The following is a 57,671-nucleotide window of genomic DNA, read 5'->3' as shown; positions in this document are numbered from 1 at the left end:
TTAAAAAATTTAAAACCCCATTACAGACAAGTTATTGATGGAATTCAATTTGATATTCAAAAGAAACTGGAAAGTGGATTTATTGTAAAAGATATTGAATTTGAGGATGAAGGAAATTCCTTCCATTTTCAGGAGCGGGTAAAAGCGATCAGTTGTGAACAGTTTCTACACTATTTTGATGTTGCCGATCTGGAACTGATAAGCATCTTTGGAGACTATGCGTTGAATCCATATGACAAGGAAACATCTGACAGGATGATCTTTGTGGCTCAAAGGCCGCAACGCGAAAGTTTTGGATTAAGATTATAAGCCCCCTGTAAAAACAAATACCTCTCTATCAGAGAGGTATTGTCATTGTCAGAAATAGTGATCAAATCAGTTAATAAAAACAACAAATCATCAGAAGAAATGCTGTATGTATGTTTTTAAAAGTGGATTACTGATAGGTGTTTTACGTGGTTTGTACTATCTGGTTACTTTGTTTTAAAAGATATTTTCATAGTCGTAGTGTATAGTGTATACACCAAATCTTATGCCAAATCTTTTGACAGTATAATTTCTTTTGAGAAGAAGATAAAAAATAGTTACATCACTGGAATTAATTACTTTTCTTTCAGTAAACGAAGCAACACGCCATTTGACCAGCCAAAGCCATCCTGTACAGGATATTCTCCTCCTCCTGCCTTTAAGGTAATATCTGTCACATTGTATTTTTCTACCATTTTACCTGTTTGTTTGTATACACGTACATTATTAGAAATCCAGCGGTTTTTAATTTTATCTGCCAGTTCGCTGTACCCGTTATCTTTTAATCCTTTATAAGTGATCCATTGTAAAGGTGCCCAACCATTGGGTGCATCCCATTGCTGTCCTGTGTTTGTTAAGGTGGTAAGCACCCCTCCATCTCTCAGAAAATCTTTCTCAATTCGCTGGGCTACAGTCGCGGGTGTTCCAATATTCATATGTACAAAGAAAGGATACATGCCTGCCAGGGAGAAGGTTTGGGTGGTTTGCCTGGTGATAAAGTCATAATCTGTAAAGTATTGGGCTTTTTTATCCCAACAATACATAAGTACGGCTTGTTTTCTTCGTTCCGCTGCATCCTGATAACTTTTAGCTTTTTGTGCATTCCCTTTCAATGTGTAGGCTTTACTTATAGTCATTTCAAGATTATACATAAGTGCATTCAGATCTACAGGAATAATATCTGTAGTATGGATTGTTTCCATAGAATTGCCGTCCTTAAACCAGCGATTACAGAAATCCCAACCACTTTCGGCTGCAGCGCGAAGATGCCGGTAGATAACAGCTCGCTTTTGATCAATAATAAATTGTTGAGATGCCTTTGATGCTTTCTTAGGCATTGGAATGGTACTATTTTTTAAAATAGCATCGGCTGTTGCTACATCTTCTTTATAGGCTTCTGGTCTTGGTGTTGCCGAATCATCCCAGTAGCGGTTTAGTATTTCCCCTCCCTGCATGCGTACTACTCTTCGGAATGTACCACTTTGTTTGCCTAGCTTTTCAGTGCCACTCATCCAGAAGGCATATTCTTTCTCAAGCTGAGGAAGATATTTGCTATATGTCTCATCACCTTTTGTATTGGCGAGAATACCTACCATTAAGGCAAAAAACGGCGGTTGTGAACGTGTTAGATAGTATGTCCGGTTCCCATTCGGAATAAAACCAATTGTGTCAATCAGGAATGCAAAGTTATCAATCATATGCTGGACCAAGTCTATGCGGCCAGAGGCTTCTAAGCCCAACATGGTAAAATAACTATCCCAATAATATATTTCGCCAAATCGCCCTCCAGGCACTACATATTGGTAGGGTAGGTTCACCAACGAACTTCCTGGTATATGCTTTTCCGGCTTTCGCGTAAGTACATCCCATAAGCTGATGATGTGTTCAGTTGCAGACTTGCTGGTGTCAGATGTAAAGTCTGAAGAATAACTCTTAGGCAATGTATAATTAGCCAGGACAAACTCCTTTAATCCAAAATCGGGTAGAGTATGTTGCTTCTGGTACTTCTTTACAATTTCTGCCAACTGATATTTTGGTGTACAGTCAGGAAAAGTTTTGGAGTCTGGAAAAATAGCAGCCAATTGTACAGTTTTGAAAAAATCCTGGTATCCGGCAACATTTTGTCCAATTGCCTGCTGATTTAGTGCGATATGTAGCACAACTAGTATAGTATATTTGGAAATACAACTCATAGACTATGAATATAAGATCAAATACTAGGCTCTAGTATTTATTCAAATTGAAATACAAGTTTAATTAGCAATTATTGGTATTCTATCCTACTGATGGTTGATCTTTTGTTACACTATCTGCTTTGTGTGTTCCTGAATAGGAGATATCAGCGGAGCGTCTATAGGGTTGAAAAGGTATTTGCAGCAAATTAGTTAGTTGATTATTCTCCTTAGCATCCATATGTGTATCTACTCCATAAATTAGATTGGCTGGATTTTCTGTAGCAAAGGTGCCAAACAACCGATCCCAAAGTGAGAATATATTCCCATAGTTTGTATCTGTGAGGGGCTGCTTGTAATGATGATGTACCTTGTGCATATTGGGAGAAACAATAATCCAGCTTATAACCTTATCCAGTTGAACTGGCAGCTTAATATTGGCATGGTTAAACTGAGAAAATATAACAGATAAACTTTGATATAACATAACCAGCCAGATCGGGGCTCCTGATATAAATACAGCCAGAATAGTAAATATAGCCCGAAAAACACTTTCACCTGGATGATGCCGATTGGCAGTAGTGGTATCAACGTATGTATCTGTATGATGGATAAGATGAAACTTCCATAGCCATTTTAGTTTATGTTCCAGCCAATGAATCAAATAAGCTCCAATTAAATCAAGCAATAGTAAGCCTAGTAAGATAAACAACCACAATGGCATAGTTGTTAGATACAGTAGGCCAAAGTGCTGATCGGCTGTCCAATCACTTGTTTTTAGAAGAAGGGCTGCAAAAAGAAAATTAATAACAACAGTGGTTAAGGTAAAAAACAGATTTAACCCAGCATGTCTCCACTTATGATAAGGCGTTAATGATAGTGGAATAATTCCTTCAATACTCCAGAACAACAGTATTCCTCCAATAAGGATAGCGGCACGATAGCTACTGGGTATATGTTCAAAGAAAGCAACAACTGTCTCCATACTGCTATGTATAATTCATTATATAGTATAATTAATGATTAATTTATGATTATTTCATGAGTAAATAAAATTTAATGGATCAAATCATTGAATCACCATGGATTGGATAATTGATTTTATTCAGAAAATTACCGGGGATGTAGATGCTGAGAAAGCAAAATAAAAGGCTATTGTATATCACAATAGCCTTATGAAAAGAGAGAAAAGTATGATCTATTTAAATGCAGGAATACCTGTAATCTCATTACCCAGAATGAGTAAGTGAATATCGTGTGTACCTTCATAGGTAACAACCGATTCCAGGTTCATCATATGGCGCATAATCGGATACTCACCTGTAATACCCATACCCCCATGAATCTGACGGGCTTCACGCGCAATGTTCAGTGCCATCTCTACATTATTTCGTTTGGCTAATGATATTTGGGCAGTGGTTGCTTTGTCTTCATTTTTTAACATACCTAATCGCCAGCAGAGTAGTTGTGCTTTGGTAATCTCAGTTAACATTTCAGCCAGTTTCTTTTGTGTCAATTGAAAGGAGGCTATAGGTTTATCAAACTGTATACGTTCCAGTGCATAACGCTTAGCTGAATCATAGCAGTCCATTGCTGCTCCAAGGGCTCCCCAGGCGATACCATACCGAGCAGAATCCAGGCACTGCATAGGACCGCGCAAACCCTCTATACCCGGCAATAAATTTTCTTTGGGTACCTTAACATTATCAAAAACCAGTTCGCCTGTAGTAGAGGCACGCAACGACCATTTATTATGAATTTCAGGTGTAGAGAAACCTTCCATTCCTCGTTCTACAATAAGGCCACGAACACGCCCATTCTCATTTTTAGCCCATACCACTGCAATGTCTGCATAAGGTGCATTGGAAATCCACATCTTTGAACCATTGAGCAGATAGTGGTCACCTTCATCTGTAAAATGGGATTGCATACCAGAAGGATTTGAGCCATAGTCTGCTTCTGTTAATCCAAAGCAACCTAGCATTTCACCAGAAGCCAGTTTGGGTAAGTACTTTTGTTTTTGTTCTTCCGTACCAAATGCATAAATGGGATACATGACCAGTGAGCTTTGCACAGAGACAGTTGAACGCATGCCAGAATCTCCCCGTTCAATTTCCTGCATGATGAGGCCATATGAAATATAATCGAGTCCACCACCTCCATACTCTGATGGTATGGTTGGCCCAAAAGCACCTATCTCACCAAATTTTTTGACTATATCCTGCGGAAATTCTGCCCGCTGGGCATAGTCCTCAATAATAGGAGAGATCTCCTTTTTAACAAACGTTCTGACCGCATCTCGAATGAGCTTATGTTCTTCTGTTAAAAGATCGTCAATCTGATAAAAGTCAGGTGCCTCAAAACGATCCTGACTGGAGCGGATATGTATATTAGGGTCTGTTGTTTGCATTGTAGTCTGTTGTTAAAACTTGTATGAGGCTATAAGATTAATATATGCCTTACTAAAATCGCATTTTGCCAAATTTACATTTTTAGTACTATTATTTCTTATCATACTATAGTTTCTTTGTATCTGACTTTTGTATATATCAGCTGTATAATAATATCAATAGGATGTAGTTGTTTATCTGAGAGTCACAGAGTCATAAATACGCTTATTGTACCTCATATTCTTTTGTTTTACCTATCAACCTGTTTTCTTTCGTATGGCACTTCAGAAAGGCGATAAAGCTCCATTTTTTAAATTAGTATCTTCTGATTTTAAGTCTGCAAATTCAGACAAAAAAGAAGTTTCACTGGATGATTATAAAGGAAAAAATCTTGTGGTTTTATTTTTTCCTCTGGCATTTAGCAGTGTATGTACTGCTGAGCTATGTAGCATGCGCGACAATATAGGGGAGTATACAGATCTCAATACAGAGGTGGTTGCTATTTCTGTAGATTCACCTTATGTACTGGATAGGTTCAAAAAAGATCAGAGCCTTACTTTTCTTTTACTATCTGATTTTAACAAAGAAGTTTCAACAGCCTATGGAGCTCTTTATGAAAACTTTGCGTGGGGAATGAAAGGCGTATCCAAACGTTCGGCTTTTGTGATTGATGGAGATGGAGTGATTCAATATGCTGAGGTTTTGGAAAATGCCGGGGATGTGCCAGATTTTGATGCGATTAAAAAGGTATTAAATGAGTTGACTAGATAAACTATCTTCTATTCTTTTTATGCCATTACTGGTGATTGAATCCGGTAATGGCTTTTTTTCATACCAAAGGGTTTTTCCTTTGGAAAAGATACTATTTTTGAAGCACACTATCTCTTCTTACAATTTATTATGACAAAATCATCAGTTGTTCTGAATGCCAGAGTTGTAAACGAAGGTACAATTACAGAAAAAGATATATATATAAAAGATGGGCGTATCGAACAGATTGGAACAGATTTGCAACATAAATCTGCTGATCAGGTAATTGATGCAAACGGACAATATCTTATGCCTGGTGTAATAGATGACCAGGTACATTTTCGGGAGCCTGGTCTTACACATAAGGCATCTATTTATACAGAGAGCAAAGCGGCTGTAGCAGGAGGAGTTACCAGTTTTATGGAGATGCCTAATACAGTTCCCAATGCACTGACACAAGAATTGCTTGCTGACAAATATCAAATAGCTTCACAAACGTCTCTGGCAAATTATTCATTTTTTATGGGGGCTTCAAATGATAATCTGACGGAGGTGCTAAAGACTAATCCCAAAGATGTATGTGGGATTAAAATATTTATGGGATCATCCACAGGCAATATGTTGGTGGATGATGAAGGTACGTTGGCCGCTATATTTCGGGAAAGCCCCATGCTGATTGCTACTCACTGTGAGGACGAAGCAACTATAAAACAACGTCAGGAATACTATCGCCAGCAATATGGAGAAGATGCGCCTGCCCGTATTCATCCAGAGATCCGCAATGAAGAAGCTTGTTTTAAATCGTCTTCAATGGCTGTGGCATTGGCTAAGAAGTATAATACCCGATTGCATATTTTACATATCACTACAGGGGATGAACTTCCCTTATTTGATAATACAATTCCCTTAAAACAGAAACGAATTACTTCTGAAGTGTGTGTCCATCATCTTTGGTTTACTGCAGACGATTACGAAACAGTAGGTAATCAGATTAAGTGTAATCCTGCTATAAAAGATAAACGGCATAAGTTAGCTTTATGGAAAGGGTTACTGGATAATCATTTGGATATCATAGCTACAGATCATGCACCTCATACCTGGGAAGAGAAATCTCAGAACTATTGGAAAGCACCATCAGGTGTACCTTTGGTACAACATTCGCTTGTTTTGATGTTTGAAGCTTATCATGAAGGAAGGATCTCACTGGAGAAATTGGTAGAGAAGATGTGTCATGCGCCTGCTGATTGCTTTCAGATCTCACAACGGGGATATATCCGTGAGGGCTACTTTGCTGACCTTGTTTTAGTAAATACACAGCAAGAATCGACAGTTTCAAAAGATGTTATCTTCTACAAATGTGGTTGGTCTCCATTTGAAGGAAAAACATTTAAATCAGCTGTTACTCATACCTTTGTTTCTGGAAATCTGGTATATAAAGAGGGTAAATTTGATGAAAGTCAGAAAGGTACAAGACTCTTATTTGACAGATAAGAAAAAAAATAATTATTTGTTTTTGGAATATATCAATCTTGTTGTACTTTTGTAGCCCAAATCACGGAGGATGTAGCTCAGTCGGTTAGAGCACTAGATTGTGGTTCTAGGGGTCGTGGGTTCGAGCCCCATCTTCCTCCCCAAGCAGGCTTTTTAAGCCTGCTTTTTCATTTTACTGCTTTTTTTCTGTGTTATTTCTCAAAATTACCTTCCAAATAGCTTTCCTATCCGGCCAAACATTCGTTTCTCAAAGTTCCAGAAGAAAGTAAACTGGCCTAATATAAACCCATAGAATAACAAAAAGATCTGATAAGCTGGAAGGACAGTTACTAGCCATATCAATGTTCTATACCACCAGGAAGTTGAAGGTGTGATTCCAAGCCATGCAAAGATCGGTTTTTTAATATACATAGCAGTAAAACCTGTTAACGCAAAGACAATCAGGATTACGATAACCTGCCATATTGTGTGAACCCCCCAGCGAGTCTGAAGTTTTTGAAGAAAAGAAGACATAAATAATTAATGCAGGTTCTGTATACATACCGAAACGGAAGCTAAAGAACAAAAATAGTATATGAACTACAAGTAAAATTTGCTGAGAAAATTAACGATTAGAATAAGGGAAGTTTAGCATATCTGTAATTCCCAACAGTAAAATGTTTGCCAGCTATTGATTATTTTATGGTTTTTGTGAGATTTGTAAATATTTAAATAAGCAATTTGATATATCTATGTTTCAATCGTTTACATGTCTGCAATACTGCTTTCTTACTTTGATTTTACTTACAGGGTTGCTCTCTTGTAAAAAAGAATCACTAGTACATAAAAAAGGGTATCAACTTGTCTGGAGTGATGAATTTGATTATAGGGGTTTGCCTGACCCTGCCCGTTGGGGATATGGAGAAGGAGGAAATGGCTGGGGTAATCACGAACTACAATACTATACCAGAGAACGTATAGAAAATGCGCATGTAGAAAATGGAGTTCTTACAATAGAAGCACACAAGGAGAAATTCAATCAGAATGAGTATACCTCTGCACGTTTACATACTAAAGGAAAAGGAGACTGGATGTATGGGCGGATCGAGGTAAAAGCCAAACTGCCATTAGGTAAGGGTACATGGCCTGCTATCTGGATGTTAGCGTCGACGACTCCCTTGAAGTGGCCTGATGATGGCGAACTTGATATCATGGAACATGTAGGATATGATCAGGGAGTGATTCATGCCAATATTCATACTAAGGCTTACAATCATACAATTGGTACCAATAAGGGTAATCAATTATCTGTATCGGATGTTAGTAGTGCCTTTCATGTATATAGCATGGTATGGGATGAGGAGAAGATCACATTTTTTATAGATGATAAATCCTATTTCACTTTCACCAATGATAAACAGAATAATCCTGCAACCTGGCCTTATAACCAGAAGTTTCACTTGTTGTTAAATATCGCTGTTGGCGGAGATTGGGGTGGAAAAGAAGGTGTGGATACCAGTATTTTCCCTCAAATGATGGAAGTAGACTATGTTAGGGTTTATCAAAAGAAATAATTATACCATTGGGAATTATACCATTGGGAATTATACCATTGGGAATCAAAAAGCCCATTTCCTGTTTGAGAAATGGGCTTTTAATTTTATTCTGAAGTGCCTCGCATAATACCTCGTTCCGAACTTCGAATAAACTCTATAATCAGATCTCGTTCTACAGATGCTGGGAGATTAGTTTCTATAGATTCCAATGCATCCGCGTTATTTAATCCTCTCAGATACACATATCGATAAATTTCCTGAATCTCGTTGATTTTCTCATTGGAAAACCCTCTGCGACGAAGGCCAATAGAGTTAACGCCACTATAGGCTAAAGGTTCGCGGGCTGCCTTAACAAAAGGAGGAACATCTTTGCGGACAAGAGAACCTCCGCCTATGTATGTATGAGCTCCGATTTTTGAAAACTGTTGTACAGCACATGATCCCCCAAATATTACATAATCGTCAATCTGCACATGACCTGCCAACTGCACAACATTGCCTAATATACAGTTGTCGCCAATAATGCAATCGTGTCCAATGTGAGCGTAGGCCATGATAAGACAGTTTTTACCAACAACGGTAGTATACTTGTCTACTGTTCCCCTACTCATTGTAACAAATTCGCGAATGGTGGTATAGTCGCCAACTACTGCGGTTGTTTCTTCACCCACGAATTTAAGGTCCTGTGGAATAGCCGAAATAATTGCTCCTGGATATATTTTGCAAAACTTCCCAATACGAGCGCCTTCGTTGATTACTGCATTGGCTCCTATCCAGGTGCCTTCTCCAATCTCAACATTTTTATGAATAGTAGCGAAAGGCTCAATTATTACATCAGGGCCTATTTTTGCTTCGGGATGAATGTACGCTAATGGTTGATTCATTCTTTTGGTATATATACACAAGTCTGTAAAACAGGCAGAAAAGCGCCATGGCTGTCATCACATATTTACAGACAATATGGTTTATTTATTTTTTTCTAACAATACTAGCTGACATAACGGCCTCACATACAACCTGGCCAGCCACGAAAGCTTGTCCTTGCATTTTAGCAATACCACGTTTTATTGGAGCCATTAATTCACATTTGAAAATAATAGTATCTCCTGGAAGAACCATTTTCCGGAAACGGCAATTTTCAATACTTAAGAAATACGTCCAGTAATTTTCAGGGTCAGGTACTGTGCTTAGTACAAGGATACCACCTGTTTGAGCCATTGCTTCTATCTGCAACACTCCTGGCATAACAGGGTTGCCTGGAAAATGCCCCATAAAGAAAGGCTCATTCATTGTTACGTTCTTTACCCCTGTTACCGAACTTTCATCCAGGTGAATAATCTTATCAATTAACTGGAAAGGATAACGATGTGGAAGAATATTACTGATTGCCAGTGAATCCAAAACAGGAGGAAGTTTAGGATCATACACAGGAATGTTGCTGCTGGCAGACTCCTGCATTTTCTTCTTGATCTTTTTAGCAAAAGCTACGTTTGCTGCATGACCAGGGCGGGCTGCAAGGATTTGGGCCTTTAATGGACGTCCTGCCAGTGCAAGGTCTCCCATTAAATCCAGTAATTTATGACGAGCAGGTTCATTCTTATATCGTAGCTCTACATTGTTCAGAATACCTTCTTTGCGTACTTCTACTTTGGGTTTATTGAATAATCCTGCCAGATAGTCTAATTCTTCATCCTGAATGATGCGATCTACAATCACAATAGCATTATTAAGATCACCACCTTTCACTAATCCTGCCTTATGAAGCATTTCCAATTCATGGAGGAAACAGAACGTTCTGCAATTGGCTATTTCATTAGAGAACTGGCTGATATCTGTTAAAGAAGCATGCTGACTACCTAGTACTGGAGAATTATAGTCAACCATTACTGTCATTCTATAATCGCTGAGAGGCAGAGCTGCAATTTCTACATCTCTTTCCTTGTCTCTGTATCGAATCTCTTCTGTAATTTCATAAAAATTACGAAGGGCATTTTGCTCCTCCCTTTCTGCAAATTCCAGTGCTTGTACAAATTGAATAGAACTTCCGTCCATGATAGGAGGTTCTGGTCCATCCAATTGAATCAGAACATTATCTATTTCCATACCTACCAATGCCGCTAGGGTATGTTCTACTGTATTGATTCGGGCGCCACTTTGCTCAATGGTAGTACCACGTGAAAGGTCTACCACATTATCAACATCTGCATCTACAATGGGTTGCCCTTCCAGATCAATTCTTTGAAATTTGTAACCATGGTGAGGTTTTGCTGGCAGAAAAGTCATATTCGCCGGAACCCCTGTATGTAAGCCTACTCCTGAGAGTGTTACAGCCTTCTTAATGGTGTGTTGTTTAAGATGCATTAGGATTGGTTAAGTTCTGTGTTCTGTGTTCAGGTTCAAAGCATACTAAGACCAGAACAAGAACTCTGGACCCTGAACTATTTTTCATTAATCGACAAAGTTAGTATTTTTTCTTCCAATTCTTCAAGTCGCTTTTGAAGTTGTGGTAAGTTTCGAAAAACTGCCAGCGATCTGAGATTATCTTTATAGTCAAATGCAGGTGATCCCTGAAGCTTTAATCCTTCCTTCTGAATAGATTTTGATACACCCGATTGTGCTCCGAAGCTGGTTTTATCCGCAATCTGAAGATGTCCGACAATCCCAACCTGACCAGCTATTACACAATAATTTCCTATTTTAGTAGAACCAGATATACCTGCCTGTGCTGCAATAACAGTATGTTTACCTATTTCAACATTATGCGCAATCTGTATCAGATTATCTAGCTTGGCACCCTGACGAATGATGGTCGAACCCATTGTAGCACAATCCACAACTGTATTGGCCCCAATACACACATCATCTTCCAGAATAACATTGCCTACCTGAGGGATAGGGCGATAGCTTCCATCTGGTTGAGGCGCAAAACCGAAGCCATCACTTCCAATCACTGCCCCTGCATGTACTACACAACGATTACCTATTACTATATCACTATAAATTTTGGCACCTGCATAGATAACAGTATTGTCTCCAATTGTTACATTATCGCCAATATACGCCTGAGGATATATTTTTACATTGTTACCAATTTTACAGTTGGAGCCGATATATGAAAAAGCCCCCCGAAATATATTACTGCCTGTAGTACTATTATCCCCAATAAAAGAAGGTTGTTCTATGCCAACCTTTGCTGCCATTAAAAATTGCTGATATTGTTCCAGTAAGACAGTAAATGCCAGATAGGGATTGTCTACACGAATTAAAGTAGCTGTATAATTTTTCTTCGGCTCAAAATCTTTACCAACAATAACGGCTGTTGCTTCTGTTGTGTATAAGTAAGGTTCGTATTTTTGATTGGATAGGAAAGCCAGACATCCTACGGTTGCTTCTTCAATCTTAGCTAATTTATTTACTACTAATGAGCCGTTGCCTTCTACGCTTCCCTTGAGCATTCCGGCTATCTGTTCTATGGTAAACTCCATAAGTTGATGAATGTATGAAGAATAAAGAATTCAAAATGTTTAATGGATGCAGTCTACTATGTTTTGCCTCATTCCCGATTGTACTGAACACAAGTAGATAGTGTTACTTTCATAGACTAGCTTGTCCCCAGTTTATTTCCTTTGCCCAGCATGCATAGTATTTTCGCACAATTTTACTCATAGCTTTGATATTTGGCAAATCTGATGCCAGAGCAATGTCAAGAATCTTGCCTTTCTTAGTTAGAATATTAATTCCAGTACCTTGTGCCAAGTATGCTGCATTGCTGGTAGAGCCCTCTACATACAAGTAATGCATATCCTTTGATGGTATACGATAAAATGTACTTAATTGATTCTTTATTGTTTTACTTAACTCACGGGATGGCTTTTCTGAGGATAGCGTAATACGAAACAGCTTTCGTTCCAATAACATTCTGCTTAGAGATGAAAGTATAAAATCAGAATGATTAATCCATATTTTTACTGCACCCCATATATCATAATCATCCAGACATTGAAAAGTTTGTAAGTACACAGGATCATTCAGAAAACTTTCCATACGTACTGATTCTTTCAGAAATAAAGAAAGTGGAGGAGATGCAAAAACTTCAACACCTGCATAAGTTAACTCACGGGCTCTGCGTATTACCTGAATTAGCATGGTTTCAGCACTGATTGCCGTTTTGTGCAGATACACCTGCCAGTACATAAGTCGTCGGGCATTGAGAAAGTTTTCAATACTATAAATGCCCTTTTCTTCCACAACCAGGTTATCATTCACGATATCAAGCATTTTTATAATACGCTCCGAACCTATAGTCCCTTCTGATACCCCCGTGAAAAAACTATCTCTGTTCAGATAATCCAAACGGTCTATATCCAACTGCCCGGTAATAAGCTGATTGAAAAAACGCCGGGGGTAGGTGCCATTAAACATCTGTAGTGCTGTATCCAGTGCACCATTGAAGGTTTTATTTAACCTTTGCATGATTAGCAAAGAAAGTGATTCATGTTTGACATCACTTAGAATGCTATACTCTAGTGCATGTGAACACGGTCCATGCCCAACATCGTGTAAAAGAATCCCCAGTAACGCAGATTCCCATTCATGATCAGTAATCTCATGTCCTTTAGAGCATAGCGATTTTAAGGTTGATTCCATTAAATGCATTGCTCCTAATGCATGATGGAACCGGGTATGATGTGCACCCAGATATACATAATCAGCTAAGCCCATTTGCCGGATACGGCGTAACCGTTGAAAGACAGGCTGTTCGATGATATCAAAAATTAAATCACTATGTATACTGATGAACCCATAGACAGGGTCATTAAAAATTTTCCTTTTATTCAACTTTCTAACAGATTAAAAATATATACAGCCAGTTAAAAGGATTTCTTCCCGGAATGTGATCTGAAAACTAAATCCTAGGATTTACGTTACAGATTAGAATGTAACTGGCATGAAAATGGCTAAAAGCTTAGTAGTAAATTCAATTCAGACTGTCAATGAGTCTATACAATCAAAAAATCCAATAAGCCGTCTCTCTATTATTTGCTAAAATAGCTGATACTATGCATGGAAACGACATGAGAAATATCTGATTATCTATAGATAATATTTATTTAATCTATTCTAACCGCACAATTGTTTTGATAAATTTTTAATTTATTTACATTGCTTCTAAATATAATCTACTGACAGCCAGTAGTGAATTACTTTTTTAATTTTTAAACGAATTTTCGAAATGCAAAGATATTCTATTTTATGGGCTGATGATGAAATTGACCTGCTCAAACCACATATTTTATTTCTGGAAAATAAAGGATACGATGTTACCCCTGTAAATAGTGGGTCGGATGCGCTGGATAAATGCCAGGAACAGAACTATGACATTGTTTTTCTGGATGAAAATATGCCTGGAATGACCGGACTTGAAACATTAACCCAGATTAAGACCACCAAGCCTAACCTTCCGGTTGTGATGATTACCAAGAGTGAAGAAGAGCATATTATGGAGGAGGCCATAGGATCAAAGATTGCTGATTACCTGATAAAGCCATTAAATCCCAATCAGATACTGTTGTCTGTGAAAAAGATTCTGGATAATAAACGTCTGGTAAGTGAAAAAACGAATCAGGGTTATCTGCAGGATTTTCGTAATATTTCTATGGCCTACATGGATCGTATTGATCACAACGAATGGGTTGATATTTATAAAAAGCTTATTTATTGGGAGTTGGAGATGGATAGCTCTGAAAATAAGAGCATGGGAGAGGTGCTTGATAATCAAAAGAGTGAGGCTAACACCAACTTCGTGAAATTTATCATGGATAGTTATGAAGACTGGTTGAATGATCCCAAGGTTGAAAAACCACTAATGTCACATCAGTTAATGAAAAAAAAGGTATTTCCATTATTAGGGGATGAACCTGTCTTCTTTTTTCTGATTGATAATCTACGATATGATCAATGGAAAGTTATTGAGCCTATTCTTGCGGAATATTTTAATGTGGAAGAAGAAAGTACCTATTATTCCATATTGCCTACTACTACTGCCTTTGCCCGTAATTCTATCTTTTCAGGAATGTTGCCTTCTGATATGGAGAAATACCATTCAGATCTATGGGTAAATGATGACGATGATGAAGGGAAAAATAACCATGAAGAAGAATTTCTGAAGCGTCAGTTACAGAAAAATCGTATTGAGGGCAAGATGAGTTACCATAAGATTATCAATGTTTCTCAAGGTAAAACATTGGATGAGAATTTGCATAATCTGATGACCAATCAATTAAATGTGATTGTATATAACTTCGTGGATATGCTTTCTCATGCTCGCACCGATATGGCTATGGTGCGTGAACTAGCTCCTGACGAATCCGCCTATCGGTCAATTACCCGATCATGGTTGCTACACTCGCCACTTATTGAAATGTTCAGAAAATTAGCAGAACGAAAAGTGAAGGTGATAGTAACTACAGATCATGGTACTGTTCGCGTAAAACGTCCTTTTAAGATTGTGGGAGACCGTAATGTAAATACTAACTTGCGTTACAAACAGGGCAAAAATCTAGGATTTGATGATAAAGATGTATTCGTTGTACGCAAGCCAGAGCGTTTCTTCCTGCCTAAGATTAATGTTTCGACAGCGTATGTATTCGCAGTAGAAGACTATTTCTTTGCTTATCCTAACAATTATAATTACTACGTTAACTATTATAAAGATACATTTCAGCATGGAGGGGTTTCACTGGAAGAGATGATTATTCCCTACATTCAGCTATCTCCTAAGCAATGATAAAATCTTTTATAAAAAGTCCCTGTATGATCATTATACAGGGATTTTTTATAAAATACTATTTAGGATGATTGCTTTTCCATTGTAAGATGTTTCTTCTGTCTGTTTGTCATTCCCATGAAGATGCCTGCTCCAAGCAATACCAGAAGGATTCCTCCAGTAATCCAGAGCCAGCGATAGGAGGTATATACAGGAACGTCATCACCCACTAATACCATGTTAGCCCAATAATAAGGATTACGTCTGGAGGAAGGTGCTTCCTGGAGATAGTCTTGTTTGGCTTTATTGAGCGCTTCATCTTTAGTATATCCTTTTTTCAGATATTCATACATACGTGTGGCGATTTGGGCTGTGGCTCTGTCATCGGCTCGCCAGAGTGTCATGGCAATATTGGGGCAACCTGCATACGCAAATGCCCTGGCAAGGCTCATTACTCCTTCGCCCCGTACTAATTTGCCTCCTCCTGTTTCACAGGCACTTAGAACTACAAGCTTTACATTATCCAGTTGAAGATTATAGAGTTCAGATGTATATAACCGATAACCTGATAGAGAATCAGCATCTTTAGGGTAGAAGGTAATATACGAATTAAGTGGTTCCTTGCTATCTGCAGTGGCGTGAGTGGCAAGATGTATAATACCTGATTGAGATACTAATTTCAGAAATACCTCTTTAGTCGCAGCAGATTCCAGGAAAATATGACCGCCAATTGTCTCTACTTCAGCCTTCGAAGCTGGTAATGGTGAGATTTGTATACTGCGAAAGCTATTGCCTGAACTACCCGCAAAAGGGGCCATTGCCAATACCTCATCTGTATTCTGAACGTTTTGTTTCTGGGTAGTAAATTCCAATAGTGTTCCGGAATAAGCATACCGAACGATATAGTCATCCAGCAAATAATGTAGGCTGTTGGGATCTTTTACAAGTGATTCGAATGGTAAATAGCTCAATTCTCCATCTGGTACAATGATTAGTTTCTGATGGTTCTTTATAATAGGGTCCAAAGGTGTTACTAAGTTCTGGTACAATATATTAGCCCAGATAGGTTGGATAGGAGATGGGTGATGATCAAATAAAGAGAGTGTATATTTGGTCAATGCATCTTTAAACACATGAGTTATGGGAAGTTGAAAGACTTGAAACTCTTCCTTAGTAACTACAAATGCATAAAGAGCCTTGCTTCCGAAGAAATATTCGATAAATGCAGTATTCGAATTTAGTATTTTTTTCTGTAGCTGAATCAGACTTACAGGTTGATTATTGTATTTTAACTGGTAATATTTCTCATTGGCATCTAGTTTCTTTATCATTTGTGCCAGACTGATTTCATTGTCCCGAATCTGATCTTTTAGAGTAACTATCTGTGCGGAATCTTTAGTCTCAATACTGGCAATGGTTAATTTTGTAATTCTGCGACGTAATTCTTTCTCTTCCTGAAGTAAGCCCGATGGTACACCTTTCTGTTGACTGATTTGTAAGCCTCTCAGTGTTTCTGCCAGCACAGCAGCTTTGCTCTTTTCTGAGATTGAAAAGGCTAACTCAGTATAACTGATCTTTTTTGTTTGCTTATATAAGGCAAATGCTACAGAGACTGCTTCTTCATAAATAGGGAAAACCTGCTGAACAAAAAATAACTTGGCTTCGTCTGTATCATAGCTGAGCCGAAGCTGTTCTGCAAGTCTGATAGCTAGTTGATATGTTTTAAAAGCAGATTCCAAATCTGTAAGCTTTCTGGTCTGTTGAGCATATTGCCCAAGTGCCAATGCCTTGGCATGTAATGCTTTGTAAAAATCTAATCGGGAAATTACATTGATCAGATCATCTGGATTTTTGGAGATATCTCTACTTTCAAAGGATAGATGCAGTAACACTAATGCCTGTTGTATAGTATTTAGGGCTTCTTTATAGCGCTTTTGTGCTGTATAAATATGACCAATGCCAAGATAAGAGGTTGCTAATTTTGTGTTTTTATTTCCAATAAGTTTTTGATTTAACTGTATGGACTGATTATAATAATTTAATGCCTGTACATAGTCACTTTGTTGGACATAAAGATTCCCCAAGTGATTCCAGACTACAATTCTGTTTTCAGGATTATCTGTACCTGCTGACTTCTGAAGAAAAAAGGAGGCACTATCCGGCTTATTTAATTTTAGATAGGTTTCTCCCATTTTTCGATAAACAATTTCTGGAACATATTTATAGCTGAGCGCTTGCTGATAGGCTTGTAATGCACGAGTGTACTGGCCCAGATTATTGGCAGCAGAAGCTATATTAAGCTGATTTCTGCATAAAATAGAAGGATGGATTTTTTTCTGTTGTGATGAGGCTATAAATGCTTTCTCAAAGTGTGTTAAACTCTGTCGGTAATTTCCATCTGCGTAATAGATTGCTCCTAATACATTGTAGAGGCGTTCTATATTATGCTCTCTCTGATCGTTGCTAATATATGCTTTTGCCTGGTTACAATAAATCAAGGCAGAATCGTATCGTTCTGTCTTATAGAAAGTTTCGCCTAATAAGATAGCGGCTGTGAAAAAAACAGGTGTTAAGGACGAATCTGGCCTGGCTTTCTGACTGAGAGTTAAAGCAGCTTTATACTGGATAATAGCTGCCTTAACATCTCCTTTGATTTCCGCCAGAGAGCCCATCTTTACAAGTAAGTCTGCATAGTTGGCATTTACAATTTTCAATGATTCGTAAAGCTGTTTTGCTTGAATATATTTTGCTAATGCTGCTTGATCTGATTCTTTTTCGAATAAGATATTGGCTTCTTTATATAGTTGTTCTGCCTTCCTATAATCCGGACTTTGTGAGTAGACACGTACAGATAATAAAAGTAGGAGAACAAAAATACTATTTCTCATCTTCTTGACAGTCTATATAAAAAGGAATTTTACTTAGAAAAATTACTTCTCAGTAACTATAATGCCAGGCGGACGATGGTTTTTTGCCCCATTAATCCTGCCTCCCCGGGTTTGTTCCTGTTGCTCCTTGATTTCTGCTAATAGTGCCTCTGGTATGCTTGATTCTGCATTATAGTATATAAAGTTGAGGGTTACCTGATTTTGAATCCCTCCACTATCATCATTAAGCGAAAAAGGAATGATAACCTGTACTTCTGAGCCATCTCTGATAGTGCCAGACTGACTAAATAATCTATTAAGATTTACACCTTTCAAATCAATACTACCATCTGCCGCTGTAACCTCTGGCAATACAGTTACTCCCTGGACGTTTCTGCCTCCCTGAAAATTACCACTGGGCAGTCGAATATCAGAATTAGCATTGTAGACAGGATTAACAACAAGGCTATTAGCTGTACTCCGATTGTATACACCAGCTGTATACCGTACACCACTAATGGTGATAAATGTTTCACAGATTTGATTATTATCCAGAGATACATATTTAACAAGGTACTTCTGTCCGGTTGCACTATTATTGATATCTATGTAGCCTGTATTCTGATCAATGGATAAACCATCTGGATCTGCTGCAAATACTCCCCGTGCATTTGGATCAACAGAAGGAATTGCAGGGGTGTTTGCTGATGACAGATAAAGAACATCTCCCTTATCGTAGGAGAGCTTACATTTGTTTACAATTAATTTATCCTTGCACCCTCCAGATAACAGCCAGAGCACACAAAGAGTAATACCTAATTTTATTGTTTTCATTTTAGATTGTAAGTGGTTTTGAGGTATAAATTATAACATCTTTAGGAAGCGGTTGTATTGTTAGTTCGTAAATAATAGCTTGGTAAACATTCGCTTATGCTGAGAAAACGTAGTAACAAGTATCTCTGTTGATCTGTATTGCCTATACAGACCGGTTGTGAGAGGATGGTTCTGGTACCTTTATACTACTACAAAAACAACAATCCGTCTGTAGTGCCGTTTGTCCTGAAATGCGTTGACTTTGCCAGGAAAACTATTGACCTTGTGTCACAGGTAAATTTTCTATGAGGTAGATATGGTCTGAATTTTTACAAATGAAGAGGCTATATCTACTATTTTTCAAAATATTCTTGGTTATTAGTAATTTAGCCACATGCGTATTTATATACAACTCATGTTTGAAAGCTTCCGTTTTGCGTGGGAAGCACTACGATCCAACTTATTACGGACTATTCTTTCTTTGCTGGGAGTTACAGTAGGGATTTTTGCGATCATTGCTGTATTCGTATTGGTTGATTCTATGGAGAAAAACGTAAAAGACAATCTGGCCTTCCTGGGTGATCGGACTATGTATGTGCAGAAGTGGCCATTTGGTTTTGGTGGCCCTTATCCCTGGTGGAAATATGTAAATCGTCCTTCTGTGAATTATGCAGAGTATGAGTTTCTATCCAAGCGTGTGACTATGGCTGAGGCTGTTGCTATCTTCGATCAGCAAGGAGGCATTACCATGAAAAACGGAAGTAGTAGTATTGGTAATATAACGGTGCTGGGGGTTACCGAGAGTTATCAGACAATTGTAGAGATTCCTTTGGGTGATGGTCGTTTTTTTAATGAACTTGAATCAACAGCGGCCCGTCAGGTTGCCATCATTGGGGCAGATATTGTAGATGCATTATTTCCTGGAATAGATCCTATTGGCAAAACGTTTAAGATGGATGGACTAAACTTTGTAGTCATTGGTACAATGAAAAAACAAGGTGAGTCCTTACTGGGCGGTCCTGATTTTGATGTAGCTTGTTTTGTTCCGTATGGTACATTTGATAAACTATATCATACCAAAAACTCAGATCCTGCTATCTGCATACGTGGACTGGAAACAGATAAAGGAATGGAAGAGTTGGAAGCAGAAGTTACTGGATTGATGCGTACACGTCGAAGCCTGAAACCTATAGAAGAGGATTCTTTTTCAATTAATCGTACGGAACAGGTGGTTGCAGCTGTAGAAGGTATCTTTGGTGCATTGTATACAGGGGGGGCTGTTATCAGTTTCTTTTCTCTTTTGGTTGGAGGCTTTGGTATTGCCAATATTATGTTTGTATCTGTTCGGGAGAGAACCAATATTATCGGTATTCAGAAATCACTTGGGGCTAAAAATGCCTTTATTCTGTACCAATTTCTGTTTGAGGCGGTTTTTCTAAGTGTTCTGGGTGGATTAGCGGGATTGTTTCTGGTATTCTTGCTAACCTTTATTCCTTTTGGAAGCCTAGAGTTGGTGATGCGTGCCAATAATATAATTCTGGGTATTAGTGTCTCTGCAGTTATTGGGACACTGGCTGGGATTATTCCCGCTGCTATTGCTGCACGTATGGACCCGGTAATTGCTATTCGTTCCAAATAAGATATATCACAGAACATTGCTGAAGCCATCTTTATAAGATGGCTTTTTTAGTATAAAACATTATGGTCTATAATCGAAATAGTGATACTTATGAAGTATGATCACAATTTCGATTATTCTGAAAGTTGATTGGTATGTTGATATTCTTAGAAAGAAATCAAAATACTACTTATCTTTTACTCAAAGCTTCCGATCAGTTTGATTTCATACAAGCAGGAAATGATTGGAACTCCAATTATTGTATATAGAATTGCTTTTTTGTATTCTTGGAAAGTTTAACTGAAACTATTTATTCTGTCTATGAATGTATTCAAAGTGTTTGGAATCGGTATCGTACTAATTGGGGTCATCTTGCTGGCTTACTTTCTTTTTGGAAGCAATAGCGATGGTACACGAGCTGGTACGATTGTAAAGCTTAGCCACAAAGGTGTTGTTTTTAAAACAATGGAAGGTCAACTAAATCTGGGTGGACTTACCTATGATAGTGGTAGCCCTGCTTCTTCCTTATGGGACTTTTCTGTTGATGAAGATGATAAAGAAGTGATAGACGCACTAAAAGAAGCTAATCTGAATGGGCATCGGGTAATGCTTTATTACAAAGAGAAGTTTTATAAACTACCGTGGAGAGGGGAGACCAAGTATTTTGTGTATAAGGTAGAAAAAGCTAAAAACTAAAATTTCCTATCCGGATATAGTAGTTCCGGATAGGAAAAGCATTCTACTTTTTCTTGCGAATCTGATAATTAGAGCTGCGGGAGGCTTTCTGATTGTATTTGAGTTCTTCAGAAGACATTGTTTTGGCATTCTCAATCTGCTTCTCGTATTCCATTACTGTATTATATTGGCGTGACAGATCAGCATTTGCAGGAAGGTTTTTCATTTGTACTTCCATCTCTGATTTGAGGGTAATAATCATCTTTTTGGCTCCTTCAAAATTACCATGATCTACTTCCAGCATGGCATTTTCCAATCGTTCATTCGTCTCAAATAAAACAATATTCTGTAATACATCTTTGTCAAACGAACGATCAAACAATGCCTTATCTGTAGTCACCTTTAACTTGGTATTTTCTGATGTATTGACACGTTGAAACGTAATGACATCATCATAGGTCAACATAGAAGCAAATGTAGCGTCTTCTGTGAGTGGTTCCGTTACTGTAAACTTAATCAGGATAGCTTTCTGCTCTTCTGAAAATACATCTTTCAGATCAAAAACAAGTTCATCACCTTTTACCTGTCCCTGATAACCAAACATCTTGTTGACTGACAGGTTCTTGCTCGGAAATTTGATTCGTAATAAGGTATTCTGAGCTATCACTGACAATAACCCTTGCAATTCTTTGGCGAAAATGGAAGGTATTTTATCCGGAGAGTCAATAAAATAATAATTTCCACTACCATATTCAGCCAGATTAGTCATAAGAAGTTCATTAAAATCAGCTCCTACACCAAAGGCGGATAGTGTCATATTGTCTTCATTGTTTTTCTGCCGGGCCAGTTGTTGTAATACTTTTTCGTCTGTAATGCCTTGATTGGCTAGTCCATCTGACAGTAATAATACCCTGTTTACATAGTTTCTTTGTTGAGTTTTATGTACTTGAGCATAACCTTCCAGCATACCACCACTCAGATTGGTAGAACCTCGGTCATGTACATTGTCAATCAGTTTTTTCAGTGCTGTTTTATCTTTTACCGGGGCAGAAGCCGTTAATATATCTACCTGGTCATCATAAACGACAATAGATAAATTATCACTTGGCTCCAGATTATCAACTACAAACTTACAGGCTTCACGTGCGTATTTAATCTTATCTCCATTCATCGAACCACTTCTGTCCAGTACCAGAGATAGGTTGAGTGGAGTTCGGTCACTTTTTTTCTGTGCTTTGGATGCTTTCAGGTCTACATACAAATAAAGTTCTTTGCGTTCTTTTACATAATACAAATTGTCGGCTACTATTTTCCATTGCAATACATTATCTACAGCCATAGATTCTGGTTTTTTAGGTGGAGGTGTTGACTTTTGATAAAAAGAACTGGCAATAAAACCAGCTCCTACAAGGGACAATAAAGAGACTGGAAGTCTGAACTTATAAAAAAGTCTAGACAGTACCTGATCAAGGTGTACCATATGATAGATAGATTGTTTATTCATTAATGGAAAAAACAGGTAATGGTAAACCGGATTTTGTAAGATTAGTTAGTAAGGCATTAACAAGCTTATGGGTGCTTGTTGAAAACGAAAAATCCCTGAATAAGTATACTAAAAACTCATTCAGGGACTTGGCAAATATCTATTTTGAAAATCAGATTGGTACATTTACATGGCGTTCAGCATGATAGCTGGAACGTACCAGCGGGCCTGATTCTACATACTTTAATCCACGCTTCAAACCTTCTTCTTTGTAATGAGCAAATTGTTCAGGACGAATGAATTCAATTACTTCATGGTGCATTTTTGTTGGTTGGAGATATTGACCCAATGTCAGAATATCCAAACCATGTGCAGCCAAGTCATCCATTGCTTTGTATATTTCATCTGGAGTTTCTCCAAATCCTAACATAATACCCGACTTGGTACGTTTGCCTTGCTCTTTGGTACGTTTGATCTGTTCCAGACTCCGACTGTATTTGGCCTGAGGGCGCACATTACGGTATAAACGCTCTACTGTCTCCATATTATGAGATACAACCTCTTGTCCACCTTCAATCATACGATATAGAGCCTCCCAGTTTCCTTTTACATCAGGAATCAATGTCTCTATAGTAGTTTCAGGAGAAAGTTCTTTCACCTGAATCACTGTCTGATACCATATCTCTGCACCACGATCTTTCAGCTCATCTCTGTTTACTGAAGTGATAACAGCATGTTTCACTCCCATTAACTTGATAGCTTCCGCAACACGGCGTGGTTCATCAATGTCATATTCGTTAGGGCGTCCAGTTGCAACAGCACAAAACGAACAGCTTCGCGTACAGACATTACCCAGAATCATAAAGGTAGCCGTACCTGCACCCCAGCATTCACCCATATTGGGACAGTTTCCACTCTGGCAGATCGTATGCAGTTTGTGATCATCTACCAGCTGACGTACTTTGCGATAGCTTTCCCCAACAGGTAGTTTTACCCGAAGCCAATCAGGTTTACGTGTTTTCTCAGAAGAAATCACTGGTAACTCAATCATATTAGATATAAAATTGGATCTTGAGTAAATATTTATTAGAAAAGGATTCGTACCACAAAATAGTTCAACCTGGCACTATGCTGATCGAAAACGACTATTCTGAATACTGTATCCAAATGCAAAGTAAATAGATTTATCGCTTACTTTTGAAGAAAATATTAAGGTACATAGAGGTAAACACACTGCGGTTCTCTGCTAAAGGAACAATGATAACTTTTTTTGTATATGCTTCTACTAAAGCACCTACTTCAAAGCCTGTAGCACTTGACCTGAAGCCGCCAATTTCAAAACTAAGTCCGGCTTTTGCGTGGATGCCCATGGCTATCTTAGTGCCAGTCAGACGGGTAAATGCTGCTGAACCCAATATATTTTGTTGACTATGTCTAATATTACCTGGGTCAAACTGTTCAATTGTTACATTCCCAAATCCATCATCAAGAGCAATGAAGTACGGCTTTACAATACCAAACGATGGGCCGATAGCTCCAATGGCACTGATTCGAACGCCCTCTTCAGGGGCTTTTCGAAAAAGAAGCAATTCGCGGCCATATTGTGGTCTTAGAGCAAAAAGATAGTTGCTCTTACCATAAATATAGGTATTTCCATTGGTTGCACTTTGGGAACGAATCTCCTTTGGATGTTTAACATTAACAATCTCCAAGCCAAAGGTTTGCTTCATTTTACTGTCAATAACAGTAGAATAACGTAAGACTAGTCCTCCAATTAAGCCTCCATTGGTATTGAAGTTGATTCCATATAAAAATTCTGTCTGATATTCTTCATCTTCATCACTTTCCTGAGCCCAGCTTATAGTAGGAACCAAACAGAGTAAAAAAATGCAGTATATAATTCTTTTCACCACTTCAGAAGTTTTTTTGAATTAAAAGTAGTCAATTTTACAGGCAACGCAAAAATATAGATTCAGTTTTAGTTATATGTATAGTAACGACCTATTGAAGGTAAAAAATATATTATTGTCAAAAGAAGTTAACAACGAATAAAAAAGAAATAATGATACCTTTGCAAGGTAGTATTTTACTATTTATTCAGTTTTTACATTTATCAAGCTAAATACGAATATGCCAACTGTTTCGACGGAATATCTGGGTCATTTACGTACACAGGCCAAACATGTCGCTTCCGGAAATACAATTATCACAGATGCTCCCCTAGACAATCATGGAAGAGGAGAGGCGTTTTCTCCAACTGATCTGACTTCTGCTTCTTTAGGAAGCTGTATGATGACTATTATGGGTATTGTAGCAGAACGGGAAAATCTTGATTTGGCAGGTACTACTTTTGAAGTGACTAAGACGATGGCTGCTGACCCTCGCCGTATTTCTAAAATTGAGGTAAACTTTACAATAAAAAGCAATGTAGAGTTATCTGAAGCACAAAAGCAAAAGCTACAAAATGCTGCTCGTACATGTCCTGTTGCATTGAGCCTGCATCCGGATATTGAACAATTGGTGACATTTGAGTTTTAAACCAAACTGTTAGTAAATAGAAAAGCCCCTGCTCAATAGGGGCTTTTCTATTAATTATGTAAATTCTCAAGTTGCTTCTTTACATCTGCATACGCTATATCCCAGTGAGAGGCATTGTATACACATTCACCTTTTTGAATTACTAATATTTGTGGGGACTGATGTGCCACATCAAATGTATGTGCAATTCGTGTAGATAAAGTTCTGAATGAAATCAAATCCAGGTAATACGCCTTCACACTTTGCATTTCTCCTTCATTCCAATTGCGTTCCAGACGTCCCAATGCTGTTGCGCTGATGGAACAGCGGGTACTATGTTTGAATATAACAACAGGTTGCTGATGTGATGCCTGTTCAATCTCCTGTAATTGTTTCTCTTCTGTTAGCTGAATCCAGTTCATATAAATAATGCCCAATGAATATATAATACAATTTTTGTAATCTGGTTATAGGCAAAACCCATAATTTGCAAAATTGATTCCATTTAAATCAACACATCATAGTGGTCATTTGTGTTATAATTAATCTATAAGTCTCTTTAAAATACAAAAGCACAGAGCGATCTGTGCTTTTGTATTTTATTATCTATCTTGGTTTATCCCAAATTTCAGATTCCCGGCTATCATATCTTGGTTTTTCATCTTTCTTGCGCATATAGGATGGCACATACTTCTTTTTACCCATACGCTTGAGGATTTTCTTCCGATATTTCTCTTTTTTCTCAAACGAGCTGTTTTTATATCCACCGCGATATTTCAGATTTGGATAAGTACCTTTCGGACGTTTACGTACTACAATATCACCTTTGTAAGAAGATAATTCTTTCGATTTCTTCTTATACATTTTCTTACGATATTCTATACGTAATGTATGTCCACCACGATAAGATGAGAAGTCTTCAGCCCGCTTCTTATACATCTTCTTGCGATAGGGCATTGCTAATGTGCGGTTCTCTCCTCTGAAATCATTGAAATCTTCAGCCCGCTTCTTATACATCTTCTCGCGATAAGGCTTTGCCAGTGTTCGATTTTCACCCCTGAAACCACTAAACTCAGCATCGCGCTTTTTCATCATCTTTTCCCGATAGGCAGGCCCAGGCACAAGCACTCCTTTTGATTTCGAGTTTGCTTTGACTGAACGTTTGTACATAGCCATCCCCATTGGATTATTACTTCTCAGAGGACGCTCTACGGGTTGTTTATTCAAATTGAGACTTCTTGGATTATTGACATCTGTTGCATCCTGAGGACGACGTACAGGCACCAGCATCGCTTTCTTATCTGAATTGCGTTGTACACTCTGGCGGAACAACCGTTTTCCCATAGCATTATTGCTGGGAGCAGGTTGTGAGGCACGAGTTACCTTCTCGCCCTTTTTTCCAGAATATTCTTTTTGTTTGCTGCGAGTTTCTGCTTTAGTTGGTACACGAACCAATTGAGCTTGTACTTCAATAGTAAAGAAAGCTATATATATAATAATTCCGAAACCCATCTTGAGGTTTCGGTTCATGGTAGAATGCCAATATCTTTTTGCGAAAAAATGCTTCATGGACAAATTATCTTGAGGCCATATGCTGGCAATAATATACTAGGAACCTTTCTTGCGGGGATCAGTTCGTTTTACTTTATTTCGTTGCATTGGCTTTTTGGAAATGATGCCATTTTTATCCCGTTTTACACGTACCATCGGGAATTCAGAAGTGGTTTCAGGGTCTCCGGAACCTGCAGACATACTGGCATCATTACCTCCACCTCCGTCTGCTGGTTTGGTGGCATTAGTCTCAATCTTCCAATCTGTTTTGTCTGCACCTCCGGAAACAGCAGCTCCGGAACCACCTCCGTCAGAGCCTTCCCAATAAACAGGACAATAGCTTTTGCGAGAGCAGGAGGATAGCAGGGTGGCCAGCAAAACCATGCTCCATACTATTTTTTGTAGTTGTAAAACCTTCATATAGTATTTAATAGTTTGACAATCAAAAGGATGAAAATAAGTATTTTATTTGATTGTATAACGTTGTTTTCAGTAAGATATTGATTAAACGATAGTTTTATCTACATCTGATTGACTCTCTGAAACACAGGATAACGTAATGTTATGCTTATACCAAGTATTTAGCGTATCTTCTTTCATTTGTGAAGAGATTCTATTCTGTCACATTTGCTCAGACAAAAACCGAACCAGTTTTAACGCATAGACGCTATTTTACTCATTGCAAGGTAATTGAAAATACCAGGTTTTTTTTCGTATTTTCTTTGATTCCTTTTTCGGGTAAGAAATACGGATGAAATGCAAACCTGACCCTATGAAAAAAAGCAAAAAAATATTGGGAGGAAAGGTCAAACCCTCTAACTTTCGCGCACCTTATAGATCCTCTTTTATCCTGAATCTACGGTATCACTCTAATCTGTATGCCTCATGGATGTCGAATTTCTCTCCCGTCTGCAATTTGCTTTTACTATAGCTTTTCATTATATCTATCCACCATTAAGTATTGGTTTAGGAGTATGCTTGGTCATTATGGAAGGCCTCTATCTGAAAACAGGGAAACTGATGTATGAACAGATGACTCGTTTTTGGATTAAGATCTTTGCCTTGATTTTTGGTATTGGAGTAGCTACCGGGATTGTGATGGAATTTGAGTTTGGAACAAATTGGGCTACTTATTCTCGATATGTGGGTGATATATTTGGGAGTGCCTTAGCTGCTGAAGGCATATTTGCTTTTGCGCTGGAATCAGGCTTTCTGGGAATTCTGATCTTTGGGTGGAATCGCGTGAGTTCCAGAGTGCATTTCTTTTCTACCATTATGGTTGCATTGGGATCTATGTTTTCTGCTATCTGGATTGTAGTAGCCAACTCATGGCAACAAACCCCGGCAGGGTACCACATTGTAGGAGAGGGATTGAATGCACGTGCTGAAATTACAGATTTCTGGGCTATGGTTTTTAATCCTTCTTCTGTAGACCGACTCTCTCATGTGATCAATGGTTCTTTTTTAGCAGGGTCATTTCTGGTCTTAAGTGTAAGTGCCTTTTATATACTCAATAATCGATATGTCGAACTTTCCAGAGCTTCCTTTAAGATTGGTTTGGCCGTAGCAGGAATAGCTTCTCTGTTGCAACTATTTACCGGACATCGTTCGGCAGATGGTGTGGCAGAGTACCAACCTGCAAAGCTGGCCGCTTTTGAAGGACATTATGATAGTCTGGCTGTGGCAGATATGTATTTGGTAGGTTGGGTGAATCAAAAGACAGAAGAAGTTTCTGGGATCAGCATTCCCAAAGGATTGACTTTTCTGATTCATCAGGATTTTACAACTCCTGTCAAAGGACTTCGTCATTTTAAAGCAGAAAATCGGCCAACAGCAGTGAACTTTGTTTTCCAGACCTATCATATGATGGTCGCCATTGGTATGATTCTGATAGGCTTAACTCTTTTAGCTGCATGGCTTCTCTGGAGAAACAAACTTTTTACGCAACGTTGGTTAATGATTGTCTTTGCGTTCTCTGTTTTACTGCCTCAAATTGGGAATCAGGTAGGATGGTATTCTGCAGAGGTTGGGCGACAACCTTGGGTTGTATATGGTCTGTTGCGTACTTCAGATGCACTATCCAAAGCTGTAACTGCCAATCAGGTTATATTTTCCCTACTATTGTTTACTGTAGTATATGTTCTGCTCTTTATCTTATTTATTTATCTGTTGAATAAAAAGATACAACACGGACCTTATGATGAAGAGGCACAGGAAGATATTCCGGATGCAAGCAAACGTGACAATCCATTGATGGCACATTAGTAATATCATCTGATCTTAGATTTTTTAACCGGATAAATATGGAAACAATTTTAGGACTTGATCTGCCAACCTGGTGGTTTTTGGTTGTAGGTGGACTTTTTAGTGGATATGCTATTCTGGATGGTTTTGATTTAGGTGCAGGCGCATTACATTTATTCTTTAACAAAGAAGAGAGCCGACGGATTGTCTTAAATGCAGTCGGGCCTGTTTGGGATGGTAATGAAGTTTGGATTGTAATAGGAGGTGGAGCCTTGTTTGCTGGCTTTCCTTTGGTATATGCTTCTGTATTTTCTGCCTTTTATATACCCTTCATGTTGTTTCTGGTGATGCTGATTTTTCGGGCCATATCCATTGAGTTCAGAAGTAAAGAACCTATGCGTTGGTGGCGACAGCTTTGGGATATTAACTATTGTATATCCAGTATTATGATAGCCTTCCTATTGGGACTCGTATTAGGAAATGTAATCCAGGGTATTCCAATTGACCAGAATGGGGATTTTACAGGCAACTGGTTGTCTTTTGTAAACCCCTATGCATGTATAGTAGCTGTAACAACAGTTGCCTTGTTTATGATGCATGGCGCTATTTACCTTACAATGAAGACCGAAAATCGCTTGTATGCTAAACTGACAGTTCTGGTTAAGAATACGACCATCTTTTTTGTAATCTGTTATGCAGTAACTACAGTAGCCACTTTATTATATGCTACTCATCTCTCTGAAGATTTCAAACAACATCCTCAATTGTTTAGTATTCCGCTTGTTGCTATTATTTCGGTGGCAAACATCACTCGTCAGATTACGAAGCGAAAATATCGTTTTGCTTTTATCTCATCATCTGTTACAGTGAGTCTGTTGTTGATACTGATTGCTATTGGATTATACCCCAATATTGTGATTTCTACAGTATCGCCAGCTTATAATCTGACTGTATATAAAGCTGCCTCTTCTGCAAAATCTCTGAAAATTATGTTACTATTTGCAGTTATTGGTGTACCATTGGTTGCAACCTATACCACATTTGTTTTCTGGACATTCAGAGGTAAGGTAAAGCTGGATGAGCATAGTTATTAGTTAACAGTTTCTAATTGCAAAATTCTTTGCCAGAGTTTGACAGGTGAAATAGCACAGATACCCGAAAACTGTGCATCCCCTGCTTCAATCAGAATCCATTCACCCGACTCTTTTTGCCCTATATCTATTGCAATATAGGGCACATGTATTCGTAGAGAAGCTTGTTTCGCCATATCAAGTATAATCGTCTCTTCGGCTTTGGAAACTGCACGTAATGGATCGTCGTTGTCCCAATAATAGCTATAGTCTATCACTTGGTTATTTAGAAGAAATACCCGGTATTCTCTGCCTTTGGGAAAGTCAGTACTTGTTTTCTCAGCATGTCTTAGTTGCATTACTTCCCGGATAATGACTTTTCCTAGTGAGCGGGATGCACTTTTATATAAGTTGGAAACTATATTCTCCAGAGCGGATTCCTCATAAGCTACACATGATTTCCATCCCCATTTTTTAAACGATTGGATAGTACCTTTGATAAATACCGGATAACCTAGCTGCTGCGCTGCTATCTTTGCTTCTGACACAGATGTAGCAACCAGACTCTTACAGGTCATATGTTCTATATACGGATAATATCTGTCAAACTCTTCTGCCCGCTGAAATTCTTCCGGTGAATTAATCAATCGGATATTTTTTTTGAGAAGTTCCTGGTATACATTCCTGTAATGTTCAGGGTCAGGAACATATCCTATCCAGAATGCTATTTCCTCTTTTACCCTCTCTGATATATGTGAGAATGCATCTTCTATAGAAATATTGTCAAAGCTTTGCGGGATGTAATAGATCTGTATACCAATTAGCTCAGCTGTTTGGGTAACTTTACGTATATCATTGGCACTGGCAGACGGCGATAATTGTGGTGATGATTCAGAAATAATAATCATACAAATTGGAAAAGAAATTTTGGTATATAGATTACTGGAAGTTCTACCAGAATGATCTTGTAAGGCTTTGATAGTAAGTTGTATTTTGCAAAATAGTGTATATGATCTGTATGGAATAGAAAAAAGTAATAATTACGTTTTCTATATTACTTTGGTATATGTAGAAAGATGGATTGTCTTTTGAAATATAAAAGCTGTAGTAAAAAAAATATATGAACAATGCTTCTCAAAATTCCACATTTTAATTTTCCTTTGAAAAGGCAAATTACTGCAAATCATATTCTTGTTTTATTATTCAATAGTTAATTTTTATGCAAAAGAACTGCATTTCTCTGTGTCTGACACAACTACTTTTATTGGTAGTGCCTTTAGTGGTTCAGGCCCAGAATGCTCCTAAAGGTGTAACAACATTGGCCGTTACACCTCAACCCAGACAACTTGCTTATCAGCAGCTTGAAACTATTGCCTTCATTCACTATACAGTCAATGCTTTTACAGATAAAGAATGGGGAGATGGAACAGAAAGCCCAAAGATCTTTAACCCAGATGAACTGGATGTAAAACAATGGGTAAAGGCTTGTAAAGATGGGGGGTTGAAACAAATTATTTTGACTGCAAAGCATCACGATGGATTTTGCTTATGGCCAAGCAAGTATACTGAACACTCTATCAAAAATAGTCCATACAAAGGAGGAAAAGGTGATATTGTAAAAGAGTTGTCAGAGGCTTGTAGGGAATCCGGAATTAAGTTTGGGATATATCTATCTCCTTGGGATCGTCACGAACCTGCTTATGGAACAAGCACATACAATGAGTATTACAAAAATCAACTACGCGAACTGTTGACGAATTATGGCGAGATTAGTGAAGTATGGATGGATGGGGCTAAAGGTGAAAATGCAAAAAACATGGAGTATGATTTTGAAGGATACAGAGCTATCATTCGCGAACTTCAGCCTAAAGCTGTCATTTTCTCTGATGCAGGTCCTGATGTACGCTGGATAGGTAATGAGAAGGGTTTTGCTGGAGAAACGAACTGGTCGCTACTGGATAAAAGTTCAATAGGGATCGGGCAGGCTAACTCACCCGGATACAAATTTCTGAATACAGGTCAGGCTGATGGCAAAGATTGGTTAGTAGGCGAGTGTGATGTGTCAATTCGTCCAGGTTGGTTTTATCATGCAGCAGAAGATAGTAAGGTAAAATCACTGGAACATCTCTTGGATATCTATTATAAATCAGTAGGAAGAAATGCAGTGTTGCTGCTTAATTTACCTCCGGATCGTCGGGGACTGATCCATGAGAATGACGTGGAGCGGTTAAAAGAATTTAGGACAGTAGTAAATGAGACTTTTAGAACCAATCTGGCTTTGAATAAAAGTGCTAAGGCAGATCATTTCCGTAGCAAAGAGTATCTGGCACAGAATACGACAGATGGAAGCACCAAAACGTTCTGGGCAACAGAAGATGGAGTAAATCAGGCTATGATTACTATTCCATTTGGAAGAGCAACTACTTTTGATCGGATTTCCCTAGCTGAACCTATTGAATTTGGACAAAGAGTGAATACATTTACTGTTGAGGCTTTTGTAGATGGTAAATGGGAGTTCGTGGCAAAAGGAACTACAATCGGATATAAGCGATTGTTGCGTATAAAGCCTGTAACTGCTACACAAGTCAGGATGACAATTGGAACAGCAGGTACTCCCCTGTTAATTTCAGAGATTGGCATATACAAAGCCTCTGCAAAAGATACAGGAGTAGATGAATTTAAATGAGGCGGTTAGATAAATAAATACAAAAAAGCAATAGATTCTGAATCTGTTGCTTTTTTGTTGGTAGTGAAGATTGCAAATAATCTAGATTGTATTCCGAATTTCACATAGTTCAATCCAATGTCCATCCGGATCTACAATAAAGATCTGCCAGTTGCCATCAGGACGTTGTTTTGGACCTGTAAATGTTGCATTTTTTGCTTTTAACTCAGTTTCAACGGCTTTTATATTATCTACCTGTAAGGCAAAATGAGTCCCTCTAGAATGCGAATGTACAGCTTCTGTACGATTGCCAATTAAGTGTATTTCCTGCGTTTGTCCAATTCGAAACCAGGCACCTGGAAAATCAAAAGCTGGACGGGGTAATTGAGGCAATCCCAGGATATCGCGATAAAATGAGATGCTTACCTTTACATCTGCAACATGTACTGCCACATGATTGAGTAACTGTATATTCATACAAAGTCTAATCTGGTATAGTAAGAATAAGGCCTCGAAAATACACGAACCCATTTACAAAGACAAAAAAGGAGAGAGATTAAGCCTGACTTTAATGGGATTCTATAAAAGAAGCACACCTTTGTCAAAAAAAAGATACTATTTTTGCCGCTTCAAGATGTACATTCCAACTTATGCAACTAATCGAAGTTACAACTCCTGCACACCGCAAAGAATTTCTGGAATTGCCTGTTCGTATCTATAAAAACGAACCTAACTGGATTCGGCCATTGGATCAGGACATTGAAAAGGTGTTTGACCCTGCAAAGAATCCGTTTTTTAAACATGGAGAATGTATACGTTGGTTGTTGCAGGATAGTAGCGGTAAAGTAATTGGGCGTGTAGCTGCATTCATTGATCGGGAGTCAACGGTTAAGACGTGGACTCTTCCTGATGGAACAATAAGAAAGGACCAGCCTACCGGGGGAATGGGGTTCTTTGAATGTATCAATGACCAGAAAGCTGCTTTTACATTGTTTGATGCCTGCAAGCAGTGGCTTGAAGCACGAGGTATGGAAGCCATGGATGGTCCTATCAACTTTGGAGAAAGAGATCAGTGGTGGGGACTGCTGGTTGATGGTTTCTTACCTCCAAACTATGGTATGTTTTACCATATGCCCTATTACAAAGAACTCTTTGAAGCGTATGGTTTTCAAGTATTTTTTAATCAATATACCTATTACCGCACAGTAAAGGCTCCCTTACATCCTGCAGTATTTGCTCGTGCAGATCGTGTTCGTAGTAACCCTGATTATACATTTGACCATATTAAAAAGAATAACCTGGAGAAATATACAGAGGATTTTCGGGTTATATTTAATAGATCATGGGGAGAAATTAAAGCAGGTGAGGGTGAGATGAGTTACGAACAAAGCAGATCCATAATGAAACAACTCAAGCCTATTATCGATGAAAAACTGATCTGGTTTGGTTATTATAAAGGAGAGCCTATTGGCTTTTTTGTGATGCTTCCTGAAATGAATCAGATTTTCCGTCATATGAATGGGAAATTTGATTTGCTCGCTAAGATTAAGTTTTTGTGGCACCAGTGGCGTGGTACATCCCGGAAAATGTTTGGGGTGGTTTTTGGTGTTGTCCCTGAGCATCAGGGAAAAGCTGTTGATGCAGCTATTGTAATGGCTGCCAGGGACCTTATTCAGGATCATTACGATCGATACGACGATCTGGAAATGAACTGGATAGGAGATTTTAATCCGCCTATGATGAAAGTGGTTGAATTAATGGGTGGAAAAATCATAAAGGTGCATGCTACTTACCGAAAGCTATTTGATGAATCCAAGCCTTTTGAGCGGCATCCGATTCTCAAAAAAGGACCTGCCAAGACGAATCCGTCTTGAAAATTACAGCTAAGTGTTTACTCCTGACCTCTTTTCAGAATTAATTCCTGGAAAAAAGTGCTACTTTTGAGTCTTTATAGAATATATACCATCTAAACAATTAACTATCAACGAAATGAGCTTAATCGCAGTGGGAACGGTGGCATTTGATGCCCTCGAAACACCTTTTGGAAAAACAGATAAAATCATTGGTGGGTCTGCTACATATATAACATTGGCAGCTTCCTATTTTACAAAAGATGTAAAACTAGTAGCTGTGGTAGGAGATGACTTTGCTACTTCTGATATTACTATGCTTCAGGAGCATGGTATCAGCACAGAAGGTTTGCAGATCAAAGCTGGTGAAAAATCGTTTTTCTGGTCAGGCCGTTACCACAACGATATGAATAGCCGTGATACACTGGTAACTGAGTTGAATGTATTGGCAACATTTGATCCGGTTATTCCTGAGTCTTATCAGGACTGTGAGTTTTTGATGCTGGGCAATCTGACCCCTGCTGTTCAAAAGCAAGTAATTCAGCGTTTGAAACGCCGTCCAAAGTTAATCATGATGGATACGATGAACTTCTGGATGAATACTGCATGGGATGAACTGATGGATGTGATCAATCACGTAGATGTGTTGTCTATTAATGATGAAGAAGCTCGCCAGTTGTCAGGAGAGTATTCATTGCGTAAAGCTGCTTCTAAAATCTTAACATTAGGACCTAAATATCTGATCATTAAAAAAGGTGAGCATGGGGCATACCTGTTTAAAAAAGATCAGGTGTTTTTTGCACCCGCACTTCCTCTGGAAGAAGTATTCGATCCAACAGGAGCTGGTGATACGTTTGCCGGTGGCTTTATTGGGTATCTGGCTAGCACAGGTGATATCTCTTTTGACAACATGAAACGGGGTATTATCTATGCTTCGGCTTTGGCTTCTTTCTGTGTGGAGAAGTTTGGCACAGAGCGGATCGTAAATCTGGATAAGAACGAACTGGATAGCAGAGTACAGGAGTTTGTTGATCTGGTGCAGTTTGAAATCACAATGGCGTAATATTTTTGATGATACACAAGCCCTGTCTGCTACAGACAGGGCTTTTTATTTATATTGGCAGTCATACCAGTTACAAATGAATACACTAGTAGTCAATGATTCTGAAAGAACAATTACTAAAGGAACATAGCAAAGAAAACACACTAGCAATAGCAAAATACATTTCCTATGACTCGCAACGATTTTCTGAGCTGATAGAGCTGTTTTTAAGTGGAGAATATCGCCTGAGTCAGAGAGCTGTATGGCCTGTTTCGTATTGTGTAGAGGAGTACCCGGATTTGATACAACCCTATTTATCCCGGATCATTACGATAGCACAACAAAAAGATATACACCCTGCCGTAACCCGGAATGTATTACGATTGTTGCAGAATATAACTATCCCTGAAGAACTGGAAGGTGAAATTGTTGATTTCTGCTTTGTTATTCTCAAAGATCGGTCTCAACCCAGTGCAATCCGGGCTTTTGCTATTACTGTAGCTGCTAATATCTGCCAACAATACGAAGAACTGCAACAGGAACTTTGTCTACTGGTAGAAGATCACTTGCCGTATGAGAAACCAGCGTTTAAAAGCAGAGCCACCAAATTACTGCGAATGGTGAAAGGACAATAATTCTGATTTATTTTATTAACTTCGCCCCCGCATTTTTAACATTTACTATTCACTTATTAATTTATATTTCTCCATGGGTCTTCAATGTGGGATCGTAGGTCTACCTAATGTTGGAAAATCTACTCTTTTTTCAGCTTTGACCAATATTCAGAATGTGGCAGCCAATTACGAGTTTGCTACCATTGATCCCAATATCGGTATCGTAGATGTACCTGACCAACGGTTACAGATATTAGAAGGTATTGTGAATCCTCAGCGTGTGGTACCTGCTACTATTGAGTTTGTAGATATTGCAGGTCTGGTAAAAGGGGCTAGTAAAGGTGGTGGCCGTGGGAATGCCTTTCTTACCAACATTCGGGAAGTAGATGCAACCGTGCATGTAATCCGTTGCTTTGACGATCCGAATATTGTACGTTCTTCAGGTCCTGTTAACCCTGCTTCTGATAAAGAGGTAATTGAGTTCGAATTGCAGTTAAAGGACCTGGATTCGGTAGAAAAGAAGCTATCGAAAGTAGAACGTGCTGCTAAAGCCGGAGATGCCAAATCAAAATCAGAGCTGGCCGCATTACAACGGTACAAAGCTCACCTAGAACAAGGCAAAAATGCCCGTACCATGGACGCAACAGAAGAAGAGAGAGAATCCGTTGCCGATTTGTTTTTGCTAACATTAAAACCAATGTTATACATTGCCAATGTGGATGAAAACAATCTGCATGAGGACAATGATTATGTGAAGGCCTTACGCGAAGCTGTAAAGCCAGAAGGTGCTCAGGTATTACGTATTTGTGCTGCATTGGAAGCGCAAATTGCTGAGATTACAGATCCAGAAGAAAAAGAGATGTTTCTGAGCGAGTATGGATTACAGGAGTCAGGGTTGGATCAGATGATACGAGCAGGATATGCATTATTGGATCTGATTACCTACTTCACAGCTGGTGTGAAAGAAGTACGTGCCTGGACTATCCGTAAAGGCTGGAAAGCACCACAGGCTGCAGGTGTGATTCACTCGGATTTTGAGAGAGGGTTTATTCGTGCAGAGGTGATTAAGATCGCTGATTATGAAAAATACAAGTCTGAAGCGGCCTGTCGTGAAGCTGGAAAAATATCTGTGGAAGGTAAAGAATATGTGGTAGCAGACGGCGATATCATGCACTTCCGCTTTAATGTCTAAGTAGAATATGGACTGCAAAGGTTGATTATCAGTGTAATATAATTCTGATAAATATTTTTTGACGCAAATGCTTGCTCCGAAAATAGAATTCTCTACCTTTGCAGTCCGTTTCCAAATTTACAAGCCCGAGTGGCGGAACTGGTAGACGCGCACGACTCAAAATCGTGTTCCTTCACGGAGTGCCGGTTCGATTCCGGCCTCGGGTACTCTGACCGTCTTTCGAGACACATCAAAACCCCTTAATTAGCAAAATTAAGGGGTTTTTTGTTTCCCTTTCTTTCCCATTTTTTCCTCTAATCAGGCAAATTTGTCACCCATTTGTCTCCCAAAATCAGGGCAATTTTGCATCTTTATATCAAAGGCGAACATTGGCAAACAAAGGAAAACATGAGTGTCTCACTACGAAAAAAAGCCATTTCCGGCAACCGCTATGCATATTATCTGGATTATTACACAGAAGGCAAACGCAGAAGAGAGTTTTTAAAATTATATCAGTTTCAAAAGCCAAAAGATCCTGTTGAGAAGCAACACAACAAGGAAGTACAGGAACTGGCTAAATCCATTCTCTATAAAAGACAACAGGAAGAGATAGCCGGTGAGCATGGTGCAGATGTCTCATTCAAGCGAAATACAAACTTTTTAACTTATGTTGAGAAGTGGGCAGCAGACTATACTAAAAAAGACAAACGGGTAGTTATTGCCATGCTTACCTATCTGAAAGGGTTCATTGGAAAGACCTTTCCAGGTAAAGACACGATCAAACCTGCTCAGGTGACAGAATCTTTCTGTATTGATTTCAAAGAGTATCTGGAAGATCACTTACAAGGAGAAACGCCTGCTACCTACTTTGCTCGTTTTAAGAAACTACTCCGGAAGGCTGCCAGGGATAAGATATTACTTATCAATCCAGGTGCAGAGGTAAAGAATACACGAGCTGAAGGCCTTAAGAAGGATGTATTAACCATTGAGGAGTTACAGCTACTGGCTAAAGCAGATTGTTCTAATATTCAAGTAAAACGCTCTTTTTTATTTGCCTGCTACAGTGGACTTAGGTTTGCTGATATACTGGAATTGGAGTGGAATAATATCAATGGGAATGTCCTTTCATTCGTACAGACCAAAACAGAAAAGAAGAGCCCGCATAAAGTGCAATTGAATCTGAATAGTGTGTCTTTGCAGTTGTTGGGAGATCCGGGTAAATCCAATGACAAGGTATTTACCTTGCCATCTCATACAGGAGTTCTGAAAGCTTTAAAAAAATGGGCAAAGACTGCAGGAATACAAAAACATGTGACCTTCCATTGTGCTAGACATAGCTTTGCTACGAATCTATTGTTTTATCAGACTGATCTGATGACAGTATCTAACCTTTTAGGTCATACCTCAACAAAGCATACTCAAAAATATGTACGAATTGCTGAGAGTATGAAACAACAAGCCATTAGCCGCCTACCAGAGGTTGAGTTATAGTTTGATAAATTAATTGTACAATGAGTTAAAAAAGAACCCCGCTTGTCTGCAAACAAAACGGGGTTTATAAACTAAAATGTTGTGAGTATAAATATAGAAAATTTTCAAATTAATACGTTAAAAGCGTATGGTGATTATCTTCTTTTTGCAAAGGAACTTTTAGAAAGGACAATAAGCCCCTACTTTATTGATAGGGTGCGTTTGTTAGCCAAAGAAGAAGGTGTAAGCTTGATTGAGTTATCGCTTCACTATCCAATCAAAGAAGTTACTGAACAAGATTATGAAAAGCTAAGGGGCAAACGAGAAAGAATGCTTGATAGACTTTGGTATTTTACACAAAGCAAGCCACCTGAGGAATTCTATAGATCTTTACAAGAGACCTGCCTTGAAATTAAAAAGTTTCGGAACTTAGCAGATGACTTACTAAGAAATCATCCTCCTGCAGGTATTACTCGTTTTTTTGGAGAGGAACTTGCTAAAAGTAATATTCTTATTGAGTTGGAAGAAGCAATAAAAATTATTGAGGAACGATTATACGCAATTGCAGAGGATGAAATCATTTTGTTTCCTCGTAAGGATATAAAAAATAAGAAATCTTATTTTAAAAGAACACCTAAACTCACTGATGAGAAACTTTTAAGTATCTATTCAGGCCTTCCTACTGGTTTTATAGATTGTGATTTCCAGACCTTCTGTTCTCTATTCTCTAGTACGCTTATTACTAAAAGAATGAACATTAAATGCTCAAATGGTAAATTGCTTGTTTACTTTTTTGATGAGCTTATGGACAAGGGATATATTCTCAATGACAAAGAATATGCGGCAACCTTAGAAGCAATTGGTTTCATCAGTACAAGCGGAAGTGTTCTTACTGCAAAGAACCTTCGAGTTAAAAAAAATAAGAATATGGAGCAGAGCCTTCCTGATGGCTCTGAAAATATTGATAATTTATTAGCCTAAGACATCCTTTAGGGTAACACCGTTACCCTGCGTTACCCCTTTTTCTTTCCCTTCCTTGCCATTTTTGTATTGTAACAACAAACGGTACAAAGATGCAAACTCAACCACTTTCCTTAGATCAAAAGAGAGTATGGACTTTTGAAGAGTTCTGTCAATACACAGGCTATAGTCCCTCTTTTGCCTACAAACTACACATGCGTGGATTGATTCCAGGCTCCCACAAGCCTAATGGAAAACGTCTTTTCTTCGATAGTCAGAAAGTCATTGCCTGGCTGTTAAGCAATCCTATTAAAACCCATGAACAAATCGAATGTGAGGCAGCAACCTATGTTACTCTCAATCGATAATCAAAGATTAGGAATGCTTAATGGGTCACGGCCTTAAAATAAAAAAAGCCCAAACGTGGACGAGACGAAAGGGCAAAAGACTTTTAAACGAAACGGGACGAAGATGAACAAAGATACTAACATTGATCAGCAATGCAAAGCGTATTGCCTGAAACATGCCACTACCAGCCCATACGGAACCTACTTCTCAGAAAGTGGAAAAAAGTTTATTGCCAGTAAGTTCGGTTTGACCACCGGAGAGGTCGAACGTATCCTGACTCAGATCCGGGAGGAGGTGATGAGTGGAAAATGAAACCATGTCTGAACAGATCCGAACTCACCTGAATGGTTTGCTGGAACACAAAAAGGAGGATACCTTACAACATAGAGATTTATTGAATGCTCTATGTACAAAGTTTGTCGAGGTTAACTTTCGTGACCAGGCAAGCTTAGGAGAAGATGAAAAGCTGAATCAGAAACAGATTGTTGTACTGGTTATCCGGGAAGTTCTACGCGTTGCCAAAGTACATAACTGGGGACTTTGTAAACGACATGATTTTATCTATGTCTACAATGGAAAGAACTGGTCTTTACTGAGTGAACCGGATCTGACTGAGTTTTTAGGGAAAGCGGCTGCTAAGATGGGTATACCCAGTATAGAAGCAGAACACCATCGGTTCAGAAATGAATTGTTGCAACAGTTCCTGGCTGTCTCAAACTTGCCAGAGCCGAATGCAAACACAGATGTAGTCTTACTCAATACACAGAATTATACACTGGAAATTACTTCCAAAGGCGTAAAACCCAGAGTGCATAAAGCAGAGGACTTTCTGACCTACATTCTTACGTTTTCTTACGATCCAACAGCCAAAGCACCAATTTTCCAACGGTTTCTCGACGAGGTATTGCCTGATCAGTCGGCTCAATATGTACTCGCAGAATATCTGGGATACATATTTACCAGTGGATTAAAGTTAGAAAAGGCGTTGATCTTATTTGGTCCCGGAGCTAACGGAAAAAGTGTTGTCTTTGAGATTGTGACCGCTTTGTTTGGAATTGAGAATGTCTCCAACTATACACTGCAGTCTCTGACCAATGACAATGGATATTATCGGGCAATGATTGCCAATAGACTGGTAAACTATGCCTCTGAGATAAATGACAAGCTAGAAGCCTCAACATTCAAACAACTGGTATCAGGTGAACCGGTAGAAGCACGCCTTCCCTATGGTAGACCCTTTGTTATTAATCGCTATGCAAAACTCATTTTCAACAGTAACGAACTGCCACGAGATACCGAACAAACCAACGCCTTCTTTCGGCGCTTTTTGATTCTTCCTTTTACAGTGACTATTCCTGAATCCAGACAAGATAAAACATTAGCCAGACGAATTATAGAGAATGAATTATCAGGTGTACTCAACTGGGTGTTGGACGGATTGGATAGACTACTAACCCATAAGAATTTTACCTATTGTGAACTGGCAGAGAAAGCAGCCGGACAGTATCGCAAAGAATCCGACTCAGTGCTAATGTTCCTGGAAGATAATAACTATCAGAAGTCTGTAGAACCAATGCCATTGCAAGACATATACACTGAATACAAATCGTATTGCGCTATGGATGGATATCGACCTGTAAATACTAAGAATCTTCTTAAAAGATTGGAAGCTGTTGGTTATGAGTCCATTAAAAGAAACATCGGTAAGGTGGTATTCATCAAAAAGGTAATTATAATCTGAAAAAGTGACGATAATGACGAAAGTGACGGTTCAAAAAAACATTTTTCTTATGAAAGACTATAAATACATACTCGAACCCTATCAAACTAAGGCAAACAGATATGATTGTCCTGTCTGTGGAGGAAAAAAGACCTTTGCTAAATATATTTCTACAGAAACAGGTGAATATCTCAGTGACAATACAGGAAGATGCAATAGAGAGTCTAATTGTGGGTATCACTATACACCTAAACAATACTTTCAGGATAATCCGCAAACAGGAGAGAGTGAAAATAAATGTTTTTTTGAACCGTCACTTTCGTCATTATCGTCACTTTTTCCAAAAAACACAGTTGAGCCCTCGTATATAGATCAACAGATCGTAGAAGCATCCTTTCAGGAAAAAGCTTATCTAACCAATGCCTTTGTACTTTTCCTGTTTGACAGGTTTGGTGCTACTCAAGCAGAGGATCTGGTAAAGAAGTATTGCATTGGCAATTCAAAGAAGTGGCCAGGTGCAACCGTATTCTGGCAACTGGATATAGAATGGCAAGCCAGAGCAGGTAAAGTAATGCTTTATGATCGTGCTACAGGCAAGCGGGTAAAGCAGCCTTTCAATCATGTGCATTGGGTGCATTCCATTCTCAAACTGGAAGACTTTCATCTGAAACAATGCTTCTTTGGTGAGCACCTTTTGGATATAGAACCCTCTGAGAAACCTATTGCCATTGTGGAAAGCGAAAAGACAGCAGTAATAGCTAGTCTCTACTTCTACGATTTTATTTGGCTTGCCTGTGGTGGATTGTCTACTCTCAAACCTGAACGATTACAATCTGTCCAGGATAGAAAAGTGATTTTATTTCCGGATCTGAACGGATACGAGAAATGGAAAGAGACAACAAAAGACTTTCCGAATGTGATTGTATCAGATCTACTCGAAACCATAGCCACAGACTAGGAACGAGAGAAAGGGCTTGATCTGGCAGACTACCTGTTACGCTTTGACTATCTCGAATTCTGGTCTTATCCCAAAGAATGGGACATCCCTTTCAATAATGAACAAGTCGATAACGAACAAGAACGCTCACTATTACCACAGCAAGCAGCATGAACGAAGTTTTAAACGATGCCTTACAACAGGCAATCAACAACCTGATATTCCAGGATCTTCTAACTGAAGTCGGAAGAGATAGCAATAATATCTTCTACGATACAGGAGCAGGTGAAACGATAGTGCATTGCCTGCACACTGGCTTTAACCATATTCTTCCATTCTAATTATTCACTCAAAATTATTCACTCAAATACTAAAACAATGCAACTCCGTAGAATCGAATCTGAAACCCGCCTGGCAGAACTATTCAATGCTTTCATGAATAGTCTGTCAACATTTGATATAATCTCTGATCCTGTTTATTACAGTATGAAAGTACATGTTCAATCTGTAGATAGAGATTTGTCAGATGTAGAAACTATCTATTCTGCTTATGAACGCTTTGAACGTTATTACCAACTAGCTATTCTTTCCAATGGATTGAATCAGTTCCATTCCGCAGTATTGAAAGTTGAAAAGATGCTTCTTCAGTATCTGAATGAATTTGGAGGCAACTGGAAGGAGTTCGCTATTCGTAATCGTATTATCTCTATTGAAGAATACGGTTCGACTGATGATGAGGATTTCAACGAGGATGGGTCTATTCGTTACCAGGAAGATTGGGAAAGCATAAGACACTATACTATTCACACAGAACTCCTATCCTGCATTGGTGCCAATTACCACGAGAAGAAAGCTAAACACAAAGAAGTTCGAGGGGAAGGATTAGGCACTTCCAGAGCAACCGATTATTCAGACTTTCTGTTGATGGTCCGCAATGAGACTAGCTTTTCTCCTTTTAAATTCTTTGCACAACAAGGTACACCATTACAACTCTACAAGGAAAATGAAGTTGGAGAAATGGAGCCTATGACACTGGCAGATACAGTAGAGGCAGAGATGAACACCGATATCCGGAATGGCAACATTGCAGACTTGTTCACAGAAGCGATTGAAACAGGCTATCAGATACGGGAACTGTTTGAGTCACTGAGCGCGGATCAGGACCACAAGGAAGAATACTCACAGATGCTGCAATTCGTACAGCAGATCAAAACAGTCACTTTCGGATTTCTCCACTAAGAAACATGAAAGGAAAACCCTGTCTTCACTGAAAACGGGGTTTTCTCCAGAGTCTAATAATTCACCGTCCCTTGCAGGAACGATACTACAGAAATAAAAAAACAATGCCTGTTAACTATTACTATGAAGATACCTAAACCACTACCTAACGGGATATTTATCATACTTACACAATTGTTTGCAGATAGTTCGTTTGAAAGCTCATTTTCTAAGCCAAACTGGAATGAGTACCTCTTCTATGCTACCCTCTTTGATGCCCATACCTGGATAAAAGATGCTTGTACATTTGATGACTATACCTATCCTATAGATAAGTTAGAACGTTTGGCCTTTGATCCCAGAGCTCCACATGATCCTGCTGAATGGTTGCAATCTTTATTGATTGAGTACAGAGATAATCCAAATAGAGACCAACTATTGAAACAAGCCATTGAAGAAAGGTTATCTGTTGACTTTCAGGAAAGACTTGATATCTGGAGAAATCTCCATTCGGATGAATCATTGGTGAACGATACCTCCAAAGGGGAGGGGGAGTGTTTAGGTTGAAATGAGTTAGTACAACACCGGAGCCCCAGTCACAGATTTTCCCTGTCAAAAATTCAGGGGGAGGGGATCAAAGTAAAATACATCTTAAAAATGAATTCAACTATATGAAAAACAAAGAATTAAAGATAGCTAGAGGGACATACAGGCCAGATAGGGAACGTCCACAGTTAGAAGGTACAGGGATTATTGGACAGGTTCCTACGCCTGTTGCCACTATTCCCAAAATTCACCATTTGATGTGGCAAAGCATCTGTGAATTTCTTATTGAGCAAGGCCTTCTCTACATGCATAACCTATGGATGGTAGAGGCATTGATACTGGCGCAAGATGCCTACCTAACAGCTCTACAATCAGATCTGTCAGATACACGAAATCTAAATCGGATGAATATTCTGGCAGGGACTGTACGCGGGTTTGCTACACAACTTCTAATTAGTCCACAAACTATGCAGAAAATTGGTGTTGCAAAGCCATCTGATGAGAGAGACCCTTTTGAAGATCTATTGTATGGAAGAGATCACTAAACATCATTAAATGAGTAAGACAATGAGGCTTTTATATGATCCAAAGAAAAAATCTTTTGCACACATGGGTAAGAATACCCTTTTGGTGGCAAGTAACCTTAGTGTTGAACAGTACGATAGCTTTGTAAGCTATGTGACTGTAGATGAGATGTTAAAGGGAAAGGTGAAAGATTTGCAGGATGCCAAACAGATATGGGATGATTTTCAATGGTGGACCGATACAGATGATGTACATCAGGCTTGTATTCGTTTCCAAAAGACAATAGACTCCTGCTTATGGGCACTCAAGACAATCGAGAATCCAGATGAGTATTACTATGGATTATTTAAACGAGCGGCTTATTATGCCATCCGAAACGAGCCTGCTGTATTTTACAGATGGATGCATACTGCTATCCAGTTTATCCGACAGTATTACAATGATCCCACATTTATGAGTGAACACTATAACTTAAATTGATATGGCAGGAGTAAATGAACTTTTAGCGGCGCTTTCAGTAAAGATATCAGGAGATTCACAACAATTTGAGTCTGCTATCAAAAAAAGCCAGGATGCATTGAGAGGATTTTCAGCCAGTGTGAATACTAATCTGGCCCGTAACTATCAGGATCTGGATAAGTTTAATGCTAAGTGGAGTCAAGGCTTTGGAAGACTGGCTGACACTATGCAGAGTGCTGGTAAAGCGTTGACTGTTGGTGTTAGTTTGCCACTGGCAGGATTGGCTACTGCTTCAGTTAATTCCTATGCAAAGTTAGACCAACTGAAAAAGGGATTGATTTCTGCTTCAAAATCTGCTGAAGCTGGAGAAGAAGAATTTAAAAAACTCGAAGCTGCATCCAAATTACCAGGCTTGTCACTGAATCAGGCAGTAAAAGCATCCATCAACCTGCAAGCGATTGGTAAATCTGCTGAAGATGCTCGCAAGTGGATTACTGAACTGGCAAATGCCAATGCTTTGGTTGGAGGAGGAAATCAGGAATTAGAGCGAGTGATCTATGGCTTTCAGCAACTAGCCAATACTGATTTACCTCTTGGTGAAGATTTGAATATTATCAAAGATGCTTTGCCACAAGTGAATAAGATATTGAAGGATACCTTCGGCTCTGCACGTGCGGAAGATTTGCGCAAAATAGGGGTTAGTAGTAAGCAGATAACCGATGCTATTATAGGTGCACTCTCACAAGGTCCCAGAGCCGCAACATCCTTAGGTACCTCATTTACCAACCTATCCGCTACGATTGATAAGTCTTTGGCGAAAGTGGGAGATTCTATCAATAAAAACTTTGATATACAGGGTAAAACAGAGGCTTTGGGTAAATGGATTGAAGAGCTGGCAGTTTCTTTTTCACAACTAACACCAGAAGCCCAAAAAACTATTTTGGTAATGGGTGGTATTGCAGCAGCGACAGGTCCGGTTTTGTATGGTATTGGTGCCATCACAAAAGCTATACCTACACTTATTACAGGCCTTACTACGCTTCAGACAGCTGCAAACGGCGCCTGGGGTATCCTGGGTAAAATTGCCATTCCTGCCGCTATTATAGGGGGTGTAATAGTGGCCTCCTCAACTGAAGATCCAGGAAAAGCTGTACAGAATCAACAACTGAGTGAAGAAGCTATGAAAGCCTTTACTGTGAGTTTGGAGAAATACCAGAAAACCGCATCAGACAAGCTGAAAGAGATACGGGATAAACTGAGTAAAGAGTTCCGGCAGTCTCAGTTTGATATCTTACGTTCCGGATCTGGAACTGATCAGGACGCCGCCAGATCAGTCGCGGCTCAATTAAACGGACAAATGCGAGCGATCGATAAGATCCTGGCAGAAAGAAACGCAAGCCTTCAAGAGTCCGGAAATAAAGCGGCTGCATTACTCAGTGAGTCTAATCAAAAGATTGCAGATGCGTTAAAAGCATTAAATAAAGATTTATCCGATACCGATTTAAAAGCACAGGCTTTTGGTAGTACCTATGATGTAATTGGGGAAAAGGTAGGAATACTTGAAAAAGGCATAGTCAACCTGATAGAGTTGGGCTTAAAGCCTCAATCGACTATCATACAAAAGTTGATTGGTCAGTATAATACGTTAGGTGCTGCAGCCTTGAAAAGTCTGAAAGCCACAGCAGTTACTCCTTTGAGTTCAAAAGGTATAAATATGAATCAGTCAGGAGTTGCAACACTGGATACCTCTTATTTCAACACAACCTTTAAAGCACCTGATGATGTTATTTCACCTGTTTACGCAAAAATGGGTGAAAACATCCAAAAAACTATTATAGAAACCGAACCTTATCTAAAGTCATTCAATGAAAACCTGATGGGTAATGCCGATACTGTACAAGCTTTTTCAGTAAGTGTGAAACAAGCACTCGAAGCATTTGCTACAGATACAATTGCTTCTTTTGGGGATGCATTAGGCGCAACTATAGCAGGATTAGACGGGTTTGACGGCTTTGGAAAAGCTTTACTTTCTAGTGTTGGTGATTTGGCACAGCAACTAGGTAAGTTAACAATTGGATTTGGAGTGGCAATGTTAGGCATAAAGATAGGCTTACAATCACTAAACCCTTATGTAGCCATCGCAGCTGGTACTGCATTAGTAGCGTTGGGAGCTTACGTAAAAGGGGCCGTTTCTAATATGGGGAGTGGTATTGGTAGCGGGAGTGCTAGTAGTGCATCTATACAATCGGGTTTATCTTCTTCTGGTGGGAGTACTGCAAGTGCTATAAGAACACAGGAAGTAAGAACAAATGCCAATGTTACACCCATTGGTTCAACTATTGAAAACCTATTTATCTCAGGTAGGTTAGTGATTGCAGATGAAGGAGGTGCACTGGTAGGTTATATTAACAAGTCAACAGGGAAAATCAATAAAACAGGAGGATAATACCTCCTCAGCTTTTACAATCTATATATGAGTGTCAGAGGAAAGGGTCTGGCAGATTGCCAGATCTTTTCCTATTGTGTTCTTTCTAATTGCCTCTTGCACAAGAGCAATCTCATATGTGTGTACTCTCCCTTCTCCCAAATTATTGTACTATAACCAATGGTTATATCTTGTAATTTCTTTTAAACAAATGCGCCTTTGCTAGTTTGTACAAATATTTATAATCTATTGTGAACTAACTGAATTGTATAATTCTATATCTAACCAAAGATGATTTTACCTAATACAAATAAGCAAGTTGCTGCAATTCCTAGTACACAAAATTTAATTGCCCATGCAAAATATCCATATTTTTTGGATGCAATTCGAGCATTAACTATTATTTGTCTTGCAAGAAACTCTTCTGTTTTTGGATATAGATTTGGAATGCTTGTGTTTGTATCCTTATATAGAACCTCTAAAAATGTTTTATCGTCAAAAAATTTTATATGACCAAAGAAATAAAAATTAAGCGATTTGAAATCTAATGGATTGTCGGAATTTAACTTGCTTTGAGCATTTAATGATCGTGTATAGGGCATAAATGAGAATAAGGCAAGCCCAGTGCTTATGGCAAGGCTTGACACAAATAACCATTTGGTCCATAACTCAAAGTTATCACTTATATTGCCCCAGTTTTCTATTTGAAATATACCAAATATACAAGCGCCATTGAGAGTAATTAGTGCACCATTCTTAGTTTCAGCAAACTTTAGCCAATCATTTACATTACCAAAAATATATCTTAATCGTTCTTCCATGTTGTTCTTCTATTAAGTTAATATTGAATTTTATTTGCTGACTTCCATGTCAGATTGCAGCCATATACTTTGCCATCGTAGTCTTTAACTCCTATTTTTTGTTCTTCCCAGAACCCTTTGGCAATAGATTCATGCTCAGCGTTTTCTTCAACTAATCCACTGAAAACGGAACCCGTAATTAGTATCGGTTTGTAAGAGATTTCTTTTTCAATCTTTGTTATGTTTAATATGGTGCCTTTAGAAAATTGTAAGCCTGATTGTTCTGTCCAACCAATTTGTTGAGAGAAACTTTCAGGTGTATATTCTTCTTCTACAGGGGATGGGATATAATAAAGAGGGCTACTTGGGGTGAATCTAATAAGCTTTCTTCTTCTAGGAGGTTGATATCTAACTTTATAGGTTATTTGTTGAATCGCTTTATTTGCGAGATCTGTTAGTCGAGAAGCAATGTTAGCTGCTCTTCCTGTCCATACTAAGTTCTTATATGAAGTCCTATCTTTTCCTTGTTTTACAATCCCTGTTTTTAATACACGCATCATCCCATAATCAATACCAATACCACACTTAAATGTTCTCACTCCGGCATGAACAGCAATAATATGATGCGCAACCGTATTCATAGATATTGCACATTCAATCGCACTTGTACAGCAATCATAAGTTGGGAAAACAACCATTACTCTATCACCAATAATATTTCTTACATATCCTCCATGATAATCCGCAACTAATAGCATTGCTTTCACAAAGCCGGTATATAGTTGGCCTATAAATTCCCGAGGAGACTCTTTACTTAAATTAACTGAGTTTCTTATATCAATATATAAAACACATGTTTTAATTCTTTTGCCTTTTTTAATTTGTCCTCTTTCATATGTTAAGTTAGTATCTTCATAATTAGGAACCAGGTTAGTATTTGAATATTCGAACTGTGTATCAAATACATCTTTAATATTATCGCTAATGTCTTGAAGTGTTTGCAGGTCCATCTAATGTAATACTTATATTTTGCTTGTACATGTCAGTGTCTTCATAAGACTATAGGTTACTCCCTTCAAAGTTATTGAGATTGGATTAGATTTATTCCAACTAGAAAATGCGGTTGTGATATTAGTTCCGGGGTGTGCATTTAACCCACTAGTACAGTGCATATTATCATAAGAAGTAGGAGAATAAAAATTTATAGCGTTATTTTGCGATTCACTTTCAAGTCGAAAAAGCTCCGTTAAAGGCTGCCCAATCATAGTATATTCCGGATAGTTTTGAGTTTTATTTTTATAGTACATTATTGTACCTTCATGTAGTGCTATTTTTACCTCCTTATCTGTATCTTTTAGTTCTGCAATTATGTCTTTAGCACAAGATTCAGAATTTTGAAAAAAAGTTGATTGAGCACCTGTAAGAAATGGTTCTCCAAAAAGGCAAACTATTCCGTCTCCAATAATTTTCTCTACCTCACCTCCGTGGCTATAAATAATAGGTATAACTATATCATAATAGTCATCCAAATACCTTGATAAGGTAACAGCATTCATTTTTAGACATTTTTTTGAAAAGTCAGTAATGTCTATGAACAAAAGGACGACATCGGAAGATTTCTGATTCTCAAAGTATTGAATAATTTTTGGATCCACACTTTGTTGTTGGAAATACGCTTTTATATCAGAAGGCCGAGAATTAAAGCTTTCTGTAAGAAGTTTTATTGACTTATCAGAAACATCCTTATTTGATTTATATTTTTCACGTAAGTCTTTAATCTGTAGTAAGTTCGGCATATGTTTAAGAGGAAATTATATATGTGTAAGCTTCAAAATAACATTCTAGCAATAGAATATCTACAAATGGATATTTTCTCTGTCAACTTCTGATTTAGTCTAGTGTAGGTCGCTGTAAGTCGTATTCAGAAAGTACATAATTAATGTAAAAGGAGGAAGCCTAAGTTTTTGTATATGATATCTCTCCTCCTATCTCTTTAGCAATCTCTTCCAGGTAAGGCCAAACCTTGCGGAAAATTAGCATCCCACTTGGATTATAAATGATCACAATGCCATTAGCTTCAGTTGGCTTATCACCTACTCCCATTAGACCACTAAGCATAACTTTGTTATCACGTAACTTCACAATGATTTTAAGACTTCTATCACCAAAAACCGGTTTGAAGTTAGTTATAATATAACCTAGTTCTTTGTCAGACTTTTCAATGGTATAGCCTTTATCTAGTAAATCCTGTCCAATCTTCTTATACAACTCATCTCCAATGAGTGAAGTAGTAACAGTAATTTGATTATCTCCTTTATTTTGTGCGAATGAAAATAGAGGTGTAAAAATAAAGAAGAGTACTAGGTATTTCATAAAGAGGAATTAAGTTCTGAGTGTCCTGGTAATGTATGAAATGATGAAGATTCTGTTAATATCTCAAATAGTGTATCTCTATGAAAAATGGACTTGTTTTAAGATCATAAAACCCCAATTTATTATTGAGGCTTCGTTTTTATGAAAAATCAGTTCTTCACATCATCCGGATATCTCAGAGCTGCTTCTGTTAACTGGGATGAGTATGTGTAAATATCTTCCAGTGTATCAATAGGAAGCCGGTTCTCTTTCTTTTCTCCATCAAATAGTCCGATATATTTCTTCCCTTCCAGATATAGACGACACACAGGACGACGGTTATTGTCATCCATAAAGATTGCAAAGTAACTCTGGGCATCACGATAGGTAATACGCTGGCTTCGTACGCTGCCTCTAAGAATAGACTTTACCACAAAAAAGGCTTCAATCTCTTCCTGTGTGGTAATTACCTTATTCACTTTGTCATCTACAATAGGCTGTTCTTCTGGTTGAGGTTGAGCTACAGGCCTTTCTATCGTAGGTTGGGTTGCCTCTGTAGTCAATGCATTCTTCAATCGTTCATTGATACTATCATTGATTAGCTGAGCAAATGTTTTACGGACAATGGAACTGAACTGGTCAATCACTTTAGGTGTCAGACGTCCATTATATACCTGAGACGCAAAGTATTTAACAAATGGCTCAGAAGGGGAAACCAATTGACTGGAAAGGATACTACGAATTTCCCGTGAATACTTTAACTCACTGGCAGAACTTAAGATCTCCTCTACATTAAAAACTGATTTGTGAAATTTCTTTAACTCACTGATTACACTTTCTCTCAGATCTGTAATATTGAATTCCAGAAAAGGACTTTCATCCATCTTATTAGGTTCTTCCAAATCAGTATAGAAACGGTAGATAATGCCATTGGTGAGCATGGCAAAGCGAGTCTTGGTTACATGAAAGTATCGGTGTAACTGTGAGTTGTGTACATCTAGCTTTTCTCCGTGCCATTTACACTCTACAATCAGGACTGGTGTCCCATCTTTGAAGATACAATAATCCACTTTCTCTCCTTTTTTAATACCAATATCTGCTACAAACTCTGGGACCACTTCCATTGGATTAAATACATCATACCCTAATGCAGAAATGAAGGGCATAATAAATGCATTTTTGGTTGCCTCTTCGGTTTGAATCTGGTCTTTGAGACGAGACACCTTTTCTCCGATCACTTTGATCAGGTCAATAAAATCACTCATGAAACAAGAATGGGATTAGATGTATACGATTGTTGTGTAATCAATAGGCTGCTATTGAAAGAAAGGAATTCAGGTGTTTGTAAGGTAGAATGAAAGCTTATTCGCCTTCTGAAAAAGTTGTTAAGCGATAGTTTATATAAAAAAACTACAGTTAAAGTTCAGTGAAATGCAATATCTGTAAAGCCAAATAAGTATACAATACCACGAATGGGGTATTTTCCCCCTTTTTTAAGGGTATTTTTCCCGTATTTTCTAAGGTCTGTAAAACTTATTTGCTAAACCTGTACATTACCAGGTTGTCTCTTTATCTGTTATATAAGTCTTTGAGAAAAGTTTATATAGGCTATAAAAGTAAAAATCCCCATCACTAAGACGGGGATTTTGCTATATAACTATTGAAAATTTATGATATATGGCTCATAAGGAAGCTTTACCACAAATCTTTTGTCGTAGCTCTTCAATTATCTTTTCGAATCCTTGTTCTGCAGCTTCCACATTCCCCTCTGTCCTGTATCTTTTGGTGTCATTTTTACCAAACATCTTTGAGATGCTGGTCTTACTCCTGCCTGAATATTGTGCTAATCGGTCGTAAGAGATCCCAAACTCTTCAAGTTTTTGTCCTAGTATTTCTAATCGTTTATCTAAATCCACGTTTGCCATTGATTTTTAATCAAAGGTAATAAATGCCCAAATATTAACACAAAAAAAGTGTTATAATATTTGGATGCAACACTTAAATGGTGTTACATTTGTAATGTCCTCTTAAGGGCGTTTTTTATGTCTTGATATAACACCAATAAAGTGTTGTTTTGGTTTTATGACAGAAGCTGCAACTATAGCACTGATTGATGAAACACCCACGGAATGGGTGTATGAGTATGTTACAGGTAACGACTCAGTTTATATCATCAAGAACAAACGAACAGGCCTAATCAGCTTTGCGCCGGAATCAGTAGCCCGTCTGCTTGGCTTTGAAAGTACAGAAATATTAATGCAATCATTCTCATTATAAATCATTCATTCACTCTTTATCTATTGTTCATTATGGAAACTCCAAGTCCTGCTTCAGAATCAACTTCACAGAAAGCCTTTCGCAAAGTAAAGCAGTCCTTACTTACTAACCACTTCCTTGATAAGAAGAAAGTAGATGTACTTAATATTTTACTAGAAGCAGATGCAGACGCTACGGCAGGATTAATCAGAGAACATAAAGACTTGCTCTTTAAAGCTCAATCCTATCTGTATCTGAATTCTCAATATGATAATGAGGCAACTATTGAAGGCTACTTCCACCAGTTTGAAAGGCTATATCGATTTATGTCTGCACTTGAGGATCTTGTAGACGGACAAAAATAATTTACTATTCACTTATTATTCACATCACAACATTTCACTCTCATGAAATCTGCCAAATCAAATTCTTTAACTACTCAGACTATACAAAATGCCAGTGCTGTACAAGCTGAGCCTACACAAACTGAATCTAAAGCTACCATGCCTGTTATCCCTTCCTCTGCTCCAGATGTAGAAGCAGAAGGTCCTGCGCCTTCTCCTGCACCCGATATAGAGGAAGAACGGAAGGACTCCCTGCTCTATACATTCCTGTTGCAGAGAATACAAAAAATGATTCTTTCTTATGGAGAAACGGAACAGAAGGCTTTACAGAATTTTCATTCCACGTTAGAGACCATACACACAACCTTGCTGAAAGTAATAGCCTTTGAAAAAGTCAGACTCAGTAATGTAGATTACGATAGATTAGCATGGGAGTTCGAAGATTTTGTCCTACCAGTAAAACCTATTGACTTCGATTGGCAAAAGGGACACTTTATTGTCTACACAGCTAAACAGGTAGCTGGCTTCTTCGTAAGTGAAATTACAGGCTTTAAAGAACCAGATTATGACAAACTGGAAAGTAAAAGGCTAAAGCTAAGTTCAGACTTTACGATTATTCTACAAACCATCATACGGGGAGATAGAATGCGGGATGTACAGGAAATACAAAAAATGAGTCGTCCTCTTAATGATATACTGGAAGCTATCTTTGTTTATAAATCCCTGGTTGAGCCTAATGAACACGTTTCCGGATCTGAAAAGGCTGCTGCGTAAGGCAGGTGTTGTCTACCAGATCATAGAAGACAATCCAGGTAGACACAATCTTCTGATACAGTTTAAGCCTGATAAAGTTTTATTTCCCAATCCGTTGTCGTTCCCTGTAACCGTAGTGATTACAGGGGACAACTACTGCCTGTTTCAGTCTCAATTCAAAAATATTGGAGAGTATGATCCCAAACGAAAGAAGCAATACACGGTAGAAGTTTACTGCTTTGACTGTGAGGAGCTACTAACGAAAATGCATCGTTTTGGATTTCTGCCTAACAATGCTAAAAAGAAGATTGACGCCATTGCAGAGAAGGAAGGGTATGGATATGCTCGTAAAAGCAGCCAAAAGAAAACAGATAAGAGTAGATAAATATTTGATGGCTCAAAAGTGAGTCATCCTAATTCCTCAACTTTGAGGGGTCATGTTCTTTGACTTCATGGGTTTTAAGGGATTTAATCAATAACTACCAGAGCTAATTTTTGTTCTGGTAGTTATTAAATATACCTCATTTGAGGTATTGACAAGGAGCGTAAATCTATCTTTATTTAATTTTAGTTTATCAATACTCTAATAAAGAGATGGATCCTATAATTAGCTCTATTGTTACAGCATTGGCAGCAGGAGCTGCTGCTGCTCTTAAACCAACCGGGGAAAGTCTTATCAAAGACGCATATGAAGGTATTAAAAATATAATCGTTACTAAATATAAAAATGTAAATCTTCAGCCTCTCGAAAGCAAGCCTGAGTCAAAAATAAAACAAAGTTCGTTAGCCGAAGATCTAAGTGAAACTAATGTAGCAAATGACTCTGAAATATTAGCATTGTCACAACATCTTCTTGATCTAGTTTCAAAATATGACACCCAATCTTTAACTGCATTAGGTGTGGATATTGAAGAAGTAAAAGCTGCTTCGCTTAAAATCGGAACAATAATATCTACTGGAACAGGTGTAAAGATAAAGAAAGGAGAATTTAAAGGTGATATAACAATAAATGATGTAAGGGCTGGTGGAGGCAACCATGTAAACCCGTAATAGAGGCAAGAGAATCTACCATTTTCTCAACTGCCTCCATCTTTCATGAACCAATTGTCTCTTTTCAGCATGTAAATGCCAGAGATATTATTATAAGAACTTCGCAAAACATAAAGAATTTCAAGGTTGAGTATTCGTTGAGTACTTCTGATTTAGAGGATAGAAGTAATCAGTTACACCTACTTCAGAGAGTGAATCACTTCTGGATTGAAGGCGTATTAAAGCATTCTCTATTAACTGACACCTATTTAGAGATCGATAAAGTAAATTTAGAAGAAGTAAGTAATACTTCTTTTAAGGATATTATTGAGATTCCACAAAAGGAAAAAAAAATATATTCACAGAATAGTAGTGTTATTGATATATTTAATAAAGAAGGTAGGCTTCTTTTGATTCTTGGGGCTGCAGGAGCAGGTAAGACTTTTACCCTTCTACAACTTGCAAAAGAATTAATAGCTTGTGCTCAGCAAGATCCAACCCTTCCTATTCCTGTTATATTAAATCTTACTTCATGGGCCAATGAACGAACATCTATTTTTGAATGGATTGTAAATGAATTGAGTCTTAGAAATTTATCTCCAAAGAGAAATACGAGAAAATGGCTCAAAAATCACAGACTCCTTATGCTGTTAGATGGGCTTGATGAGGTTAAGACTGAATTCCGATTAATGTGTGTAAAAGAAATTAACATTTTTATGCGAGACTATGGCCTATCTGGCCTAGTGGTATCTTGTCGTCAAGAAGAGTATATATCATTGACGAAAAAACTTAACGTTCCAGCTGCTTTATGCTTGCAACCACTTACAACTAATCATGTTAAAATATACTTGGCTAAAAATGCTGAAAAATTTAATGGATTGGAAAGAGTATTCAACCAAGATTTAATATTGCAGGAATTAGCCAAAACCCCTTTGATGGTCAGTGTAATGTGTCTTGCTTACCAAGGTTTGACTTATGAAGACTTAACAGAAAGAGACTTCGAATCAATTTCAGAAAGGCGAAAACATTTATTTGAAACATTCATTAAAAGAATGTTTGATAGAAAACCTGCTTTAATTCAAGCAATAAGTAAAGATATAATTCTTAGAGAACTGTATTGGATAGCATTTCAAATGCAGAAGAATAATCAGTCTGAGTTTTATCTAGAAATGTTGCAACCTACCTGGCTATCTAATAATTGGCAATTAGCAATGTATACAATTGTTGTGAGTATACTTCCAGCTTTTATCATAGGAGGGGCAATATTTCTTTTTTATGCCATGCAAGGAGCTTTTGTATTAGCAACAATCTTGGGATGTTTTTGTGCTTTGATAGGAGGGGTACTTGCACATTTTGGTAACATGTTTTTTGCAGCTAAATCGTCTCAATTGGACGTTTCTGTAGTAGAAAAACTAACATGGTCTTGGAAAGGTGCCGCTAAGGGATTAGAGAGAGGCATCGCAAGTCCTTTCAATAGTAGAGAGAGAATAACATTAGGCTTTTTTTTTGCTGCATTATTATCTCCTGTAAAACTACTTGAATCATTCGTATTTGGATATCTTTTTTGTATCAGAGAAGGGTTAGTTTCAGTGCCGGTCGATAAAGCGAAAAGATTAAAGTTAAATCAGGGTATTCATAATTCTCTAAGAAATGCGGCATTTGTTTCAATAACCGTCGGTTTTGCACCTTCAATAATATTATTTAACTCAATTGCTTTCGTAACTGGTGCCTCATGGATGTCTGACCTTTCTTTAATTGTTGCATACTTTGCTACATTTACGTTTGGCTTCTGGTACGGCGGACTTGCCGTTATCCAGCATTATACCCTGCGTCTTATAACTTTTCTTAGTCGAAAGAGTCCTTTGAATTATAGAAGATTTTTTGAGAAGACAATAGCATTGGTCTTTTTGCAGCGCGTAGGTGGAGGTGTGACTTTTCTACATAGGACTTTCTTGGAGTATTTTGCATATCAGTATAAGCAAAAATAGAGCATATCAGATAAATATGTTAAAGATCTAATGTGCAAAGATTAAATGGTAACAAAAAGTATAAGGTATGTCCTTCAATCTATTTTTGTCACCCATTTGTCACTCAATGCTTAAAATTGTATCGTAATTAATTGTATTTCAAGAATTTGTACTTTAGGTTGTGTACCGGCCTCGGGTACTAAACAAAAAGGCGATCCTTTAAAAGATCGCCTTTTTGTTTGTCTACTTCCA

General features: G+C 38.2%; 58 protein-coding genes and 2 tRNA genes (2 of these 60 running past the window's edge). 35 read left to right on the top strand and 25 right to left on the bottom strand.

The genetic code is table 11. The annotated features are described in order from the left end of the window. Nucleotides 1-309: the 3' end of a class I SAM-dependent methyltransferase gene (locus tag QNI22_RS33080; RefSeq protein WP_313983295.1), read on the top strand. It extends 498 nt beyond the left edge of the window; only the last 309 of its 807 coding nucleotides appear in the window; the start codon falls outside the window, past its left edge; its stop codon occupies nt 307-309. Nucleotides 310-602: 293 nt separating this feature from the next. Here the strand turns inward: QNI22_RS33080 and treF are convergent, their stop codons facing one another. From treF to QNI22_RS33065, 3 genes are all read right to left on the bottom strand, one after another. Beyond that, on the bottom strand, nt 603-2,186 hold the full coding sequence (gene treF / locus QNI22_RS33075; protein WP_314517713.1) for an alpha,alpha-trehalase TreF: 1,584 nt from the start codon (nt 2,184-2,186) through the stop codon (nt 603-605). A gap of 115 nt (nt 2,187-2,301) precedes the next feature. Next, nucleotides 2,302-3,183 carry a sterol desaturase family protein gene (locus tag QNI22_RS33070; RefSeq protein ID WP_314517710.1) on the bottom strand — a complete coding sequence of 294 codons (882 nt, stop codon included), beginning with the start codon at nt 3,181-3,183 and terminating at the stop codon, nt 2,302-2,304. Nucleotides 3,184-3,396: 213 nt separating this feature from the next. Beyond that, a complete protein-coding gene (locus QNI22_RS33065) occupies nt 3,397-4,608 on the bottom strand; it encodes an acyl-CoA dehydrogenase family protein (protein WP_314000094.1) in 1,212 nt (403 codons plus the stop codon). A gap of 256 nt (nt 4,609-4,864) precedes the next feature. Here QNI22_RS33065 and QNI22_RS33060 point away from each other — a divergent pair, with 256 nt between their 5' ends. The 3 genes from QNI22_RS33060 (at nt 4,865) to QNI22_RS33050 (ending at nt 6,972) form a co-directional block, all read left to right on the top strand. Continuing rightward, nucleotides 4,865-5,359, top strand: coding sequence for a peroxiredoxin (locus QNI22_RS33060; RefSeq protein ID WP_314517706.1), 495 nt, complete (start codon nt 4,865-4,867; stop codon nt 5,357-5,359). Between the two features lie 129 nt (nt 5,360-5,488). Continuing rightward, nucleotides 5,489-6,829, top strand: coding sequence for a dihydroorotase (locus QNI22_RS33055; protein ID WP_314517705.1), 1,341 nt, complete (start codon nt 5,489-5,491; stop codon nt 6,827-6,829). Nucleotides 6,830-6,895: 66 nt separating this feature from the next. Continuing rightward, nucleotides 6,896-6,972, top strand: a tRNA-His gene (locus QNI22_RS33050). Nucleotides 6,973-7,033: 61 nt separating this feature from the next. On the opposite strand, the gene QNI22_RS33045 is transcribed toward QNI22_RS33050, so the two are convergent. Beyond that, nucleotides 7,034-7,342 (bottom strand): DUF6787 family protein, encoded by a 309-nt coding sequence (locus QNI22_RS33045; RefSeq protein ID WP_314517702.1) that lies wholly within the window; start codon nt 7,340-7,342, stop codon nt 7,034-7,036. A gap of 218 nt (nt 7,343-7,560) precedes the next feature. Here QNI22_RS33045 and QNI22_RS33040 point away from each other — a divergent pair, with 218 nt between their 5' ends. Beyond that, on the top strand, nt 7,561-8,382 hold the full coding sequence (locus QNI22_RS33040; protein ID WP_314517699.1) for a glycoside hydrolase family 16 protein: 822 nt from the start codon (nt 7,561-7,563) through the stop codon (nt 8,380-8,382). 86 nt (nt 8,383-8,468) lie between these two features. On the opposite strand, the gene lpxA is transcribed toward QNI22_RS33040, so the two are convergent. From lpxA to QNI22_RS33020, 4 genes are all read right to left on the bottom strand, one after another. Beyond that, nucleotides 8,469-9,248 carry an acyl-ACP--UDP-N-acetylglucosamine O-acyltransferase gene (gene lpxA / locus QNI22_RS33035; protein ID WP_314517696.1) on the bottom strand — a complete coding sequence of 260 codons (780 nt, stop codon included), beginning with the start codon at nt 9,246-9,248 and terminating at the stop codon, nt 8,469-8,471. Nucleotides 9,249-9,333: 85 nt separating this feature from the next. Continuing rightward, entirely contained in the window at nt 9,334-10,725 is a 1,392-nt protein-coding gene (locus QNI22_RS33030; protein WP_313983322.1) for a bifunctional UDP-3-O-[3-hydroxymyristoyl] N-acetylglucosamine deacetylase/3-hydroxyacyl-ACP dehydratase, read from the bottom strand. Between the two features lie 77 nt (nt 10,726-10,802). Next, complete coding sequence (lpxD, locus tag QNI22_RS33025; RefSeq protein WP_314517694.1) at nt 10,803-11,849, bottom strand: UDP-3-O-(3-hydroxymyristoyl)glucosamine N-acyltransferase; 1,047 nt, start codon at nt 11,847-11,849, stop codon at nt 10,803-10,805. 109 nt (nt 11,850-11,958) lie between these two features. Beyond that, entirely contained in the window at nt 11,959-13,203 is a 1,245-nt protein-coding gene (locus tag QNI22_RS33020) for an HD domain-containing protein (protein ID WP_314517690.1), read from the bottom strand. Between the two features lie 394 nt (nt 13,204-13,597). Here QNI22_RS33020 and porX point away from each other — a divergent pair, with 394 nt between their 5' ends. Further along, nucleotides 13,598-15,151 carry a T9SS response regulator signal transducer PorX gene (gene porX / locus QNI22_RS33015; protein WP_314517688.1) on the top strand — a complete coding sequence of 518 codons (1,554 nt, stop codon included), beginning with the start codon at nt 13,598-13,600 and terminating at the stop codon, nt 15,149-15,151. A gap of 62 nt (nt 15,152-15,213) precedes the next feature. Here the strand turns inward: porX and QNI22_RS33010 are convergent, their stop codons facing one another. Continuing rightward, nucleotides 15,214-18,018 (bottom strand): CHAT domain-containing protein, encoded by a 2,805-nt coding sequence (locus QNI22_RS33010; protein WP_314517686.1) that lies wholly within the window; start codon nt 18,016-18,018, stop codon nt 15,214-15,216. Nucleotides 18,019-18,060: 42 nt separating this feature from the next. Further along, a complete protein-coding gene (locus QNI22_RS33005) occupies nt 18,061-18,831 on the bottom strand; it encodes a hypothetical protein (protein ID WP_314517685.1) in 771 nt (256 codons plus the stop codon). 394 nt (nt 18,832-19,225) lie between these two features. On the opposite strand from QNI22_RS33005, the gene QNI22_RS33000 reads away from it, so the two are divergent. Both QNI22_RS33000 and QNI22_RS32995 read left to right on the top strand, forming a co-directional pair. Continuing rightward, nucleotides 19,226-20,449, top strand: a complete 1,224-nt coding sequence (locus tag QNI22_RS33000) for an ABC transporter permease (RefSeq protein WP_314517683.1) — start codon at nt 19,226-19,228, stop codon at nt 20,447-20,449. Nucleotides 20,450-20,749: 300 nt separating this feature from the next. Further along, on the top strand, nt 20,750-21,124 hold the full coding sequence (locus tag QNI22_RS32995) for a hypothetical protein (RefSeq protein ID WP_314517682.1): 375 nt from the start codon (nt 20,750-20,752) through the stop codon (nt 21,122-21,124). A gap of 43 nt (nt 21,125-21,167) precedes the next feature. Here the strand turns inward: QNI22_RS32995 and QNI22_RS32990 are convergent, their stop codons facing one another. The 3 genes from QNI22_RS32990 to QNI22_RS32980 form a co-directional block, all read right to left on the bottom strand. After that, entirely contained in the window at nt 21,168-22,583 is a 1,416-nt protein-coding gene (locus tag QNI22_RS32990; protein ID WP_314517680.1) for a vWA domain-containing protein, read from the bottom strand. 175 nt (nt 22,584-22,758) lie between these two features. Continuing rightward, nucleotides 22,759-23,637, bottom strand: coding sequence for a lipoyl synthase (lipA, locus tag QNI22_RS32985; RefSeq protein WP_314517678.1), 879 nt, complete (start codon nt 23,635-23,637; stop codon nt 22,759-22,761). A 133-nt stretch (nt 23,638-23,770) separates the two neighbouring features. Continuing rightward, nucleotides 23,771-24,496, bottom strand: coding sequence for a hypothetical protein (locus QNI22_RS32980; RefSeq protein ID WP_314517676.1), 726 nt, complete (start codon nt 24,494-24,496; stop codon nt 23,771-23,773). Nucleotides 24,497-24,716: 220 nt separating this feature from the next. Here QNI22_RS32980 and QNI22_RS32975 point away from each other — a divergent pair, with 220 nt between their 5' ends. Next, a complete protein-coding gene (locus QNI22_RS32975) occupies nt 24,717-25,124 on the top strand; it encodes an OsmC family protein (protein WP_314517674.1) in 408 nt (135 codons plus the stop codon). Between the two features lie 50 nt (nt 25,125-25,174). Here QNI22_RS32975 and ytxJ read toward each other — a convergent pair whose 3' ends face one another. From ytxJ to QNI22_RS32960, 3 genes are all read right to left on the bottom strand, one after another. Then, nucleotides 25,175-25,525 carry a bacillithiol system redox-active protein YtxJ gene (ytxJ, locus tag QNI22_RS32970; protein WP_314517673.1) on the bottom strand — a complete coding sequence of 117 codons (351 nt, stop codon included), beginning with the start codon at nt 25,523-25,525 and terminating at the stop codon, nt 25,175-25,177. Between the two features lie 184 nt (nt 25,526-25,709). Then, complete coding sequence (locus QNI22_RS32965) at nt 25,710-26,633, bottom strand: hypothetical protein (RefSeq protein ID WP_314517671.1); 924 nt, start codon at nt 26,631-26,633, stop codon at nt 25,710-25,712. A 78-nt stretch (nt 26,634-26,711) separates the two neighbouring features. Then, a complete protein-coding gene (locus tag QNI22_RS32960; protein WP_314517668.1) occupies nt 26,712-27,074 on the bottom strand; it encodes a hypothetical protein in 363 nt (120 codons plus the stop codon). Between the two features lie 465 nt (nt 27,075-27,539). Here QNI22_RS32960 and QNI22_RS32955 point away from each other — a divergent pair, with 465 nt between their 5' ends. Next, nucleotides 27,540-28,919 carry a cytochrome ubiquinol oxidase subunit I gene (locus QNI22_RS32955; protein WP_314517667.1) on the top strand — a complete coding sequence of 460 codons (1,380 nt, stop codon included), beginning with the start codon at nt 27,540-27,542 and terminating at the stop codon, nt 28,917-28,919. A 38-nt stretch (nt 28,920-28,957) separates the two neighbouring features. Beyond that, the gene (cydB, locus tag QNI22_RS32950; protein WP_314517665.1) at nt 28,958-29,992 is read left to right on the top strand and encodes a cytochrome d ubiquinol oxidase subunit II; all 1,035 of its coding nucleotides are present in this window, start codon (nt 28,958-28,960) and stop codon (nt 29,990-29,992) included. On the opposite strand, the gene QNI22_RS32945 is transcribed toward cydB, so the two are convergent. Next, nucleotides 29,989-30,876 carry an ATP-grasp domain-containing protein gene (locus QNI22_RS32945; protein ID WP_314517663.1) on the bottom strand — a complete coding sequence of 296 codons (888 nt, stop codon included), beginning with the start codon at nt 30,874-30,876 and terminating at the stop codon, nt 29,989-29,991. The two genes, cydB and QNI22_RS32945, sit on opposite strands and share 4 nt — an antisense overlap. 311 nt (nt 30,877-31,187) lie before the next feature. Between QNI22_RS32945 and QNI22_RS32940 the strand changes: the two genes are divergently transcribed. Beyond that, a complete protein-coding gene (locus QNI22_RS32940) occupies nt 31,188-32,654 on the top strand; it encodes an alpha-L-fucosidase (protein WP_314517662.1) in 1,467 nt (488 codons plus the stop codon). An 81-nt stretch (nt 32,655-32,735) separates the two neighbouring features. Here QNI22_RS32940 and QNI22_RS32935 read toward each other — a convergent pair whose 3' ends face one another. Beyond that, the gene (locus QNI22_RS32935; RefSeq protein WP_314517659.1) at nt 32,736-33,110 is read right to left on the bottom strand and encodes a VOC family protein; all 375 of its coding nucleotides are present in this window, start codon (nt 33,108-33,110) and stop codon (nt 32,736-32,738) included. Between the two features lie 173 nt (nt 33,111-33,283). Between QNI22_RS32935 and QNI22_RS32930 the strand changes: the two genes are divergently transcribed. From QNI22_RS32930 to QNI22_RS32850, 17 genes are all read left to right on the top strand, one after another. Beyond that, nucleotides 33,284-34,507, top strand: a complete 1,224-nt coding sequence (locus tag QNI22_RS32930; protein WP_314034376.1) for a hypothetical protein — start codon at nt 33,284-33,286, stop codon at nt 34,505-34,507. A 115-nt stretch (nt 34,508-34,622) separates the two neighbouring features. Further along, nucleotides 34,623-35,546 carry a PfkB family carbohydrate kinase gene (locus QNI22_RS32925; RefSeq protein WP_313983378.1) on the top strand — a complete coding sequence of 308 codons (924 nt, stop codon included), beginning with the start codon at nt 34,623-34,625 and terminating at the stop codon, nt 35,544-35,546. A gap of 95 nt (nt 35,547-35,641) precedes the next feature. After that, nucleotides 35,642-36,160 (top strand): hypothetical protein, encoded by a 519-nt coding sequence (locus QNI22_RS32920; protein WP_314517658.1) that lies wholly within the window; start codon nt 35,642-35,644, stop codon nt 36,158-36,160. A 73-nt stretch (nt 36,161-36,233) separates the two neighbouring features. Continuing rightward, complete coding sequence (ychF, locus tag QNI22_RS32915; RefSeq protein WP_314517656.1) at nt 36,234-37,331, top strand: redox-regulated ATPase YchF; 1,098 nt, start codon at nt 36,234-36,236, stop codon at nt 37,329-37,331. Between the two features lie 123 nt (nt 37,332-37,454). Further along, nucleotides 37,455-37,537 (top strand) — tRNA-Leu (locus QNI22_RS32910). Between the two features lie 181 nt (nt 37,538-37,718). Further along, on the top strand, nt 37,719-38,801 hold the full coding sequence (locus tag QNI22_RS32905) for a tyrosine-type recombinase/integrase (RefSeq protein ID WP_314517651.1): 1,083 nt from the start codon (nt 37,719-37,721) through the stop codon (nt 38,799-38,801). An 81-nt stretch (nt 38,802-38,882) separates the two neighbouring features. After that, a complete protein-coding gene (locus QNI22_RS32900) occupies nt 38,883-39,761 on the top strand; it encodes a hypothetical protein (RefSeq protein WP_314517648.1) in 879 nt (292 codons plus the stop codon). 92 nt (nt 39,762-39,853) lie between these two features. Next, the gene (locus tag QNI22_RS32895) at nt 39,854-40,108 is read left to right on the top strand and encodes a helix-turn-helix transcriptional regulator (protein ID WP_314517646.1); all 255 of its coding nucleotides are present in this window, start codon (nt 39,854-39,856) and stop codon (nt 40,106-40,108) included. Between the two features lie 55 nt (nt 40,109-40,163). Continuing rightward, nucleotides 40,164-40,400 (top strand): hypothetical protein, encoded by a 237-nt coding sequence (locus QNI22_RS32890; protein ID WP_314517643.1) that lies wholly within the window; start codon nt 40,164-40,166, stop codon nt 40,398-40,400. 4 nt (nt 40,401-40,404) lie between these two features. Then, complete coding sequence (locus QNI22_RS32885) at nt 40,405-41,829, top strand: DNA primase family protein (protein WP_314517642.1); 1,425 nt, start codon at nt 40,405-40,407, stop codon at nt 41,827-41,829. A 49-nt stretch (nt 41,830-41,878) separates the two neighbouring features. Then, nucleotides 41,879-42,766, top strand: coding sequence for a DUF6371 domain-containing protein (locus QNI22_RS32880; RefSeq protein ID WP_314517639.1), 888 nt, complete (start codon nt 41,879-41,881; stop codon nt 42,764-42,766). 149 nt (nt 42,767-42,915) lie between these two features. Beyond that, nucleotides 42,916-43,086 (top strand): hypothetical protein, encoded by a 171-nt coding sequence (locus tag QNI22_RS32875; protein ID WP_314517637.1) that lies wholly within the window; start codon nt 42,916-42,918, stop codon nt 43,084-43,086. A 37-nt stretch (nt 43,087-43,123) separates the two neighbouring features. Continuing rightward, the gene (locus QNI22_RS32870) at nt 43,124-43,984 is read left to right on the top strand and encodes a hypothetical protein (protein WP_314517635.1); all 861 of its coding nucleotides are present in this window, start codon (nt 43,124-43,126) and stop codon (nt 43,982-43,984) included. A gap of 123 nt (nt 43,985-44,107) precedes the next feature. Next, complete coding sequence (locus tag QNI22_RS32865; protein ID WP_314517634.1) at nt 44,108-44,530, top strand: hypothetical protein; 423 nt, start codon at nt 44,108-44,110, stop codon at nt 44,528-44,530. A gap of 104 nt (nt 44,531-44,634) precedes the next feature. Beyond that, nucleotides 44,635-45,054: a hypothetical protein gene (locus tag QNI22_RS32860; RefSeq protein ID WP_314517632.1), complete on the top strand. Its 420-nt coding sequence runs from the start codon at nt 44,635-44,637 to the stop codon at nt 45,052-45,054. 64 nt (nt 45,055-45,118) lie between these two features. Then, the gene (locus QNI22_RS32855) at nt 45,119-45,514 is read left to right on the top strand and encodes a hypothetical protein (protein ID WP_314517630.1); all 396 of its coding nucleotides are present in this window, start codon (nt 45,119-45,121) and stop codon (nt 45,512-45,514) included. A gap of 1 nt (nt 45,515) precedes the next feature. Then, complete coding sequence (locus QNI22_RS32850) at nt 45,516-47,939, top strand: tape measure protein (protein ID WP_314517627.1); 2,424 nt, start codon at nt 45,516-45,518, stop codon at nt 47,937-47,939. Between the two features lie 260 nt (nt 47,940-48,199). On the opposite strand, the gene QNI22_RS32845 is transcribed toward QNI22_RS32850, so the two are convergent. From QNI22_RS32845 to QNI22_RS32820, 6 genes are all read right to left on the bottom strand, one after another. Continuing rightward, nucleotides 48,200-48,739 (bottom strand): Pycsar system effector family protein, encoded by a 540-nt coding sequence (locus QNI22_RS32845; protein ID WP_314517625.1) that lies wholly within the window; start codon nt 48,737-48,739, stop codon nt 48,200-48,202. 17 nt (nt 48,740-48,756) lie between these two features. Next, nucleotides 48,757-49,728 carry an adenylate/guanylate cyclase domain-containing protein gene (locus QNI22_RS32840; protein ID WP_314517622.1) on the bottom strand — a complete coding sequence of 324 codons (972 nt, stop codon included), beginning with the start codon at nt 49,726-49,728 and terminating at the stop codon, nt 48,757-48,759. A 12-nt stretch (nt 49,729-49,740) separates the two neighbouring features. After that, nucleotides 49,741-50,514, bottom strand: coding sequence for an adenylate/guanylate cyclase domain-containing protein (locus tag QNI22_RS32835; protein WP_314517620.1), 774 nt, complete (start codon nt 50,512-50,514; stop codon nt 49,741-49,743). 160 nt (nt 50,515-50,674) lie between these two features. Beyond that, nucleotides 50,675-51,091, bottom strand: coding sequence for a hypothetical protein (locus QNI22_RS32830; protein WP_314517618.1), 417 nt, complete (start codon nt 51,089-51,091; stop codon nt 50,675-50,677). 149 nt (nt 51,092-51,240) lie between these two features. Then, nucleotides 51,241-52,335, bottom strand: coding sequence for a type I restriction endonuclease (locus QNI22_RS32825; protein ID WP_314517617.1), 1,095 nt, complete (start codon nt 52,333-52,335; stop codon nt 51,241-51,243). 417 nt (nt 52,336-52,752) lie between these two features. Further along, nucleotides 52,753-52,995 carry a hypothetical protein gene (locus tag QNI22_RS32820; RefSeq protein WP_314517615.1) on the bottom strand — a complete coding sequence of 81 codons (243 nt, stop codon included), beginning with the start codon at nt 52,993-52,995 and terminating at the stop codon, nt 52,753-52,755. 157 nt (nt 52,996-53,152) lie between these two features. Here QNI22_RS32820 and QNI22_RS32815 point away from each other — a divergent pair, with 157 nt between their 5' ends. The 6 genes from QNI22_RS32815 (at nt 53,153) to QNI22_RS32790 (ending at nt 57,440) form a co-directional block, all read left to right on the top strand. Then, nucleotides 53,153-53,347 carry a hypothetical protein gene (locus QNI22_RS32815; RefSeq protein WP_314517613.1) on the top strand — a complete coding sequence of 65 codons (195 nt, stop codon included), beginning with the start codon at nt 53,153-53,155 and terminating at the stop codon, nt 53,345-53,347. A gap of 32 nt (nt 53,348-53,379) precedes the next feature. After that, nucleotides 53,380-53,691, top strand: a complete 312-nt coding sequence (locus tag QNI22_RS32810) for a hypothetical protein (RefSeq protein WP_314517611.1) — start codon at nt 53,380-53,382, stop codon at nt 53,689-53,691. 42 nt (nt 53,692-53,733) lie between these two features. Continuing rightward, entirely contained in the window at nt 53,734-54,444 is a 711-nt protein-coding gene (locus tag QNI22_RS32805) for a hypothetical protein (RefSeq protein ID WP_314517609.1), read from the top strand. Continuing rightward, nucleotides 54,407-54,808, top strand: coding sequence for a hypothetical protein (locus tag QNI22_RS32800; protein WP_314517607.1), 402 nt, complete (start codon nt 54,407-54,409; stop codon nt 54,806-54,808). Before QNI22_RS32805 ends, QNI22_RS32800 begins: the two co-directional genes overlap by 38 nt. A gap of 209 nt (nt 54,809-55,017) precedes the next feature. After that, nucleotides 55,018-55,473, top strand: coding sequence for a hypothetical protein (locus QNI22_RS32795; protein WP_314517606.1), 456 nt, complete (start codon nt 55,018-55,020; stop codon nt 55,471-55,473). A 191-nt stretch (nt 55,474-55,664) separates the two neighbouring features. Beyond that, the gene (locus QNI22_RS32790) at nt 55,665-57,440 is read left to right on the top strand and encodes an NACHT domain-containing protein (RefSeq protein WP_314517604.1); all 1,776 of its coding nucleotides are present in this window, start codon (nt 55,665-55,667) and stop codon (nt 57,438-57,440) included. A gap of 222 nt (nt 57,441-57,662) precedes the next feature. Here the strand turns inward: QNI22_RS32790 and QNI22_RS32785 are convergent, their stop codons facing one another. Further along, nucleotides 57,663-57,671 carry the final stretch of a hypothetical protein gene (locus QNI22_RS32785; protein ID WP_313983449.1) on the bottom strand. Its footprint extends 141 nt past the window's final position, so 9 of the gene's 150 nt are visible here — the last part of the coding sequence; its start codon lies beyond the right edge, outside the window — the gene reads right to left on this strand; the stop codon is at nt 57,663-57,665.

Source organism: Xanthocytophaga agilis, from assembly GCF_030068605.1.
Taxonomy (GTDB): domain Bacteria; phylum Bacteroidota; class Bacteroidia; order Cytophagales; family 172606-1; genus Xanthocytophaga; species Xanthocytophaga agilis.
Note: the sequence above shows the minus strand (reverse complement) of the source record. Positions and strands in the feature narration are given on the sequence as shown.

Bases quoted from the DNA above. Each gene is read 5' to 3' on its own strand.
- QNI22_RS33070 (WP_314517710.1), bottom strand. From the start codon at position 3,183: ATGGAGACAGTTGTTGCTTTCTTTGAACATATACCCAGTAGCTATCGT.
- QNI22_RS33065 (WP_314000094.1), bottom strand. From the start codon at position 4,608: ATGCAAACAACAGACCCTAATATACATATCCGCTCCAGTCAGGATCGT.
- QNI22_RS33060 (WP_314517706.1), top strand. From the start codon at position 4,865: ATGGCACTTCAGAAAGGCGATAAAGCTCCATTTTTTAAATTAGTATCT.
- QNI22_RS33055 (WP_314517705.1), top strand. From the start codon at position 5,489: ATGACAAAATCATCAGTTGTTCTGAATGCCAGAGTTGTAAACGAAGGT.
- QNI22_RS33045 (WP_314517702.1), bottom strand. From the start codon at position 7,342: ATGTCTTCTTTTCTTCAAAAACTTCAGACTCGCTGGGGGGTTCACACA.
- QNI22_RS33040 (WP_314517699.1), top strand. From the start codon at position 7,561: ATGTTTCAATCGTTTACATGTCTGCAATACTGCTTTCTTACTTTGATT.
- lpxA (WP_314517696.1), bottom strand. From the start codon at position 9,248: ATGAATCAACCATTAGCGTACATTCATCCCGAAGCAAAAATAGGCCCT.
- QNI22_RS33030 (WP_313983322.1), bottom strand. From the start codon at position 10,725: ATGCATCTTAAACAACACACCATTAAGAAGGCTGTAACACTCTCAGGA.
- lpxD (WP_314517694.1), bottom strand. From the start codon at position 11,849: ATGGAGTTTACCATAGAACAGATAGCCGGAATGCTCAAGGGAAGCGTA.
- porX (WP_314517688.1), top strand. From the start codon at position 13,598: ATGCAAAGATATTCTATTTTATGGGCTGATGATGAAATTGACCTGCTC.
- QNI22_RS33010 (WP_314517686.1), bottom strand. From the start codon at position 18,018: ATGAGAAATAGTATTTTTGTTCTCCTACTTTTATTATCTGTACGTGTC.
- QNI22_RS33005 (WP_314517685.1), bottom strand. From the start codon at position 18,831: ATGAAAACAATAAAATTAGGTATTACTCTTTGTGTGCTCTGGCTGTTA.
- QNI22_RS33000 (WP_314517683.1), top strand. From the start codon at position 19,226: ATGTTTGAAAGCTTCCGTTTTGCGTGGGAAGCACTACGATCCAACTTA.
- QNI22_RS32995 (WP_314517682.1), top strand. From the start codon at position 20,750: ATGAATGTATTCAAAGTGTTTGGAATCGGTATCGTACTAATTGGGGTC.
- QNI22_RS32990 (WP_314517680.1), bottom strand. From the start codon at position 22,583: ATGGTACACCTTGATCAGGTACTGTCTAGACTTTTTTATAAGTTCAGA.
- lipA (WP_314517678.1), bottom strand. From the start codon at position 23,637: ATGATTGAGTTACCAGTGATTTCTTCTGAGAAAACACGTAAACCTGAT.
- QNI22_RS32975 (WP_314517674.1), top strand. From the start codon at position 24,717: ATGCCAACTGTTTCGACGGAATATCTGGGTCATTTACGTACACAGGCC.
- ytxJ (WP_314517673.1), bottom strand. From the start codon at position 25,525: ATGAACTGGATTCAGCTAACAGAAGAGAAACAATTACAGGAGATTGAA.
- QNI22_RS32965 (WP_314517671.1), bottom strand. From the start codon at position 26,633: ATGAACCGAAACCTCAAGATGGGTTTCGGAATTATTATATATATAGCT.
- QNI22_RS32960 (WP_314517668.1), bottom strand. From the start codon at position 27,074: ATGAAGGTTTTACAACTACAAAAAATAGTATGGAGCATGGTTTTGCTG.
- QNI22_RS32955 (WP_314517667.1), top strand. From the start codon at position 27,540: ATGGATGTCGAATTTCTCTCCCGTCTGCAATTTGCTTTTACTATAGCT.
- cydB (WP_314517665.1), top strand. From the start codon at position 28,958: ATGGAAACAATTTTAGGACTTGATCTGCCAACCTGGTGGTTTTTGGTT.
- QNI22_RS32945 (WP_314517663.1), bottom strand. From the start codon at position 30,876: ATGATTATTATTTCTGAATCATCACCACAATTATCGCCGTCTGCCAGT.
- QNI22_RS32940 (WP_314517662.1), top strand. From the start codon at position 31,188: ATGCAAAAGAACTGCATTTCTCTGTGTCTGACACAACTACTTTTATTG.
- QNI22_RS32935 (WP_314517659.1), bottom strand. From the start codon at position 33,110: ATGAATATACAGTTACTCAATCATGTGGCAGTACATGTTGCAGATGTA.
- QNI22_RS32930 (WP_314034376.1), top strand. From the start codon at position 33,284: ATGCAACTAATCGAAGTTACAACTCCTGCACACCGCAAAGAATTTCTG.
- QNI22_RS32925 (WP_313983378.1), top strand. From the start codon at position 34,623: ATGAGCTTAATCGCAGTGGGAACGGTGGCATTTGATGCCCTCGAAACA.
- QNI22_RS32920 (WP_314517658.1), top strand. From the start codon at position 35,642: ATGATTCTGAAAGAACAATTACTAAAGGAACATAGCAAAGAAAACACA.
- ychF (WP_314517656.1), top strand. From the start codon at position 36,234: ATGGGTCTTCAATGTGGGATCGTAGGTCTACCTAATGTTGGAAAATCT.
- QNI22_RS32905 (WP_314517651.1), top strand. From the start codon at position 37,719: ATGAGTGTCTCACTACGAAAAAAAGCCATTTCCGGCAACCGCTATGCA.
- QNI22_RS32895 (WP_314517646.1), top strand. From the start codon at position 39,854: ATGCAAACTCAACCACTTTCCTTAGATCAAAAGAGAGTATGGACTTTT.
- QNI22_RS32885 (WP_314517642.1), top strand. From the start codon at position 40,405: ATGTCTGAACAGATCCGAACTCACCTGAATGGTTTGCTGGAACACAAA.
- QNI22_RS32880 (WP_314517639.1), top strand. From the start codon at position 41,879: ATGAAAGACTATAAATACATACTCGAACCCTATCAAACTAAGGCAAAC.
- QNI22_RS32875 (WP_314517637.1), top strand. From the start codon at position 42,916: ATGAACGAAGTTTTAAACGATGCCTTACAACAGGCAATCAACAACCTG.
- QNI22_RS32870 (WP_314517635.1), top strand. From the start codon at position 43,124: ATGCAACTCCGTAGAATCGAATCTGAAACCCGCCTGGCAGAACTATTC.
- QNI22_RS32865 (WP_314517634.1), top strand. From the start codon at position 44,108: ATGAAGATACCTAAACCACTACCTAACGGGATATTTATCATACTTACA.
- QNI22_RS32860 (WP_314517632.1), top strand. From the start codon at position 44,635: ATGAAAAACAAAGAATTAAAGATAGCTAGAGGGACATACAGGCCAGAT.
- QNI22_RS32855 (WP_314517630.1), top strand. From the start codon at position 45,119: ATGGGTAAGAATACCCTTTTGGTGGCAAGTAACCTTAGTGTTGAACAG.
- QNI22_RS32850 (WP_314517627.1), top strand. From the start codon at position 45,516: ATGGCAGGAGTAAATGAACTTTTAGCGGCGCTTTCAGTAAAGATATCA.
- QNI22_RS32845 (WP_314517625.1), bottom strand. From the start codon at position 48,739: ATGGAAGAACGATTAAGATATATTTTTGGTAATGTAAATGATTGGCTA.
- QNI22_RS32840 (WP_314517622.1), bottom strand. From the start codon at position 49,728: ATGGACCTGCAAACACTTCAAGACATTAGCGATAATATTAAAGATGTA.
- QNI22_RS32835 (WP_314517620.1), bottom strand. From the start codon at position 50,514: ATGCCGAACTTACTACAGATTAAAGACTTACGTGAAAAATATAAATCA.
- QNI22_RS32830 (WP_314517618.1), bottom strand. From the start codon at position 51,091: ATGAAATACCTAGTACTCTTCTTTATTTTTACACCTCTATTTTCATTC.
- QNI22_RS32825 (WP_314517617.1), bottom strand. From the start codon at position 52,335: ATGAGTGATTTTATTGACCTGATCAAAGTGATCGGAGAAAAGGTGTCT.
- QNI22_RS32820 (WP_314517615.1), bottom strand. From the start codon at position 52,995: ATGGCAAACGTGGATTTAGATAAACGATTAGAAATACTAGGACAAAAA.
- QNI22_RS32815 (WP_314517613.1), top strand. From the start codon at position 53,153: ATGACAGAAGCTGCAACTATAGCACTGATTGATGAAACACCCACGGAA.
- QNI22_RS32810 (WP_314517611.1), top strand. From the start codon at position 53,380: ATGGAAACTCCAAGTCCTGCTTCAGAATCAACTTCACAGAAAGCCTTT.
- QNI22_RS32805 (WP_314517609.1), top strand. From the start codon at position 53,734: ATGAAATCTGCCAAATCAAATTCTTTAACTACTCAGACTATACAAAAT.
- QNI22_RS32800 (WP_314517607.1), top strand. From the start codon at position 54,407: ATGAACACGTTTCCGGATCTGAAAAGGCTGCTGCGTAAGGCAGGTGTT.
- QNI22_RS32795 (WP_314517606.1), top strand. From the start codon at position 55,018: ATGGATCCTATAATTAGCTCTATTGTTACAGCATTGGCAGCAGGAGCT.